This is a genomic window from Bacillota bacterium, assembly GCA_024653485.1.
Classification (GTDB): Bacteria; Bacillota; SHA-98; order UBA4971; family UBA4971; genus UBA6256.
In genome coordinates, this window is record JANLFY010000012.1 from 1 (window position 1) to 57,671 (window position 57,671).

Here is a 57,671-nt window from a genome sequence, read left to right on the forward strand (position 1 = left end):
GGACGTCAGTTGCCTTGCTCGCAGTCTCGATGCTCCGTTGCATGGTGCTGATGAGCCCCGCTATCTCCTTCGTCGCCTTGCCCGAGCGCTCCGCCAGCTTGCGCACCTCGTCCGCCACGACCGCGAAGCCCTTGCCGTGGTCCCCCGCGCGGGCAGCTTCGATGGCTGCGTTGAGCGCAAGCAGGTTCGTCTGCTCAGCGATGTCGTCGATGACCTCTATGATCTTGCCGATCTCGCTGGAGTGCGCGCCGAGCTCTCTGATGCCCGAGGCGACCGCCTCGGCTTGAGCCCGGATGTCGTCCATGCCCGCCACTACGTCGTCCACGGCCCGCGAGCCGCTCCCTGCCGCCGCACGGCTCTTCTCAGCTGCCGCGATGAGCGAGCCCACGGCCTTCGAGACCCCTTCCATGAGGCGAGCCATGGATGCAACCACCGAGTTGGCCTGGCTCACCGAAGAAGCCTGTTCGTGCGCCCCCTTGGCTATCTGCTCGATGGCCGCAGAAAGCTGGCTCGTGGCGCTCGACGTCGCGTGGGCGCTCGTGCTCTGCTCCGCAGCTCCCTTGGCCACCTGCTCGATCGTCTTCGCCACCTGCTCCGTGGCGGTCGCGGCTTCGTCCGCGCTCGCGGCGAGCTCGTGCCCGGTGGACGCCACGTTCTTGGCGTGCCTTCTCAGCTCTTCCACCACGGTTCTGAGGCTCGAGACCATCTCGGAAAACGCCCGGGCCAGGACGCCCACCTCATCACCGCGCTTCGTGCCTGGCACCTCCACCTGGAGGCGGCCTGCGGCAACATCCTGAGCCGCACGGGCGAGAGCTCTCGTGGGCCCCGTGATGCCAGCGGCGAGCGCAAGCGCCAGGATGAGGCCAAGCACCGAGGCGGCCCCGAGAATGAGCGCCGTGCGCTGCCGAACGTTCCTCGCGGCGGACTTGGCTGCCTCGCTCGCCGAGTCCGCTGCGTCTTGGTAGGCCTTGAGCCCCGTCTGGAGCTTCTCCCTGATGCTCTCGATGATGGCGTCGCCATCCGTCATCATGTAGCCGAGCGCCTCACCGAGCTGGCCGTTGTCGATGTACTCGAAGAGCCTGTTACGGCACCCCTCCCAGAGAGCTCGCATGTCCGCCACGGACGCCGTCTCGGCTTCCCCTTTGCCCTCGCTGACCTCCTCGCTTCGCTCCCTTTGCTCCTTGGTCGCGAAGGTGGCAGCCGAGAGCGCGTCGAACTGTTGCGCAATCTCCGCATCGGCGTCTTTCAAGGTCTTGTGGAGTCTGGCATCGCCGATGAGGAGAAAACCGCGCAAAGCGGCGGTGAATCTCTCAAACGCGCCGAACAACTTCTCTATCTGGTCCAGGCGGACCATTTGTTCATCGACGACCCTCTCGAGGTCACTGCTCACTTTGGTGACTCCCTGAAGCCCGAGGAAGCCGATCACCGCCATCAGCAGGAGAAGCGCGAAAAAGCTCGCGAGGATCTTGAATCCTATCCCGAAACGGATCCTAGACCTCATTGACGCTTCACTCCTCTCAGCGCCCCAACCTTGCGGTGCCGATGGCTTTCCGTAGGCGCCACGTCGGAACGGCAGGGGCACGTCTGACACTACATTGCTAGGATCCTCAAGACCCAAAGATCGCATCGGTATAGCGCGTCTGTGAGAGAAAAGCCGCCGCGTTCGCGCCTTGGCGCCGGAAACCCCCGGCACATGCTCCCTAATACAGGTATCGGCAGACTCCGCCGCCGCTTTAGATCAGGGTCGCTGCTCTAGATAAGGCGCGCGCCCCCCGGGCCGGAATATCGCCAGACATTGGTGCCCTAAAGACGCAGTCCTGAATGCCGATATGGTGAATAGACACGACGCGACACGGATTGACGAAAACGAATCAGAGGGGCGCGGTATGGCGATGAGGAAAGGGCACGCGGCCAGGAGACATAGCGGTGGGAAGACAGACACCAGGCGTGTCGCGGGCATGGAGAAGACCGGCATCAGCCTGTGCATGATCGTCAGAGACGAGGAGGAGTTCCTTCCCGGATGCCTCGACAGCGTGAAAGGCGTGGCCGATGAGATCGTCGTCGTCGACACCGGCTCCACCGACCGTACAATGCAGATAGCCCGCGAGTACGGAGCGAGGGTCTACCAGTACGAGTGGAGCGATGACTTCGCCGCGGCCCGAAACGAAAGCCTCAAGCATGCGACGTGCGGATGGATACTCGTGCTCGACGCCGACGAGCGTCTTGGAGCCGGCGCGGGAGAGACACTCAAAGCGGTCGCCCGGGGAGGGCGTCCGAAAGCCATCTATGCGGCAAGGATAGTCAACAGCAGCGCCCCCGGAAGCGAGACGCAGCACTACTTCCCGAGGTTCTTTCCGAATCGTGAGGGGATACGGTATGAAGGCTTGATTCACGAGAGACCCGTCTCACGCTCGCAGGAAGCCTTGTCACGGTCACAGCTTCCTTACAGGCTCGAGGGGTTTACCGTCATCCACCACGGGTACAAGCAAGAAGTGGTGCATGGTCGCGGCAAGATGAGGCGGAACATCGAGCTCCTACAGAGGATCCTGGAGGCTGGCGATGACCCGTACTATCGGTACAAGCTCGGGTCGATGCTCCTTTCCGTGGGCAAGCTGCCTGAGGCCGTGTCCGAGATCGAGAGGGTGCTGGCTGCGCTCGAGTCAATGGATGGCGACACCAGACGCAAGACGAGCGTCGGCCGCGTCGACGTCCTGCTGCTCCTCGCTGAGGCGTACGAGAAGCAGGGGAGGCAAGACGACGCATCGCGCGCTATCGACCGGGCGCTCGAGATCCTGCCCCGCTCGAAGGAGGCACGCCACGAGAAAGCGGTCCGGCTCTTCAGGCAGGGTAAGCTGGAGGAGGCGCGAGGTATGTTCCTCGCGCTCGCATCTGATCGAGCGGGCGATCGTTCGGACACCAGCGGAGAGCAACTGGTGTTCGACATGTCCCTGGACACGTGGAAACCCCTTGTCATGGTAGCTAGGTGCAGCTTGCGCCTGGGCGACATCCCCGGGGCCGCAGAGGCTTTGGCTGACGCAGCGGGCTTCGTTCCGAGGAGCGACGACTACCTCGATACCGTCCGGCAGACCCTGAACGAGATCGATCGTGGCCGGACCGGAGGAGGCGAAGAGGGCGCCGCTCGGACCAAGCTGCTCAGGGACATTCTGGATGAGGAAGCAGCGAGAAGACTCGCAAAAGCGGACCTCCTGCTCGCGGAGGGCGAGACTGCCCGTGCCCTGGAGCTATACGCGGGCTCAGCGAGGCTGAGCGGAGGTGGAAACGGTGCCGTGCTCGCGAAGATCGCCCGCGCTCAGCTGCGGCTCGGCAACACCAGGGAGGCGTTCTCGACCTACCTTCAGGCGCTGCGGTCGCTGCCAGGCGACCTGGAGGCCGTTCGTCTGCTCCTGGAACTGACGGAAGAGTTCAAGACCCTCAACAGCGACGCTGAAGGATTTGACGGAGCCGCGACAGTGAGCTGACCGTCCCTAGCCTTGGGAACGAGCGTTTTGGGTCCTGCCCACTAAATGGGCGCGGCGGCTTGCCGATATTGGTAATAGAGCGTAGAGGCAGCGACTTTCGCGCCATGCAACAAAGGAGGGGGTGAGAGGGTGGTAGCCTAGGTCGCGTGAAACGGGAACGGGCGTCCCGGCATGGCGAACAGCCCGCGCGGACAGGGCCGCGCTCCGCGTGACAAGGCGCGGCAAGAGGACGGATCCTCGGCCCGCGGCAGAGCCGCGGGATGAAAGAACAAGGAGGTAGACATGAATGGCTCAGGGTGACATCACCAGAATAGCGTCGAACATATCCGGCATGAACGCGTTGAACGCGTTGAAAGCCGTGAACCAGAAGCTCGGAATCCACCAGCTCAGGTTGTCGACGGGTAAGCGGATCAACGAGGCGGCAGACGACCCCGCTGGGCTCACGATCGCGACGAAGCTGAACTACAAGAGCAGAGGCCTGGGAGTCGCGCTCGACAACATCGGGGATGCGAAGAACCTCCTCGGAGTCGCCGAGGGCAGCCTGAACAAGATCAGCGACATCCTGCTCCTGATAAGAGACAAGGCGGAGCAGGCCGCAAACGACACTCTGGGAACAGCGGAGCGGCAGGCCATAAAGAGCCAGATCGAGGCGCTCGTTGCAGAGATCGACACGATAGTGGACGAGACGGAATGGAACGGGCAATCTCTCATCGGCGCAAGTGCGACGAGCATGACGTTCCAGACCGGGTTCCAGAGCACGGCGAGTACTGAGGTCAACGTTTTCAAGCCGCATGATGCCAGCACCCTGGGCATCGCGACTGTTGACGTGGAGTCGCACGCGTCGGCGACAGCCTATATGGATCTCGTCGACCAGGCGCTGGCCACCGTCAGCTCGACCCTGAAGGACATCGGGGCGATCGTGTCGCGTCTCACGTTCAAGGAAGAGAACCTCATCGTTGCGAAGACCAACACCGAGGCGGCGTACAACCGTATCATGAACGCGGACATCGCAGCCGAGCAACTCGAGGCGATGAAGTACCAGATCCTGCAGCAGACGGCCACCGCGATGCTGGCGCAGGCGAACGTTGCGCCGCAGGCGGTATTGGGTCTGTTCAGGTAGTCGACACGGCTCGGCCCCGAATCTTTGCCCTTGATTCGGGTGTGATCGGTCCACCGCGCGGGACAGGGATACGCTCGTGGGGGGAAGGAGGCCTTCCCCTCACGAGCGCCTAGCACGAGGCCATTACGACGTTCGGGTGAGCCCGTGCGGCCGGGGCTGAGCGAGGCCAGCCGGGGCTCACGTTGTCTATGGTCGCCCAGACCGTGCTTCGTGAAGGGAGAGACCCGGTGTGCCGGAGGCTTTCGGGGCCGACTGGAGGTTATGTCCATGAACGCTGAACTTGACGTGCTGCAGGCTGCGAGCGAGTATAGGGGTCGGAGCGCGCAAGGTGTGTACCGGGCGCAACAAGTGCTCTCGGCAAGGCCCGAGGAGCTCGTGCTGATGGTGTATGACCACATCATCGCGAGTTGCAGGGCCAAGGACAAGAAGAAGGCATCCGCAGGTATCGCGACGCTCATTGACAGCCTGGACCTCGACCAGGGCGAGGTCGCCGCGGGACTGTTCCGACTGTATAGATACGCGATGGAGAGGGTCTGGAAGGGAGAGTTCGGTGAAGCACTTTCCGTGATGCGCCCGCTCCGCGAGACCTGGGCGGCCGCTACGAAGGGTAGGGTGAGCACTGCGAACCCCCTTGGCATCGGGCCGGCAGTAAGTGGCGCGGAGAGGGTTGGCGCCTCGGCCACGGGGTGATTCCACGTGGAAGTCACAGTCGCTGAGGTCAGATTGAGACGTCTAGACATGCTGTCGAACGCTCAAGCACGTCACGCAGCGCCGCGCCTCGCCCTCGTTCCCGATGAGAAGGACGGGCGAGCGGCGACGTATGGTGCGCGTGGGCTCGGAGCAAGAGGTGCGGCGGAGGATCCGCACGAAACACCGATCCGGGCTGCTGAGGAAGCCAAGGCTGAGGCAAAGCGCGCTCGAGAGGCGCAAGAGCGGGCCGAACGTATCGCCAAGCTCCTTGCGGAGGGCGTCGTGAACATCAGGATCACATTCCACGTGGATAACGGCACTAACGAGGTGACCATCAGGGTGATCGACAACGCCACGGGCGAGGTCGTGCGTCACATCCCTCCTGAAGAATTGGCAACCATGATGGAGCACCTAAGAGGATTTGCGGGTCTGGTCGTGGACAGAAAGAGGTAGGTTCGCGGGAGCGCTGGATACTGCGCGAGGGCAGTGAAGCACGGCGTTCAACGAGCTCGGGCTCAAGAGGAGGTGGTCTTCGTGAGTCTCGGTATATTGCCTCTTGCGACAGGCGCGAGTCAGCTCGAGGAGCTCATCAAGAAGTACATGGAGATTGAGTCAAAGCCCGTCACCGACCTCAAAGCTGTCAAAGAGGCGCTCAACACGAAAGCCGCGATGTTCAGGGACCTCAACTCCTCGCTCCTCGCGCTGAAGAACGCGGCGGCAGGTCTCATCCCTGACGACCTTACGTCGCTGTACGATGCGCGAGCCGCGGTTTCGGCGAACCCGGACGTGGTCTCCGCAAAGGCATCGGCCTTGGCGGCCAGAGCGACCTACAGAGTCTTCGTCGAAAGGCTCGCAGGCTACGATGTCGTGGTATCCAACAGCTACGTCAGCACGGGCACGGAGATCTCGATGACGGCGGGCACGGGGACGAAAACCTTCACCGTGACCGTCGGAGGCGCTTCCTGGGACATCAGTGTTCAGGTGGTTGCTGGCGAGGACAATGCCACCGTGCTGGCGAACATAGCCGCGGCGATCAATGCCTCTGGCGCGGGCGCAGTGGTGAGCGCAACGGTGGTGAGCGAGCAGTCGGGCACGTGCCGGCTTGTCATCACCGCGAGGAGTACGGGAAGCGCAAGCGCCATCATCCTCACGGAAGCGGGGGGTGAGCACAACATCCTCTCCGCGTCCGGGACGAGCTCCTCCGTGCAATCCTCGGGCTCGAGCGGAGGGTACCTCGTTGCCCGCGACACGCTGGACGCCAAGTTCACGCTGAACGGCCTTTCGTTCGTGCGGTCGTCAAACGAGGTATCGGACGCTATCTCCGGGGTCACGCTCACCCTCAAGAAAGCGCAGACCACCGGGGAAGCCCCGGTGAACGTGGACGTCACTCGGGACACGAGCTCTTTGAAGGACAAGATAGAGGCGTTCATCTCGAGTTACAATTCGACGATAGGGTATCTCAGCAGCAAGACCCTGGTAGATGTGGACGCCGGAATACGAGGAGACCTCGCGGGCGATCCCACCTACCTGGAACTGAAGCTGAAGATGAACCGGATCATTCAGGGTAGGGTGGAGGGGCTGGCCTACCCTGATCCCACTAGGCTATACGACTTGGGCATCACCCTCGACAGCTCGGGCAACCTCGTTCTAAGCGACGAGGCCAAGCTGGACGCGGCGCTCGCCGACCACCCGGAGGCGGTAGAGGACCTGTTTACGTCGGCGAGCGGGGTGGCTGTCAAGATGCGCGACCTCATGGAGCCGTTTGTAGAGGAACTGACGGGCATCATCGCGCGTCAACAGCAGTCCATCACCAACCAGATCAGCAGGATTGACTCGAGAGTGAAGGACCTCGAGGAGCGCCTGGCCGTGAGAGAGAAGGCGCTTCGATCGGAGTTTTCGTCGCTCATCCGGGCCATGCAGCTCATGAGCGCTCAGAGCGCCTTGTTGAGCAGCTTCATGGCTCAGGCCAACGCGGTGTTCGCTTACTGAACCATGTAGACGAGTCTTGGCGGTTCTCCAGCGCATTCGGGGTCTCCAGGGCACGTTGACGGGCCTCGAAGGATTCAAGACGCAGCATCACGCGGCGTCGCGCGGTGTCAAAGGCCAGCTTGGCCGCAAAGCGCAGGAGCAGTCGGGAGTGCGTTGCCGAAGCGCCCAGGGGCACGGCGCCGAGGGCGTCTTTGCCAACACGCGGACGCGGACCTGCGCTTGCAGACCGGCCGGCTGGACGCGGCGCGGCGTGTTTTCGCGTCGAGCGAGGCGTGACTCGGGGGCACGACAGTGTGCCGTGGAGACCCCGCGCGGGGGAATACCGTCGGTGAGGAGCCACTCGGAGCACCGGCGAGGGCGGGTACTAGCGGTTACTAGCAGAAGAGTTGAGTGGAAGCGAGATTGCGTTGGGAACGACGGCTGTCGGAACGGGGAGGACGCGGCTTGGGCAAGAAGGACGTGCGTGAGGAGAAGATAGCCACGCTTGTCGCGAGCTACGATAGGGAAGCGCTTCTTCTCGAGCGCATCGCTCAACACATGAAGCACGAGATGGAGCTCCTCCGAGCGGGAGACTACGCTTCTCTCTGTGACTCTCTGGTAGGACGCGGCGAGCACGTCGACGGCATCACGCAGATCGAAGCGAGGCGTCGCGAGCTGGAAGCGGAGCTTTCAGACGACCGACCCGCAGTTGGAGGAGCGGGTTCGCTGCGGGAGGCGTTCAAGGACCCTCGAGTGGTGGAGGCTCGCCGCAGGGCTGCGGCGATGCACCGACGGGCTCTCGAGCTCGACGCTGAACTCCGAGAATTGGCGCGCGCTCGCCGAGCCGAAATGGAAAGGGAACTTGCCGAACTTGCCCAAGGCAGAATCGCGAGCCACGCGTACCGTGAGCACGGGCGTGCCAAACTCGCCCCGAGATTCCTCGACAAGGAGCGGTGACGCCCAGCTTCAGACGTCCACCACGGTGGCGCGGAGGCGGGCCAGTCTCTCCAAGAGCCTGCCGCAAGAGCGCCTGCCGCAAGCCCTCCTTAGTGCCACACGTGCCATCATCCGACCATTCCAAGAAGGATATTCCATCTAAGCGTCGAAAAACGTAGCTATCACGCGAACTTCCGTCGCGCGGGCTTCCGCGCACGATAGTCACCCTGGCGGGGTGATTTGAGGGTGGTCTACAGAGTCCTTATCGTTGACGACGAGCCCAACATGAGGGCCGTGCTTTCTGACGTGCTCACCGAGGAAGGATACGAGGTAGAGTCGGCGCGCGACGGCGCAGAGTGTATCGCGAAGGTCACTTCCGGAGACTTCCACGTAGTCGTGCTCGACCTCAAGCTCCCTGATGCGAACGGCATCGACGTCCTGCGCCAGATCAAGGAGCGTTCCCCAGAGAGCGTCGTCATCATGATAACCGCTTTTTCCTCGGTGGACACGGCCATCGAGGCCATGAAGTGCGGTGCCTATGACTACATAACGAAGCCGTTCAAGATCGACAACTTCAAAATGGTAGTGAGGAGCGCCTTGGAGCTTGGGGCGTCATTCTCTCGCGCCCCCCGTCGCCAATCCCTCAGGGCGGAGAGCGAGTTCGGGATGGTGGGCTCCACCCCCGAGATGCAGAGGGTCTTCAGGATGATCGACGACATCGCGCCGACCAACGCGACGGTGCTTATCTACGGTGAGAGCGGAACCGGAAAGGAACTCCTCGCCAAGGCCATCCACAACTGCAGCCACAGGGCGGACAAGCCTTTCGTCAAGGTGAACTGCGCTGCCGTTCCCGAGAGCTTGCTCGAATCCGAGCTCTTCGGGCACGAACGCGGCGCGTTCACGTCGGCCGTGACGAAGCGCCTAGGTCGCTTCGAGGTGGCAGACATGGGCACGATCTTCCTGGATGAAGTGGGCGAGATGAGCCCGGCCATGCAGGCGAAGTTACTTAGAGTCACGCAGGAGAAGGAGTTCGAACGCGTCGGAAGCTCGCAGACGATTCGCGTCGACGTGCGCATAATCGCCGCCACGAACCAAGACCTCAAGGACAAGGTGGCGAAAGGTGAGTTCAGGGAGGACCTTTACTACCGTCTCAGCGTCATTCCCATTTACCTTCCGCCGCTGCGCGAACGAAAGGATGACATTCCTCTCCTTGTGAACAAGTTCGTGGCGCACTACAGTAAGACCATCGGGAGGAAGGTCACGCACGTCTCGGACAAGGCCATGAAGATGCTCGTGGACTACGATTGGCCGGGAAACGTGCGGGAGCTCGAGAACTGCATCGAGCGGGCGGTCATCTTCGCCAAGGGCCAGGTGATAGATGAGAGCAACCTCTATATAGGCAGCCCCGCGATAAACGCTCCTACGGCGCTATCGTGCCAGGGCGCGCACGCCAACGGAGGAACTGTCAACGCCGACTCGGAGGGAATCGACGCGTCTGTCGGGCCGGGCAGACCCCTTTCGATGCGAGAGGTCGAAAAGGCCCATATAGCGCGGGTGCTTCGCGAGACCAACAGCAACCGGACAGAGGCCGCGAGGATTCTCCAGATCAGCCGGCGCACCTTGCTCAACAAGATCAAGGAGTACGGGATAGCGGAGTAGGGCCCCTTTGCGGAGGCCGCCGCCGAGACGCCCGCGGCGCCTGCCTGCATGTCAAGGCCTTGCGGCGTCCGGATCATCGCACGACAGTCTGCGGGGTGTTTTGGGTGGGTAGCGCTTGGCTTGACGTGGCGCTTGCTGCGGTGAGCGCTGGGGCGCTCATGCTAGCCTACTTGGAAAGGCGCGCGGCACGGCGGAAGGTTGCCGAGGCCAGGGACCAGCTTTCCTCGATGCGCGAGTTCGTGTCGGGCCTCGCCGAGAACGACCTTGCCCTGCAGAAGGAGCTGGTGGCAGCAAACGCCGAGCTCAATAGGCGCGTCTTGCAGCTCGCCAGCCTCTTTGAGGTCGGCAAGGAACTCATGTCACTCCGACGACCTGATGAAGTGTTAGACCGCATCGCGGCGATCGCAGGCCGTCTCATCCCCTCCCAAGGATGTGCCATCCGCATATTGAGCCGAGATAGATCCCGCCTCGTACTGAAGGCCCATCACGGACTGTCCCCCGAGTTCGTAGAGAAAAGCGGGTCCGTGCCCGTCGACGCGGGCTCTCTCGGACAAGTCGTGCGGCTGGGCAAACCGCTGGCAGGCGTCGACGGCGCCGGCGAGGCGAGCACGCACTTCGAAGACATGGGGCGTGAGGGGATGACGTTCGCCCTTTCGGTGCCCCTGGCGGTGTGCGGTGAAGTGACCGGGGTCCTGACGGTCTACACCCCGAGCATCCACGAGCGTACGAGAGACGAGATCAGGTTCCTCACGATCCTCGCGGCGTACGCTTCGGCCGCCCTCGAGAATGCGGAGCTGTACGCTGACCTTGGACGAGCCAACAGGGAACTCTCAGCTCTGAAGGAGTACAACGAAAGCATTATCGAGAGCCTGACGATCGGCCTTGCGGTCGTAGACAGGGACCTTGTCATCACCACGTGGAACGGGGGCATGGAGGCCATCACGGGGATCTCGGCCGACCAAGCGCTCGGGAGGAAGTACTTCGAGGTTCTCCCCGAGCAGGCGGAGGCTGGCCTTGCGGACATCCTCGAGGAAGTGCTCGAAGAAGGAGAGACCTTGGAGAGCGACGAGATGCGTCAACACGCGCCGGACGGCAGGGAATACGTGGTCTCGTTCAGGGTGTGCCCGCTGGTGGGCACGCCGGACGGGCCGGCGCAATGCGATGACATCGCCTTCGCTGACGGCGCGAGCGCGGCTTCGTCGCCGGGCGCTCCTGTGACGGGCGCCATAATCGTGGCGGAGGACGTAACCATGCGTGTGAGCTTGGGCGAGCGCCTGAGGAGGGCGGAGCGCCTCAAGGCGGTGGGGGAGTTCGCAGCGGGCGTTGCCCACGAGATCAATAATCCCATAGGCATCATATCTGCGTGTGCGGAGCACCTGGCGGACAAGATCGCGAAAGGCGTCGACTCTCCCAGCGAGTACTTGAGATCTCTGAAGGCCATCGAGCAGGAGGCTGCAAGGTGCTCGGCCATCATAAAGAACCTCACGGTCTTCTCTCGCCACCAGGAGATGCACCTGCGGCCCACTGACGTGCGTTCAGTCGTTGAGGACACGCTCTATCTCGTAGAGCGTCAGGCGGCGGCGTCCGGCGTAACAATAGAGGTGGAGGAGACAGAAGGAAGAAGACAAAGGGCGCAGCACGAGGAAGGAACGGGCCCCCGCCCGAAAGGAATAGGAGCGCGAACGACGAGCGGGGATGGCGATGTCCGTGGCGCGACCGATACGCCTGTGACGAGCCTCCCGCCAGTCCTCGCGGACGAGGCGCAGCTCAAGCAGGTGTTTTTGAATCTCGCCGTGAACGCCATACAGGCCATGCCGGATGGAGGGATGCTCAGGATCCGCTTCGGGTTCGACCAGGGCAGGAGGAGGGCCGGCGGGTGCCTTGGCCGTGAGGCGGACATGACAGGCAGGGGAAGAGGGTGTGTGTGGGTGGCGTTCGCGGACACCGGCTGCGGCATCCCCCGCAAGAATCTCCCCAAGATCTTCACGCCTTTCTTCACGACTCGAAGCACCGGCGTCGGCCTCGGGCTCGCCGTGAGCCACGGCATAGTGGAGGCCCACGGCGGCATGATCTCGGTGGAAAGCAAAGAAGGCGAAGGCAGCACTTTCACGGTATACCTGCCTGCGGCAAGGCACCATTGACTAAGATCACCCGATTGCCTCGGGCGGTCTTTCCCACACAGCCGCGGGCGGCGGTTCCAGGTGATGTCGAAGGTGGTGTCGATTCAATGGTACAGGGAATTGGAAATCCAGTCGAGGCTCTCTTGGAGGAATCTTGCGCTTCGGGCGAGATCCCGGGGGCTGCTTGGGTGTTCGGCAGACGCGACGGCGTGGCGGGAGTGGGAGCTTGTGGATTCGCGATAGTGAATCCCGAGAGGAGGCGGATGACGGTCGACACCGTGTTCGATCTCGCCTCCGTTACGAAGTGCGTCGCGACGGCTACCGGGGCCATGATCCTGATCGAGAGGGGAAGGATGCGCCTGGACGACGGGGTCAAGGAGTTCGTCCCTGAGTTCGGAGCAGCCGGCAAGGAGAGTGTCACGATCCGCCATCTCCTGACCCATACATCGGGGCTTCCCGCCTGGGCTGACCTCTACCTACACGCTTCGTCCCCCGCGGACATGATAGCGAGGATCTGCCGGATGCCTTTGGAGTACGAGCCGGGCAGCAGGGTGGTGTACAGCTGCCTCGGGTTCATAGTCCTCGGCGAGGTGGTGAGCAGAGTAGCCGGGCAGTCCCTGGACGCGTTCGTCAGAGCCGAGGTGTTCGCGCCCCTCGGGATGAGCGACACTTGTTTCAATCCGCCGGAAGGGATGAGAACCAGGATAGCTGCGACGGAGCACTGCAAGTGGCGCGGAAGGGTGCTCATCGGCGAAGTCCACGACGAGAACGCTTTCGCCATGGGAGGGGTAAGCGGCAACGCGGGGCTCTTCTCCACCGTGAGGGACTTGGCTGTGTTCTGCAGGATGTTCCTCGGGGAAGGGTCACTCGGCGGGGTGCGTGTGCTGTCGCCGGCTGCGGTGAGGGCAATGACGCGCGACTACACCGGTCACCGTCTGGGAGAGAGCCGGGGCCTCGGCTGGGTCGTCCGCGGAGAAGGGGCGCTGTCGTCCGCGGGCGATCTCATGTCGGCGAGGGCGTACGGTCACACGGGTTTCACCGGCACGTCGGTGTGGATAGACCCCGAGCTCGACGTATTCGCCGTGCTGCTCACGAACAGGGTGCATTTCGGCCGGTCGTGCGAAGCCCATATCAAGCTCAGGCCGAGGTTTCACAACGCGGTGGTGGGCTTGTTGTGTTGAGGGTAGTCGGCCTGATGTCCGGCACATCTGCAGACGGCGTGGATGCGGCGCTCGTTGAGATACATGGGGCCGACCTGGGTGAACGCCGCTTCCACGTCACGAGCGGTACGGCGTGCGGTGCCGAGGCCGCAAAGGGCGATGGCGAGGATCTCGGAGAACCTCGCATCGAGCTGGGGCGCGTAGTCTTCAAGAGGATACCCTACGCAGCGGACCTGCGCGCGCGCGTGCTCGCGATGGCGCGGCAGGGGGCAGCCAGCGTGGATGAGGTCTGTCGCATGAACTTCGTGCTCGGCGAGGTGTTTGCAGAGGCGGCGCTCGAGGTCATTGAGGCGGCGGGTCTTACGCCTGAGGACATTGACCTCATCGGCTCCCATGGCCAAACTGTCTACCACATCCCGGAGTTCGAGACGTGCTGCGGCGTGCGAACGAGGTCCACGCTTCAGATAGGCGAGTCCGCTGTGATCGCCGAGCGCACCGGCATAACCACGGTAGCGGACTTCCGTGTGCGTGATGTGGCCGCTGGGGGCCAAGGGGCGCCGCTTGTGCCGTATGCTGACTACGTGCTCTTCCGGGACGCACGGCGTTCGAGGATCATCCAGAACATCGGGGGTATCGCGAACCTCACGGCGCTTCGCGCCGGGTGCAGTCTCGGCGATGTGTTCGCGTTCGATACGGGACCCGGCAACATGGTCATCGACGGGGTCGTATCCATAATCACGGAGGGACGGCAGGCGTTCGACAGGGATGGCAGGATGGCGGCATCCGGACATGTGAACGCGGAGCTTCTCGCCTGGGCGCTGTCTCACCCGTTCTTCGAGAAGGACCCTCCGAAGACCACCGGCCGCGAGGAGTTCGGGGCGCAGTATGCGGAGGAGATGATGAAAAGGTCGACTGCCCTAGCGGTCCCGAGCGAGGATGTCGTTGCCACGGCGACGGCGCTCACGGCCGAGTCCATAGCGGCAAGCTACGCAAGATGGGTGATCCCGAAGTGGGGGCGGGGCGTGGACGAGGTCATAGTCGGCGGAGGAGGCGCTTTCAACCCGACCCTCCTCGCCATGCTGCGCCGGCGCCTTCCCGGGGTCACGGTCCTCACCCATGAGGACGTGGGAATCTCCAGCGACGCAAAGGAGGCCATTGCGTTCGCGATCCTCGCGTGCGAGACTGTGTGGGGACGACGCACGAACGTCCCAGGGGCTACCGGCGCTCGACGCCGCGTCGTGCTCGGCAAGATCGTGCCCGGCCGGGCATGGCGCGCGTTCGAGCTGGAGCGGTGAGAGGTGCGATCACGGTGGCGCGGCGGTCGGCGGCGGCACGGTAGCGCGGAGTCATGACCGCGTGGTGGTGGTGCCGAGAACAAGGCATAGTTGCAGGATTGACTCGACGGGGAAAGAATAACCACGAGAGTCGCTTGGGATGGAGTCCGCGGGGCGGCTTTGGCAGGGCGTCTCGCAGCACCATTCGTGCCCCAAGCGGAATGCGCGCGGAATGGAGGAGGCTAAGCATAATAGTGGACACGCATGCATCGCCGGGCAAGTTCGTCATGCCAACGTCGGAGGAGCTTGCCGCGCGGTCGGACGAGGATATCGAAAGCACTCTTGCGAGGGCTGCACGGGAAATGAAGGCAGCCGCCGTGCCGGGCCTCGAGCGGCTCGCGGCGGCCGGTGATCCTCGTGTCATTCTGGCGGCGGTCCGCGCCCTCGGCGAGGTTCGAGACGCTTGTGCTGCTGAGGCGCTCGCAAGGATAAAGGACGGGGCCGGCGACAAGAGCGTGCGGAAGGAGGCAGGGCGATCCCTGCAAAGGCTCAAGTCAGCGGGGATCAACCCGGCGCCGGTTCCTCAAGGCGCTGCCCGGCATGCTCCGGCGATTTCCATGCCTGCGGGGAAAGTGGAGAGCGCGTTCGCCGGGTACTACGATCGGGAGGGCACTCGTTTGCTCGCCACCCAGGTGTGGTCCCCCGCAAGGGGTAGAACCCTGATCGTGTGGGCGTTGAACGAGGAATCAGGGGTGGAGGACTGCCGGGTGTTTCACGGGAGCAAGCGTGCTCTGCGCGAGTGGGCGCGCGACCACATGAAGGACATGAGGCTTGTGGAGATCGACGTGGAGCACGCGAGATTCCTGATGAAAGAGGCAGCTGACGCCGGACGCAGGGCCGGAAAGGAGATGCCTCGAGGATACGCGGTGTACAGTGAGGCGGTCAGGAACATGCCCGCGCCTCCAACGCGCCCGATCGTCTATGAGAGGCTGGAAGTCGACGGGATAAGGAATGATGCGTCGGCGCTCCGTGCCTCCCGCCGTCTCCTGGGCCTATCGTTCGCGTGCCCTTGGGACTTGGGCGAGGCGGCGAGGCCGTTCAGGGAGAGGATTATCGGCATCGCCAAGAGCGTCATCTATACGAGCCCAGCCGTCCGGAGCGAGCGGGTGCGGGCCACAGTCGACGAAGCCGCCGCAGCCATGTTCACGCCGGAGGTGGCGGAAAGGTACCGGAGGCGCCTGGAGGAAACGGCGTACCTGCTCCTTCTCGAAGGCAGAGTCAGGCCGGCGCGTTCCGCGCTCGCCGCCGCCCTTGCCATCGCCGATGGCAAGCCCCTCAGTGAGATGCCTTTTGTCCAGGCGCTGGTGGAGAAGAGCATTGGGGTCGCCAGGAGAGGGGCACGCGAAGAGGCCAGGCTTCGAAGGCTAAGGGCCGAGCGCGAGCGGCACCGTTTGGTCAGGCCTGCCTTCGAGCCCGAGAGCGCGGAAGACGACGACGAGGCCTTGTTCGGAGGCGAAGAAGGCGCTTGGGAGATCGGACCGGGCCCGGAATGGGAAGGAAGCTCTCGCGAGGAAGACGATGACCACTGGCGTGATGATACCGCCGCCGAGAGCGGCGAACTTGGCGACCGAGGCGATGGTCAAAGTGACGGCGGCCGCTCGATCATCATAGATCCACGCAACCCGCGCCCGCTGCGGTGAGATGGGATGGCGAGACTGGGTGACCGTGGGTCACCATGGTTCGGAGCTTCTTGTTGGGGCTCTTGTGTGGGAGGGAACCACTGCGTGAAGGTGGTAGTCGGGTCCACGAACCCCGTGAAAGTCCGGGCGGTGCGCAGAGTGTTCGCCCGAGCTTTTCGTGGCGACGATGTTGAAATCGAAGGAATGAGCGTGGATGCGGGCCTGCCGGATCAGCCATTGGGCGATGGTGAGACCCGCCGGTGTGCGGTGGCCCGTGCAGTGCATGTGCTCAAGACCACGGACGCCGACGTAGGGATCGGATTGGAGGGTGGAGTCGCCTTTGAGGATGACGCCGAGGGCGGAGGGAGCAGCGAGGCCTATCTCATAGGATGGTGCGCCATAGCAACGAGGGACGGGACTCTGTCGGTCGCGCGCGGCGCGTCGATGCCTCTTCCCCCCGCCGTTGGGCGAGAGGTTGCGGCGGGTAGGGAGCTCGGGCCGGTCATGGACGAGCTCACCGGGGTCCACAACTCCAAGCAAAAGCTCGGGGCGGTCGGGTACTTCACATGTGGTTTGCTGCCGCGCGAGAAGTCGTGGGAGTACACGATAACCTGTGCCATGGTCAAGTTGCTCCGTCCCGATCACTACTCCGAGAGAGCATAAAATCTCATTACCGTGGCACCCTTTTGGGTGGAGGTGATGAGGATGGGCAAGATAACAGGGGTGAAGTGCACGGTAAACGAGTGCGTGTACTGGGGCTCGGGCGATGTTTGCGAGGCCGACGCCATAGAAGTGAACAGGAACCCTGCCCAGCGTGGCTCGGCCAGAGGCGCCGGCATGGAGGTAGGACGGATAGGTGAACGCGCCGGAGCACGCGGTGCGGCTAGGGGTGCCGATGTGGAGGCAGGCAGGATAGGCGAACGTGGTGAGACTCTGGGCGAGGGAAGATTCGCGGCCTTCTCGTCTGAACACACCATGTGCAAGACGTTCAAGCCCAGGGCAACCGGGTACAGCCGGTGACCTTCCTCCTTCCCGGTGACATGGACGGCACACTGGTTCCTCCGGCCGGGCGCGTCTCGCGCCCGGCTCGCGTGTTTCGCCCGATGCGGCCTCCGTCATCCAATGGACCTCGTGCCAAACCCCTCTCCTCTTCTCTTCGGGGCCTTCGGGTATTCGGGGCCGCCCCGGTCTCCGTCGTTGACATGCCCAGTGGTCAGGAATATAATAGCTGCGCAGGAAAACCAAACCCGAAAGGGAGGCCGTGAGTTGGAACTCTGGTTTAGCGAGAGGCAGACGCCGAGCGTGGCGCTGTCTTTCAAGATCGCTCGTACCGTTCACCGCGAGCAGACGAAGTACCAGGATCTTGCGGTTCTCGAAACCACCGACGACAGAAGGGTCCTTGTCCTGGACGGCTGCATCATGACGACGGACCTGGACGAGTTCGTGTATCACGAGATGATCGCCCACGTGCCCATGTGCACGCATCCGAACCCTCGGACCGTGCTCGTCGTGGGCGGGGGCGACGGCGGCACCATACGAGAGGTGCTCAAGCACGGATCGGTGCAGACCGCGGTGCTCGCCGAGATAGACGAGGGGGTCATAGAAGCGAGCCGCCGCCACCTGCCGCACCTGTCCGCGTCTCTAGCGGATCCCAGGTGCCGCATCATGGTAGGCGACGGAGCGGAGCACGTGAGGTCCCACCGCGGCGAGTACGACGTAATCATCTGTGACTCAACCGACCCGGTGGGCCCCGGGACCGTGCTTTTCTCGGAGGAATTCTACGGCGATTGCCATCGTTCCTTGACCGTCGACGGAGTGTTCTGCGCGCAGATGGAGTCGCCGTTTGTCCACGCCGAAGTCATCGGGAGGTCTGTGGAAAGCCTTCGACGGGTGTTCCCTGTGGTGCGGCTGTATCTCGCGGTTGTTCCCTCATACCCAGGAGCGCTGTGGAGCTTCGTCCTGGCGTCCAAGAAACACGACCCGATCCGGGACGCGCGGGCAGTGAGCCTTGAAACGCGCTACTACTCTCCTGAAGTCCACAAGGCTGCATTCGTCCTTCCGAGGTTCGTCGAGGAGCTCGTGCGTCCGCGGGATTCGCGAGACGGGCAGGGAGGAGAGGGCGGAAACGTCGGACGCTACGTCGGATCAGACGCGGGATCCGCGAGCCCTTGAGGACCAAAAGCAGGAGGTGAGGAGGTGCCCCGCGAGCTTTCGGACATAAAGGAGCTTCTTGCCGAGAGAGACCTGAGATTGACTCCGCAGAGAGAGGCCATTCTTCGTGTCCTCGTGAACCATGCGGACCTGCACCTTTCCGCAGACGAGGTTTTCCGGCGCACGAAAGAGGAATGCCCGGACATCGGTCTAGCCACCGTGTACCGTACCCTAGAGATCTTTGAGAATCTCGGAATCATTCACAAGCTGCAGTTCGGTGAGGAAGGCAGCAGGTACGAGTTCAACCCCGAGTTCCAGAAACACTACCACCACCACCTCATATGCCTGAGTTGCGGCGGCATCTTCGAATTCAACGAGGACCTTCTCGACGACATAGAGAGGGCCATCTCCGAGCGCACCGGCTTCGACGTCGTTGATCATAGCCTCAGAGTCTATGGATACTGTCGGAGATGCCGGACCGCCGCGCGTGGGACGGGCGACGTCGCCGACAGCCAGAACAAGAGCTCATAGCTACGCATAACATATCCCAACCTGCTCCAGGAGGCGACGTGCTCAGTGCGCCGTAGGAAGCTTGCTGTCGTCGGGACGCCCAACGTAGGCAAGAGCGTGCTCTTCAACGTGCTGACAGGCGCTTACGCCACCGTCTCCAACTATCCAGGGACCACTGTGGACGTCTCGCGCGGTCTCGCAAAGATTCGCGGAGTCCCGTTCGAGGTCATAGATACCCCCGGCGCGTACTCCCTCGTGCCCATCACAGAGGAGGAGCGGGTGACGCTGTTGCTTCTCCTCGAAGAGGACATCGACGTGGTTGTGCACGTCGTGGACGCGCGAAACCTCCGACGGATGCTCCCCCTCACGCTGCAACTCATCGAAGCGGGGTTTCCGCTGCTGGTCGACGTCAACATATTGGACGAGGCAGAGCGCATAGGGATAAGAATAGACATCCCACGCCTCGAACAGGAGCTGGGCGTGGCCGTGGTCGGCACGGTGCTCACGCGCGGGCTCGGGATAGAGGCTCTCAAGGACAGGGTGGTGGCGTGTGTCCAGGGTGTCTCCAGTATCGCAGGCGCACGCGTCGGGACGCTTCGTGGACCACATAGAGCGCGCCGCACGGGAGATCGAGGGCGTGCTCCGGGGGCGCTACCGCATGTCGAAGAGGGCTATCGCCCTCCTGCTCCTCTCGGATGACAAGGACGTGCACGCTCTGGTACGCAGGACTGAAGGAGGCGAGCGTCACGATCGGATCCGCAGGATCGTGGAGTCGACGGCGAGGCTCGCTGACATGCCCTTGTCCTACTTGATCGGCCTCGAACGCCAGGAGCGGGCGGACCTCATCGCCAGGCGGGTGACCACAGAGGGCTCCCGACGCGTTGGCTATGCCGCACAGGCTCTGGACTTCGTGACGCTGTTCCCGCCGACCGCGATCCCGTTGCTCCTCGTCGTGCTCTACTTGGGGCTGTACCGGTTGGTGGGAGTGTTCGGAGCCGGTACGCTGGTGGACTTTCTAGAGAGGTGCGTGTTCGGCGAGGTCGTGAATCCCTTCGTGAACGCCCTCGTGGCGCGGCACGTAGGCAACGCGGCCCTGAGAGAGCTTCTTGCCGGTGATTACGGCCTCATCACGCTCGGCTTGCGGTACTCGGTGGCCATCGTGCTGCCGGTGGTCGGCACGTTCTTCTTGGTGTTTTCGATCCTCGAGGACACCGGTTACCTGCCGAGGATCGCACTCATGGTGGACAGAGCCTTCAAGCTGATAGGACTGAGCGGTAGGGCGGTGATCCCCATAACTCTCGGCTTCGGCTGCGGAACGATGGCTACGATGGTGACACGGACCCTCGAGACCAGGCGGGAACGGACCGTAGCCACGCTGCTCCTGGCGCTCGCCGTGCCGTGCTCCGCACAGCTCGGTGTGACCTTGGGAATGCTCTCGACGAGGCCGCGGGCGGTGCTGCTGTGGGTGGGGGTGGTTGGCACGGTGTTTCTCGTGGCGGGGGGCGCGGCCTCGCGGTTTCTCCCGGGCGAGCGGCCGGTATTCTACATGGAGGTGCCGCCCCTCCGCGTGCCGGTGGTGTCGAATGTGCTCGCAAAGACGTTCGCCCGCATGAGATGGTACTTCGCCGAGGTGATGCCGCTCTTCCTGGGGGCGAGCCTCGTCATCTGGGTCGGCAGGATGACGGGCCTCTTCCAACTTGTGCTGAAGGGGTTGGAGGTTCCGGTGACGCTCATCGGCCTGCCGCCGGAGGCGGCGTTCTCCTTCCTTTTCGGTTTCTTACGGCGAGACTACGGAGCTGCGGGGCTGTATGACCTTGCGAGGTCCGGGAAGCTCACCGACCAGCAGCTCGTTGTGGCGTCGGTTGCCCTCACGTTGTTCGTCCCGTGTGTCGCGCAGTTCGCGATGATGTGGAAGGAACGAGGCTGGAGAACCGCGCTCGCCATCACCGCCTTAGCGTTGGCGGTCGCCTTCGGCACGGGCTACCTTCTCAACCTAGTCCTGACGGAGATTGGTGCCGTAGTATGATGAGCGTTGCGAGCGGAGGCGCGCGGATAATCCGCGTCCGGCGCGACACAATAAGTCAAGAGCGTGGCCAGTCCACGCGTCCCCTTGCGGCGCTCAACGCGGGCGACCGAGGACGGGTGGTGCGGGTCAACAGCGCGAGCGCCCCCCTCCTTCAGAAACTCCTTGCCATGGCAGTGCTTCCGGGAAGCGAGGTCAGGGTGAACCTGACGTTTCCGGTATTCGTGTTGGAGACCGACAACACGCGTGTGGCGGTAGACCGCGCAATTGCGGCGCAGATCTTAGTGGAACCAGCCGTGGATTCGGGAAGACGACTCGACGGCACGAAGGGATGACTGGCGGGCTTTGCTCTCTGTAGCGCTCCGGTTTCTAGTGGCCTCCGCTCTATCGTCGGGGGTCGCTTTCGTGTTCAACAGGGCGGCGTCGCGTGGAGGCCGACCCGGGCCGCTCGTGGCGTTCGTGCTTGGTCCGGGCATCGAGGAGGCTGCCAAGACTGGCTTCGCGCTGGCTGTAGGGGCACCGGTGGTCCTGGCGCATCTCGGCTTTGGCGCAGTGGAAGCGGTGTACGATGCTTGGGGACGACGCGCTTCTGGCGAGAACAGGGCATCCGGGCTTGCTGCGGGGACCATGAGCCTTCTGAGCCATTCCGCGCTCGGGATCGTTGCTCGCGAGGTGCTCGTTCGAACGGGGGAGCCGCTTCTTGCAGTGATGGTCGCGTCCGCCGTGCATGCCTTATGGAACGTCGGAATGGTCGTGCTGACGGGAGCGAGCAGGCGGTGGCAGCCATAAACCTAAGATTGACTTGGTTTCGCGACGGGTAATATAATGAAACGCAAGGCGGCACGAGAAAACGCCGGCGTCAAGTAGGGCTTTAGACGGGTGTACACGGGGTGCCTTGGGCTAAAGCCCTTTTCGGCATGGGCGTGTGCGGAAGCTCGCGACCCCGGGCTGGGCTCCGTTGCAACTCACAGCCGACGGCAGGTTCCAGCGGACCCGTTCCGAGCTTAATGGGATGACCGGGTCCAGCGCGACTGCCGGCTATGAAAGCCGATCCCAAATCCCAGGAGGAGTGCCTTTTGAACAGCTTTCTCTCAGTGCTCATGGAGTCCCCGGAGTTCGAGACCACGTCTTCCAGCCTGGAGAGAGGGATGCCGTCCCAGGTAGTGCTGGGCCTCACGGGGTCCATGAAAAGCTATGTCCTTGCTGCGCTGTACCGGAGCTGTCCGGTTCGTCCTTTCATCGTGGTCACATACAGCCCGCAGCAGGCGGAAAAGCTCTCAGGGGATCTTGCCACGCTGTTGTCTCCAGGAGAAGTCCTCACGTTCCCCGCGCTCGAGCTGTGGCCGCACGAAGAGGCAGCTGAGAACGCCGAACTGATCGCCCAGAGAATCGCGGTTGAGGCGCGCCTCGTAAGGGGCAGGCGGGCTCTGGTGGTCGTGACGGCTAGGGCCTTCGCGAGAAAGCTCGTTCCAGCACGGGTCTTCTCAGAGTTCGCGTTCGCTCTCAAGCCCGGCGAGAGGCACGATCGAGACCGTCTGGCGTCGCGTCTTGCGTCCATGGGGTATGAGAGAGCGGAGCTCGTGGAGAGGCGCGGGCAGTTCGCCACTAGGGGAGACATACTCGACGTCTTCCCTCCGGATAGTGCGTCGCCTCTGCGGATAGAGTTCTTTGACGACGAGATCGACTCGATAAGGGAGTTCGATCTCGAGAGCCAGCGGTCGAACCAAGGAGTCACGCACGCGGTCGTCGCCCCAGCCCGCGAGTTCCTCATCTCACCGGACGTGCGCGAGGCAGGGTTGGCCCGGCTCGAGGCGCAGGTTTCTTCCCAGCGCAGGCGGCTGGAGGGGTTAGGGCGCGTGGAGGAGGCGAGAGCGCTGGGGGTGCGCGCGGACACGGCCCTGGAGAAGTTCCGCGAACAACTCTACTTCGACGGCGATCATCAGTATGCTCCGGCCTTCTACGACGGACTTGGGACCATAATCGACTATGCCGCCGATCCCTTGGTGGTCGTGGACGAACCTGCCCGCCTGAAAGAGGCCTTCCTCGGTTTCGAGACGGAGGTGCGTGAGGCGTACAGCACGCTCCTGGAGACCGGGAGGGTGCTCCCGACGGAGGCTTCGCTCTTCTGTTCCTCAGAGGAGGCGATGGCTTGCCTCCATCGCAGACAGCGCGTGGAGTTCGTGCTGCTCGCCAGGGGTGTGGATCTCACTCACACCGACAGGGTCAGGTCGTTCTCAGGCAAGCCGGCAAGTCCTTATCATGGCAAGTTCGACTTGTTGGTCAGGGATCTCAAGGCATGGCGCAGGAAGAACCACCGGGTAGTCGTCGTGGTCACCACCGAAGACAGGGCGCGAAGGTTCCGCGAGGTCATGTCGGAGAACGGTATCGAGGTCACGTACGTGCAGTCCATTGCCGAGGAGGTCAAGCCCGGAAACGTCGTCGTGACCGTGGGGTCTCTCGAGAGCGGTTTCGAGTTTCCGTCGCTGCGCCTGGTGGTGCTCACAGACGTCGAGCTGTACGGAGCGGAGAAGCACAGACGCAGGCTGTCTCAGCCGGCTCAAACCCCCGGATCGCGGCTCGCAGCGTTCACGGAACTGCGACCCGGGGACTATGTGGTACACGTGGCTCACGGCATTGGGAGGTACATGGGAGTCAAGACGCTCGAGGCGGCCGGGGCGAAGCGCGACTACCTGTTGATCCAGTACGCGGGCGAGGACAAACTGTACGTGCCCACGGACCAGATCGGCCTGCTGCAGAAGTACGTCGGTCCGGAGGAGTCGCCGCCCAGGCTCTACAAGCTCGGAGGAACAGAGTGGAGCAAGGTGAAGGCCAGGGTGAAGGAGTCCGTCCGGGACATGGCCAGGGGTCTCCTCGAGCTGTACGCCGCGCGCGAAGCCATACAAGGTCACGCCTTCAGCGCTGACACGCCTTGGCAGAGAGAGTTCGAGGACGCGTTCCCGTACGAAGAGACTCCTGATCAGCTGAACGCCGTGGCAGAAGTGAAGGCGGACATGGAGAGGCCGAGGCCAATGGATCGACTGCTGTGTGGAGACGTGGGTTACGGCAAGACCGAGGTGGCGATCAGGGCAGCGTTCAAAGCGGTCATGGACTCCAAGCAAGTGGCAGTGCTCGTGCCGACCACGATCCTGGCGCAGCAGCACTTCACTACGTTCAAGGACAGATTTGCGGGCTACCCCGTAAAGATCGCTGCTCTCTCAAGGTTCCAATCTGAGTCGGAACAGCGAGAGATCTTGAGGGACTTGAGGAGGGGGTCCTTGGACATTGTCATTGGCACCCATAGGCTGCTTCAGCCTGACGTCAAGTTCAAAGATCTCGGGCTCGTGGTCGTGGACGAGGAGCAAAGGTTCGGGGTCGCACACAAGGAATTCCTGAAGGAACTGAGGAAGACGGTCGACGTTCTTACACTGACGGCGACCCCTATTCCAAGAACGCTTCACATGGCGCTCACCGGCGTCCGCGACATGAGCATCATCGAAACCCCCCCTGAGGACAGGTTCCCCGTACGGACCTATGTGATGGAGCACGATGACGCGGTGATCCGTGAGGCCATCGTTCGTGAGCTGGCCAGGGGCGGACAAGTATACTACGTGCACAATCGTGTGCAGACCATAGACTCCGTGGCGGTGTTCCTATCCCGCCTCGTTCCTGAGGCCAGGATAGCGGTGGCCCACGGCCAGATGCCAGAGGACAGGCTCGAGGAAGTCATGCTCAGGTTCCTCGACCACGAGTACGACGTGTTGGTTGCCACGACCATCATCGAGAACGGGCTCGACATAGCCAACGTGAACACGCTCATAGTGACCGATGCGGATACGCTCGGACTCGCCCAGTTGTACCAGTTGCGCGGCCGAGTGGGACGCAGCAACAGAGTGGCGTACGCATATTTCATGTACCATAGGAATGGCGTGCTCTCCGAGGTCGCGGAGAAGAGGCTGTCGGCAATCAAGGAGTTCACAGACTTCGGGTCGGGCTTCAAGATAGCCATGCGCGATCTGGAGATCAGAGGGGCTGGAAACCTTCTAGGAGCGGAGCAACACGGCCACATAGCAGCCGTGGGCTTCGAGCTCTACTCGCGGTTAGTGGAAGAGGCCGTGAGGGAGCTTCGCGGCAGGCCCGCCAAGGAGGAGAAGGCGGAGCCCGTCATAGACCTCGGCGTGAGCGCTTTCATCGGGGAAGATTATCTCGCCGATCCGAGGTTGAAGATCGAGATGTACAAGAAGATCAACGCTGCAAGGACAGTGGAGGACATTCGCGATCTCGAAGAGGAGATCGAGGACAGGTTCGGCCCCGCACCGGAGCCGTGCCGAAACCTGCTCACCATCGCACGCATCCGGGCCATCTCGAGGGAAATGGGGGTGGCCCAGGTGGCGTCCGAGCGAGACCAGGTGGTCGTGAAGCTGCTGCCCGGGGCGAAGGTTTCCCAGGACCAGGTCATGGAGGCCGTCAGGGCCAACAGGGGCAGGGTTTACGCGAACTTCGGCAAGAGCCCGTCCCTACGAATCAGGCGTTCAGGTCTGTCCGACGGGGATCTTCTGCGAGTCATAGAAGACACGCTCCATCTCGTTCAGGCCCGTTCTCCGGAGGCGTGGGAGGCGCGCCGACAGTACGACCAAGGAAAGCGCGGTCTTTCCGGAGGCGGGAAACTCGGTGGTCGTGCGACGTCCATTGGATAGCGGACATGGGCGTCTCACAGCCTCAGCCGGGTAGCTCTGCATGTTTGTTGCGTAGTTGGTTACCATATACTCTGCGAGACCGGGGTTGGAAAGCAGAGAAGGCGCAAGGCTTGGGCAGTGCGCGGCGCCTGGCGGGACGCGGTGACGTCGCGTTGCAGGCTGCGGGCTTGAAACGGTCGACGAGTATGTGGCAAAACTGAATAAAATTGTCATTAGAGTAATAGTCTATGGATGAACACGTAGATCAAACGAGATTATCTTGACTTGAGAGGAGGGACAACGGTGAAGGCCACGGGCATTGTAAGACGCATTGACGATCTCGGAAGGGTGGTCATACCCAAAGAGATCAGAAGAACGCTACGGATTCGCGAAGGCGACCCGCTCGAGATCTTCGTTGACCGTGAGGGTGAGGTCATCCTCAAGAAGTACTCGCCCATCGGAGAACTCGGCGATTTCGCCAAGGAGTACGCGGATTCGTTGTATGAGTCCACGGGACACATAGCGTGCATCGCAGATCGTGATGCCATCATAGCGGTGGCCGGTGGGCCGAAGAAGCAGTTCATGGACAAGCGAGTGTCCCCGGCAGTCGAGAAGGCCATGGAGACCCGCAGAGCCATCGTGATCAACGAGCCCGGAAAGCACGAGTACTGCGAGACTTGCCCCGTTGTTGAAGATGCCAGAGACTGCAAGTTTTCCAGCGAGGTGATAGCGCCGATCATAGCGGAGGGCGATCCCATAGGGGCTGTGATACTGTCGTCGATGGATCCCAACGTCAAGATGGGAGACTTGGAACTGAAGCTGGCCGAGACGGCCGCAGGGTTCCTGGCGAAGCAGATGGAACAGTGAGAAGTTGACTAGCGGGTCTACTGGGTAGCAGAATGGCGATAATTGGCGGCGGTTGTGGCGGAAGGGACGCCATCTCCGTGCAGGTGGATGTGGTGGCGGGCGGCGTGGAGAGCGCCTGAGGGCCGCTTACGGGGGTGACGCGACGCAAGCCAGCGAATGCCGTGCCGATAGCAGCAGGCAGTGAGCCGAGAAGGCTCGCTGCCTGCTCGTGCGAGGAGGATGCCGCGCGAAACGGCGAGACGGGCGCATGTTGCCTGCAGGTCGGCCCTGTAGTACAATTGGCTCGTGCATCTTCCGTCCAGCGGCCTCCGGACGTCGGCTCTGCTACCGGACCGTCCGCGGTGCCTGAAGGGGCTGACGAGAATCCAGTCGGGCCGCGCCACGGGAAGGGGCCGGAATACGGGACCCCGCAAGGCGGGGACGTGAAAGGCGTGAGTAGATGACGGGGAGGTCTCTCGTGAGGGGAGCGGCGATCCTCGCTGCGGCGGGCCTGGTCAACAGGTTCCTCGGCGCGGTCTCCCGGATCGCCCTGCCCACGCTCATTGGGGACGAGGGCGTCGGCCTGTACCAAATGGCTTATCCGGTCTATGGGGTATTTTTGGTGGTCTCGACAGCAGGCGTCCCGGTAGCGGTCTCCAAACTCGTTGCGGAGCAAACGGCGCGAAACAATCCTACGGGAGCCTTGAGGATCCTCAGAGTCGCGACGGGCATTCTGCTCTTGACGGGCACGTTCTTCTCAGTCGCCCTCGCTCTCGGAGCGGGTCCTATTGCCAGGTACGTGGCCCGCGACGCGCGGGCAGCTCTTGCCATAATGGCGGTTTCTCCCGCGGTGCTCATACTGTCTGTGACGTCCGCGTTCAGAGGGTATTTCCAGGGGCTACAGAACATGGGGCCCAGCGCGGTTTCACAGGTGACCGAGCAGCTCGTGCGTGTATCGACGATGGTCGCCCTTGCGTGCGTCCTCTTGCCGGCTGGTGTGGAGTTCTCGGCGGCCGGGGCGAACCTGGGTGCTGTGATTGGGGGCGCGGCGGGGTTCGTGGTGCTGCTCGTGACCTACTTCAGAACTCAGCACGTTCCCGGGTCCTGGCGCGTAACGTGGCCGCGGCTCGGCACGATGCTTGCTGAGCTTCGCACGGCGAGTTCGAGAGCCAGAGGCAATGACAAGGGTCCGCAGGGAGCCGAGGCGGACTACACCGAGTCAACACTGGCTGTCACGAGACGCATCTTCTCTCTTTCGCTGCCAGTAGTGTTAGCGGCAGCGATAATGCCCCTCATGCAGGTTCTCGACATAGCCATCGTGCCAATGCGCCTCGCTGACGCCGGGTTCACGCCGGAAGACACCACGAGACTCTTCGGGCGGCTCACCGGGATGGCCCAACCGCTCATGTACTTCCCCACCTTGGTTACGGCTGCGGTGGCGGCGAGCGCCGTGCCGGCGATCTCAGAGGCTCTCGCTCGACGTGACAGGGGCACTCTATCTGGAAGAGCCGAGGAAGCCATCAGGCTTGGGTTCCTGTTCGCGCTACCATCGGCCGTCGGGCTGTTCATATTCGCCAGGGAGTTCTCGCTCATGCTGAGATGGCCGGCAGAGGTGGAAGTGCCTCTGCGCGCGCTTGCCTTCGGCACTGTATTCCTCGCGCTGCAACAGATCACCTCGGGCATCCTTCAAGGCCTTGGAGAGGTTACCGTGCCGGTGCGTAACCTTGCGAAAGGGGCCGTGGCCAAGCTGGTGGTGAGCTTCGCGCTCACAGGCATGCCCGCGTACGGCATCAGGGGCGCGGCTCTTGGCACCGTGGCAGCGTTTGCCGTCGCAGGTCTTCTCAATGTGGCGGCGCTCGTGCGGATGCTCGGTTTGAGCGTTGATGTCATGAACACCGTGGTGAAACCCGCGGTGGGCGTCATAGCCATGGCTGTGTCGGCGCGCGCCGCGTATGGGGGATTCTACAGCGCGACGGGGAGCAACGTCCTTGGATCATTGGTCGCAATAGGCGTGGCTGTTGTAGTGTACGGGCTGGCGCTTCTTGCCACCGGAGTAGTCGGGCGGCACGAGATCGAGGTGTTTCCCGGCGGCAGACACATCGCGCAAGTCCTGCGAAAGCTAAAGCTGCTCCGTCGTTAGCCACGAAGCGGGCTGCAGCGCCTCGTTTGCCCAGGTGGGACGCCGTGCAGAATGCCACCCGCGAAGATGCCCGCGATGACGGCGGCGGGGTCGGCCAGGGCGACGAGGGCGACACGGCGAACGGGGTCTGCAGCGGAGTCCTTGGGAAGGTGCAGGGCATGTCGATGAAGCAGACAGGAGAAGAACGGACCGAGAAAGGACAGACAGGGCAAGAGCGGAACAGGGGTTCGTCGGACGCGGCGCACGACGAGTATTCCTTGGCCCCGCTGGTCGCGATCATGCGAAGGCTCCGGGGCGAGGGTGGATGTCCCTGGGATCGCAAGCAGACCCACGAATCCCTCAGGAGCTACGTGGTCGAAGAGGCCTACGAGGTCGTCCAGGCCATCGACGATCGCGACGACGACGAGCTTTGCGAGGAGCTCGGGGACCTGCTCCTTCAAGTGGCGTTTCATTCTCAAATAGCGAGCGAGTCCGGGCGGTTTGACGTAGCCGACGTCATACGAGGCGTTGTGGAGAAGCTCATCCGACGCCACCCGCACGTATTCGGGGACGTGGAAGCGAAGGACAGCAAGACCGTCCTTCGCAACTGGGAGAGGATAAAACAGAGGGAGAGAAAAGACGAGAGCGGCGAGGGATCGATCCTCGACAACATTGCCGGAGCCATGCCCGCCCTAATGAGGGCACTCAAGGTCCAATCGAAGGCGTCAAGGGTCGGCTTCGACTGGCCGGACGTGAGCGGGGCACTCGCGAAGGTCCGTGAGGAAATGGACGAGCTGGAAGAGGCACGGCGGACCGATGATAGAGCAAGGGTGGCCGAAGAGGTTGGCGACGTGCTCTTCGCCCTGGTGAACGTCGCGAGATTCCTGAAAGTGGACCCGGAGATAGCGCTGGGCCGCACGGTGGACAAGTTCATCTCCCGGTTCAAGCACATCGAGATGCGGGCGTGCGAGGCAAAACGCCGAGTGGAAGACATGACTCTAGACGAGATGGATTCACTGTGGGAGGAGGCAAAGACCAAGGCTCCATCCGGCGCGGACGCGAAGGGGTAGGTGGCTTGGGCGGTACGAGGATCTGATGTGCCGTGCCTCGCGCGTTCTGATCGGGGAAAGAACTGGGGCCTCCAGTTCGAGGAATGGACGCCAGACCTGCCTGCGCATTCAGGTGGGTCTTTTTTTATGGGGACTGGCATAACCATTCATCAAGGGAACCGGGCAGCGAAGGGCGCGACGGGTACCGTGGATGGGAATAGCTGCCCAGGTGTGGGCCTCGTGGGTGAGCGGCAATCGATGTTGGACCTACGTGTGGCGGCGGCATCCGAAACGTTGGGGGGGAACGTGGATGGTTGACGAGAAGAGGCGGATAACAACTGCGCCGTCACAGCACAAGGTGGTCGTCACCGAGCGTGAGACCATCACGGTGGACGGCGTCAGCAATGTGGAGAGCTTCGATGACCAGGAGGTCGTCCTTGAAACCACAGCAGGAATGCTCATGCTGAGAGGCAGGGAGTTTCACATCAAGCAGCTCAACCTCGACGAAGGAAACCTCACCATCGAGGGCTTCCTGGCAGGTTTGGAGTACGCCGAGGAAGTGGGGAAGAAGGCTAGGAGCTTCCTGGGGCGGTTGTTGAAGTGATCGAACCGGTCGGGTCGCAGGCGTTCACACTCCTCGTGACCGTGCTGACAGGTGTGATCGTCGGCATGTCTTTCGACCTGTACCGCGTGGCAAGATGCGTGTTCGGGTTGGGTCCGGTCTTGACCGCCGTGGGCGACATCCTGTTTTCGCTATTCGCCGCAACGGTCGCATTCACATTCCTCCTTGCCACCTGCTGGGGCGAGGTGAGGTTCTTCATGTTCCTCGGCTTTGGGGCGGGTTTCGCCGGGTACAGGGCTGTACTGGGGCACCGCGTCATAGGGGGCGCGGTGTCGATGGTGGAAGCGTGCCGGAGTCTGAGAAGACAGGCGAGTTTAGGAGTGCGTGAAGCTTCCTTCAGGTTGCGGCGGACCGCGGCGATGGTGCGGAAGCACGTTGCACGGGGACGCTTGGCGAGTAGAATTGCTCACAGAATGTTGCACCACCCGCGAAGGAGGAGCTGAGAGAGACCGCGTGATTCGCACCGCATGATCTGCATCGGGGTCTCAGAAGGGTTTCCCGGGACGGCGTCGAATAGACACCTCGGGCTGCGAGGGGCGCGCGGCAAGGATGAGATGAGTGTCAAGTCATCGAACCGCGGGAAGCGAGGGTGGTCCCCCTGGCCACGAGAGAGAAGACAACCCAATCGCCGTGGAAGCCCGTCAGGCGGGTGCTAGTCGGGCTATTCGTCTTCGGAGTGGCGTTTCTATACTTGAGAGCGTACTTCGAGCTTGTAAAGGTGAATTACCAGATCTCCGTGGTGGAGAAGGAGATCGCGGTCTGGGAGGCCAGGTGCGACGACCTGCGCAAGCAGATAGAGTTTCTCTCCAGCGACGAATACGTCGAAAAGGTCGCCCGCGAGGAGTTGGGCCTCGTGAAACCTGGAGAGGTGCCGTTCATAGTTGCCGAGCCCGGGAATCCCGACGCTTTCCCTGGTGTGGCGAAAAGGGCGGGCGCCGATCCCAAGAGTATCCGCGACTGAACGGCGGGGGAAGTGCGTGACGCGCGACCCTCCGCGCAGCACAGCGGATGCCGCAGCCGTTGGCTTGCTTTGGATTGACACACGGCGGGCTTACAGAGTATAATGGACTAAAATTTGGGTTGCGTATCGCGTTGACCAGGAGAACATGAGGGGGAGTTCACCAAGTATGCCGTCGCTCGAGGTAGGCAGCATCGTCGAGGGCCGCGTGACAGGCATCACGCACTTCGGGGCCTTCGTCGAACTGGCCGGGGGCCAGACCGGACTGGTTCACATTTCCGAAGTCGCTGACACGTACGTACGAGACATAAAGGACTATTTGAAAGAGAACGATATCGTCAGGGTGAAGGTTCTCGCCGTCGAAAACGGCAGGATCGGGCTGTCCATCAAGCAGGCCGATCCGAATTACCAGCCCGGCCGGGGTAGGAGGATGGGTGCGGCCGCACGGCAGTCCTTCGAGGAGAAACTCTCGAAATTCCTCAAGGACAGCGACGAAAGGCTGTCAGACCTCAAGAGGAGCCAAGAGTCGAAACGAGGCGGGCGTGGAACTCGTTACTCCCGTATCGGGGGCGTTTGAGTCATGCCTCGCCGGATTGCGGCGCTCGCGTGACTGTATCGCGGTGATGTCACGGCGCCGCTCGTAAGGCGCGTGCGCAGATCACAACAGGACAAGCGAACGAAAGAAGGCCGGTGCGCTGGTGCGACCGGCCCTTTTGACGCGATGGGATGGGGAATCCCCATGACCGATGAGGAGCTCGTGGAAAGGCAGATGGGCAGGAAACCGAGGGGCTTCGTGAGGGTGGCTACGCGATGCCCGCTTGGTCTACCCGAGACAATCGTCACGAAACCCGTCATGCTCAAGGGAGACGCAACGGACCGGAGGGAACGCGTGGAGCCCTTTCCCACGGTCTTCTGGCTCACGTGTCCCGGCGCCGTGCGCGCCGTGTCCGAGCTCGAGGCTCGGGGCTGGGTCAGGAGGCTGCAAGAGAGACTCGCGCGCGACCCGATGGCCTTTGAGGCTCACCTGGATGCCGCAAGGTCGTACGCAGACTACCGCGTGTCGCTGTTGTCTCCCGGGGAAGCTTCGCACCTGGCCAAGGAGCATCCGCGGCAGTACAAAGTCATAGCGTGCTCGGGCGTCGGGGGCGTGCTCGGCAGGTCGGGTGACGCCGGCGTCAAGTGCCTCCACGCCCACTACGCCGACTATCTGGCTCGAGGCGTGAATCCTATCGGCAAGTGGGTTCGTGAGCTGTTGACAGGGACCGCCCGTAGCTCATCCGCGTCTGCCTTTCCAGCGCCCGAGTGAGCGCTGCGGCCACCACCAGCACAGCAAGGACCAAGGTAAGAGCTATGCGGATGCCGAGAGCGTCTGCCATGACCCCTACACCCGCCGCTCCGAGGGACCCGGCCCCCCAAGCGACGCCCATCATGAAGGCGGAGACCGTGCCCGCCCTTGCTGGGGCGAGATCCTGGGCGATCATGGTTATGACCGGCATAGGGGCGTAGAGCATGATCCCACCCGCGGCGAGGAGCGCGTAGGAGACGGGCCCTTTCACGTGCAGAAATCCCAGAAGGAGGGGCAAGGACGCCAGCCAGGCCACGGTCATGAGCCTGAACGACCCCACCCTATCGGCGACTGGCCCGGCAATCATGATCCCTGCCGTCCCGGCGAACATGAACATCGAAGCCACGGACCCGTACGCCACGAGAGGAAGGCCCATCTCCTTGAGGTAGATGGGCAGGAACGTCGTGAAGCTCGTTGAGACCGACAGGCGCAGCGTAGCGATCACCCAAAGCATCGCGAGGGCGCGAGCGGGCACCGACCGGTCCCGGTCGGCTAGTTGGACTGCCGCGTCTTCCCCCCGGCTTGCATCGTCGCCGACAGTACCGTTGCTGTGATGAAAACTCGGAGTCTCCACCCCTACCCGACCGGGATCCCCACGATCCCCGCGTCGCGATCGAGGCCCTGAGGTTCTCGTCCGGGGGCGTCTCGCCGGGGCCTTCGGAGCGAACCGATAGATGAACAGCGAGACGAGCACGCCCGGAAGCGCCGTGACATACGTGTGGCCAATCCCGAGAGTGCTCACAACGGAAAGCAGGACGAGGGGCCCCAGAGCGTATCCGAGCTCTCCCGCGGTCGTGAAGGCCGACAGCATGAACCCCTTGCGGGTCTGGTCGATGGAACCGGCCATGGCCGCACCCTGTGGGTGAAACATGCCGGATCCTATTCCCCCAAGGATGAGCAAGACCACGAGCAGCGCTTCACTGCCAGCGAGCCCGATCGCGCACATGGCTGTCGCTGTGATCAAAGGTCCCAACACAATGAAGGCCCTGCTGCCGGACGTGTCAGCGAGGTGGCCGACCAGCGGCTGCACCAGAGAGGACGTGGTGGCGTACGCCGCGGAAAGCAATCCCGCCATCGCCAGCGACATTTCGAACCTCGCCACGAGCATCGGAAGGAGCGGTGTGAGGAACGCAGCATAAAGGTCGTTCGTGAAGTGGCCACATGTCACTGCAGCGAGTTCGAGACGTTTGCGCATGAATCATCATATTCGACCTCGCGGAAGGATATCCTTGCAAGCACGTAGAAGAAGCGGAAGAAAAGTTGCAGGTTGAGGACTGACTCACTCAAGGAGATGTGACCGGGCATGGATTGGAAGCTCTTCGCGCTGACCTTTACGACCCTGTTCCTCGCTGAGATGGGCGACAAGACGCAACTTGCGGTGTTCACGCTCGTGGCGCAGCACCGTCTGGTCGTCCCGGTTTTCCTCGGGGCCTCGCTCGCGCTGTCAAGCGTGAGCCTCATCGGCGCGCTCTTTGGGGGCGTAGTCTCGAGGTTCCTTCCAGCCGAATACCTGCAAATCGCTGCAGGTGTTCTCTTCATCGGGATGGGGGTGTTCATCCTGGTCCAGGCTGTTGCGAGGCTGGCGGGCTGATGCCCGTGCGGAGGAGCTCTCATGCGTTCGCTGAACGGTGTCTGCACCTTCTTGGAACAGGCAGTGAACTGGCCTCAAACGGGTGTGGACCGGCTGAGAACCGAATGGGAGATGAAGCGGGAACAGGCTGGCAAGTGGCGGAGGAGAGGCCGGAGGCCGAGGGGGAGAAGGACGAAATGATACTCGTGCTCGACATCGGCAACACAAACATCGTCATGGGTGTGTATGAAAGAGAGCGTCTCATAGCCAGCTGTCGCATGGCGACGGACCGGCAGAAGACGGCGGACGAATATGCCATGCTAATCCGCGACCTCTTTTCGTATCACGAGATCGACTTCTCCGGCGTGAGCGGCGTCGCCATCTCGTGCGTGGTGCCACCGGTCATAGGCACATTCGAGGATCTCGCAAGGCGCTATTTCCACTGTGAACCCGTTGTCGTCGGGCCTGGGGTCAGAACCGGCATGGTCATCCGGTACGAGAACCCGAAGGAGGTAGGTGCTGATCGAATCGTGAACGCCGTGGCAGCGTATGAAAGGTACGGAGGGCCCGTGATAGTGGTGGACTTCGGCACCGCTACGACGTTCTGTGCCATATCCGCCTCCGGCGAGTACCTCGGCGGCGCCATCGCGCCCGGCATCGGCATATCGAGCGAGGCTCTCTTCGCGCGGGCGGCAAAGCTGCCCAGGGTAGAGCTGACAAAACCCAGGAGCGTCATAGGGCGAAGCACCGTCTCGAGCATGCAATCGGGGATCATATACGGGACGGTCGGACTCGTGGACGAGATAGTGAAGAGGATGAAACGCGAGATGGGCGGCGATCCGAGAGTGATAGCCACCGGAGGGTTCGCGCCTCTCATAGCGGAAGACTCGTCCGAGATAGATGTGCTGGATCCCAACCTCACCTTGGAAGGCCTGCGCATATTGTTTGAGAGGAACGCGCCGGCTCAGGCGGCCGGCATTTGACTGGAAGGGCGCGGGCACCGGCTCTCGTGCCCGTCCCAGTTGGGGGCTTGTCGCGTGTTCATGGGAGTGATGGTGGTCTGAGAGATTCGGTTGAGAGAGCGATAACCGTCGGGCTCGAGCTGCCCGGCGCGCGATGGTGGGAGATAGAGGACTCTCTCGATGAACTCGGCAGGCTTGCGACGACGGCCGGCGCCGAGGTGGTGGGCAGGGTCGTCCAAAAGAGGGCTCGGCCCGACCCGGGAACGTACATAGGGGAGGGCAAGGCCCGGGAGCTCGCGGCCACGGTCATCATGTCCCACGCAGACCTCGTGATCTTTGATGATGAGCTGAGCCCCGCCCAGCAGCGCAACCTCGAGGACATAATAGGCCTCAAGGTCATCGACAGGACCTGTCTAATCCTCGACATCTTCGCGTCGAGGGCGGCGAGCAAGGAAGGCAAGATACAGGTGGAGCTCGCTCAGCTTTCATACCTGCTTCCGAGGCTCGCAGGCAAGGGAACAGAGCTGTCCCGCCTGGGCGGCGGCATCGGCACGCGCGGCCCCGGAGAGACCAAGTTGGAGACGGACAGGCGGCGGATACGTAGGCGCATCGCTGCTCTTCGCGGTGAGCTTGACGAGATCGCGAGGAGGCGTGGATATCAGAGATCTCGCCGCAAGGAAGCGGGATTGCCTGTCGTTTCGTTGGTAGGCTACACCAATGCTGGCAAGTCAACGCTCTTCAACGCGCTCACAAGGGCCGGCGTGCTGGCGGAGGACAAGCTCTTCGCCACGCTTGACCCGACGATGCGCAGATGTAGATTGCCGGGAGGAAGAACCGTGCTCCTCGCGGACACGGTTGGGTTCATACGCAAGCTCCCGCACGAACTCGTGGCGGCCTTTCGCGCCACGCTAGAAGAGGTTGCCCAAGCCGACATCATCTGCCACGTAGTTGACGCGAGCCATCCGGGCAAGGACGAGCAGTGCGCGGCTGTGGAGGCCGTCCTCGCCGACCTCGGTCTCCGGGAGAAACCGACTTTGACCGCGCTCAACAAGATCGATCTAGTCCCGGGCGAGCTCGAAAGAGAGCGGCTTCGCGTGGAGCACCCCGGCGCGGTTTTCATCTCCGCACGTGAGCGGAGCGGGCTTTCCGACTTGCTCTTGCAGATGGAAGCTCTCCTCGGGAGCCACAGAGGGGACCTCGAGCTCGAGAAGCTCCCGACTACCTGTGGCGCCTGCGCTGGCATCGGCACCGGGGTTCGTGCGGTGGGCATCGGTGACGTGAGGCTCTCCATTCCCGTGGTACTCGCGCCCATGGCCGGGGTGACAGACCTCGCGTACCGTTTGCTGGCGAAGGAGATGGGGTGCGCGCTGGTGTACACTGAGATGATCTCAGACAAGGCGCTCGTGTTCAACAACGAAAGAACCTTTGAGATGCTGCGCGTGTCGGAGAGAGAAAGGCCGGTTGCCGTTCAGCTGTTCGGAAGCGATCCCGAGACCATGGCCAAAGCGGCTGTGATCGTTCAAGAACGAGTGCGCCCCGAGATCATCGACATCAACATGGGATGTCCTACACCTAAGATAGTCAAGAACGGCGAGGGTGCGGCGCTGATGAGGAACGTGCCCCTCGCCCGGGACATCGTCGCGGCGGTGGTTGGTTCGTCGCGCGTTCCTGTGACCGTCAAGATGAGAAAGGGATGGGACGGAGATCACGTGAACGCCGTTGAGCTTGCGCTGGCTGTGGAGGAGGCGGGAGCGGCGGCCGTGGCGGTCCATGGGCGAACCCGCGACCAGTTTTACTCAGGCGCGGCGGATTGGGGCGTGATCAGGGAAGTGAAAGAGGCCGTCGGCATTCCGGTCATCGGCAACGGCGACGTGCGTTCCGCGGATGACGCCGCGCGCATGCTGGGCGAGACAGGGTGCGATGCCGTGATGATAGGCAGGGCAGCGCTGGGCAACCCCTGGATCTTCAAGGAAGTTGCGACGTTCCTAGCGACGGGCGAGAGGCTCGCTCCACCGTCGCTCGCCGAACGAATCGCGATGGCCATCCGGCACCTCGACATCATGATCGGCCTCTTTGGTGAGAGGAGCGCTGTGCTTCAGATGAGAAAGCACGCCGCGTGGTACATCCGCGGGGCCCGCAGCGCGGCGCAAGCCAGAGCACGCGTGAACGCCGCGAGAACGAGGTCGGAGATGGTGGAAGCCTTGATGTCCGTCATCTCCGGCTCTCAGCCATTTGCGTTTCAGCGCGAGCCCTGTTAGAATGGAAGTGTGCACAAAAACGTCTACGCCGTGGCGAGTGTATGGATGAAGCACGGAAAGCCGCCGCGCGGGGGCGTGGAGGGGGTGAGCCGGCTGGAGTTCGTCCGCATCGGTGACAAGCTCGTGGATAAGACGCGAGTGTACAAGGCGATCGACAGGATCCTCGATCTCCGCGCGAAGGGGTTCTCGCAGCAAGAGGCGGCGGATCAAGTGGGAATCGACAGGGCTTTCGTGTCTCGCCTCGAAAGCCTTGGGGAAATCCGCAAGGGTGCGCGCGTGGCCCTTGTGGGTTTTCCTGTGGGCAACAAGGAGGAGATCCGGAAAGTAGCGGAGGAGGAAGGCGTTGATTTCGTTCTCCTGCTCAACGACGCTGAACGGTGGGCGTACCTTCGGGAGAGGTCCGGGCAAGAAGTGTTCAACGAGATCATGGGGATAATCACGAAACTAAAGAGCTACGACGCGGTAGTGTTCATAGGGTCAGACATGAGAGTGAACCTCGTGGAATCCATCCTCGGCGACCGGGTCGTGGGGATCGAGGTGGGACAGTCGCCGATCAGGGGAGACCGCCAGGTGGACCCGGAAGAGGTCCGCAGAGCGCTTCGGAGCATAACAATGGCGTGACCTAGACCGCGTACGCGGCGCGACCGTCCGACCGTCGCGGTGCCTCGGTGCCACCGTGGGTTTATCGGTGGCCGTGGGCGGCGCACGGCGTGACATCGGGACTGAAACGGGAGGCGGGTCTCTATGAAGCATGTCGTGAGCGTGAGTCTGGGCTCGTCCAAGCGAGACCACAAGGCGACCGTCAACTTGCTCGGCGAGGAGGTCCTGATCGAGAGACGCGGGACCGACGGGGACATCAAGAGGGCGATCGAGCTCATTCGGAGCCTTGACGGCAAGGTGGACGCCTTCGGGATGGGCGGCACGGACCTCTGGTTCTACGTTGGAAGAAAACGGTACATGGTGCGTGACGCCATCCCAATTGCGCGGGCTGCCCAGAAGACTCCCATAGCGGACGGCAGCATGCTGAAAGGCGTGATCGAGCGCAGGGCGGTTGAGTACGTTCGCGATGAGGTCAAGATGCCTCTGTCGGGAAAGAAGGCTCTCATCGTGTGCGCGCTCGACAGGTTCGGCATGGCTTCTGCCCTTCTCGAGTCCGGGTGCGACATGATGTACGGCGATCTCGCATTCGGGCTCGGCGTGCCGGTTTTCCTCAGATCGTTGTCCACATTCCAGATGCTCGTCACCGTCCTGATGCCGCTGATAAGGCTCCTTCCAATCAAGATGCTGTATCCCACGGGCAAGAGTCAAGAGAAGGTCGTGCCGAAGTACGCTAGAGCATACGCGTGGGCGGACATCATAGGCGGAGACTGCCATTTCATCAAGAAACACATGCCTGATGATCTTGCGGGGAAGGTTATCATAACGAACACCGTGACCAAGGACGACGTGGAGGCGTTCAGGAGGCGCGGCGTGAGAACGCTTGTGGCTTCGACCCCCGAGATTGAGGGAAGATCGTTTGCCACGAACGTCATGGACGCCGTCTTCGTTGCTTTGACCGGGCGGCGGCCGGAGGAGTTCGCGCCCTCCGACTACCTGGACCTCATAAACCGTCTTGAGATCAAGCCGAGAGTCGAGACGCTGAATCCTCCGACTCGAGGTCGAGTGTGATCGTCAAGAGGTGTGCAGGTTGGACCGGCCATGCAGTCGGCTGGTTCGAGGAAAGCAGGCAAGATATGCCTGAAAAGGGTGAACAACATAGGAGAAGCGAGGATAAGGGCGAAAGGTTAGCGTGAACCGAGGCTTGACAACGCCGGGGGAGCGCGACATAATAGTGGCATGCGAAAGAGGGCATCGCGCAATGAGCACATGGCCGAGGGCGAGGGCGAAGGCACGTTGCGCGATGTCCGGATGTACATGGGCCGGTTAAGGGAGGAGCCAGCTCGATGGCGCAAAAGGTAGTTCTCACCTTGGAAGGGCTCAGGAAGCTGGAGAAGGAACTTGAGTACCTCAAGACTACCAGGCGGCGCGAGGTTGCTGCGCGGATAAAAGAGGCCAAGGCTTTCGGGGACATTACGGATAACGCCGAATACGAAGATGCCAAGAACGAGCAAGCGTTCGTCGAGGGGCGAATCGCCCAACTGGAGACGATGCTCCGGAACGCGGAGATAATCGACGAAGAGGACCTCAACACCGACACCGTCCACCTCGGGTGCAGGGTGAAGCTGAAGGATCTTTCGGACAACGAGGTCTTTGAATACACCATAGTAGGCTCGGCTGAGGCGGACCCTGCGAACTCGCGCATTTCGAACGAGTCGCCGGTCGGGAAGGCTGTTCTCGGCAAGAAGGTCGGGAGCATCGTGGAAGCTCTGGCGCCCGCGGGTCCCATCAGATTCCAGATTCTTGACATCTCGAGGTGAGGACATGAGCGAGGGAAGGGGCGTTCATCCGGAGGTACAGGATAGCGACGGGTGCGCCGCCACTCCGGAGGGCTCGGCCGTTGCTAACGAAGTCGCGGAAGGCGAGGCCACTCGGGAGGTCGCTGAAGGGACCGACTCTCGGGAAACCGCGAAGGGCGCGGGCGCACAAGCCGCTGACTTCGGCGCTGAAGCGGAGTCAGAAAGCGAACACGTGCGCGTGAGGCGGCAGAAGATGGAGGCGCTGCGGTCGAGGGGCATAGACCCGTTCGGAGCGAGGTTCGAGCGCACCCATCACGCTCGCGACATAGCCGAGGATTTCGAGAAGCTCGAAGGCAGGCAAGTGAGAGTCGCCGGGCGTCTCATGGCGATGAGGAGCCATGGAAAGGCCACTTTCGCAGACCTCCTTGACCTGTCCGGACGCATACAGATCTACGCCAAAGCCGACCGGCTTGGCGTGGACGCGTACGAGGTCTTCACGTCGCTCGACATTGGCGACATCGTTGGAGTGGAAGGCACGGTATTCCGCACGCGCCGGGGCGAGACGACGGTAGAGGTGGACGCGTTCCGTCTTCTTTCGAAGTCTCTCAGGCCGCTGCCCGAGAAATGGCACGGCCTTTCCGATGTGGACCTTCGGTACAGGCACAGACACCTGGATCTCATAGTCAATCCTGAGGTGCGTGAGGTGTTCCTCAAGAGGACGGCCATCGTGCGCGCGGTGAGGGCGTTCTTGGACTCCCGTGGCTATATCGAGGTGGAGACCTCAGCGATGCACACCATCCCTGGCGGTGCCACGGCGCGGCCGTTCATAACACATCACAACGCCCTCGACATCGACCTGTACCTTCGGATTGCCCTGGAACTGCACCTCAAGCGCCTCATCGTGGGCGGTCTGGAGAAGGTGTACGAGATCGGGCGCGTTTTCAGGAACGAAGGGATCTCAACGAAACACAACCCTGAGTTCACCATGTTGGAGCTATACGAGGCCTACGCGGACTATACGGATATGATGAACCTCGCGGAGGACCTCATCCACTACGTGGCCATTCAGGTGCTGGGGCAGTCCAGGGTGGACTATGAGGGAAACACCATCGACCTTACGCCGCCTTGGCCGAGGAAAACGATGGTACAGGCTGTGCGGGAATACACAGGAGAGGACTTCGACGCCATAGAGACCGATGAGGATGCCCGAGCCGCGGCGAGTCGTCTTGGGGTCGAGGTCGAGCCGCAGGCAACGAGGGGCAAGGCGCTCTCTGAGATCTATGAAGGGCTAGTGGAGCCTGCGCTCATATCTCCGGTCTTTGTGACGGACCACCCCGTGGAGATCTCGCCACTGGCAAAGAAGAGGGAGGACGATCCACGGTATACGTATAGGTTCGAGCTGATCATCGGTGGTCGCGAGATGGCGAACGCCTTCAGCGAGCTGAACGATCCTATAGACCAGCGCGAAAGGTTTGAGGCTCAGGCAGCGTTGCGTGACCGGGGCGACGACGAGGCCCATAGAATGGACGAAGACTTCCTGCGGGCGCTGGAGCACGGGATGCCGCCGACGGGTGGCATGGGGATAGGTATCGACAGGCTGGTGATGCTGCTCACAAACCAGAGCTCCATCAGGGACGTGATCTTGTTCCCGACGATGCGTCCGAAGAAATGAACGCTACGCCGGGCGCGGCGCGTTTTCGTCATGTCAGGGTCCTTGGAGGGTCCTTCCCGGCCTTGACTTCGGCACGAGCCTGTGTTAGTATTCAACCTGCGGGGCACAGCGTGATACGAGCGAGTGAGTTTTAGTGGGGACGTAGCTCAGTTGGGAGAGCGCGTGAATCGCACTCACGAGGTCGGGAGTTCGAATCTCCTCGTCTCCACCAAAGTGTGGCGCCAGGCGAATGCCTGGCGTGTCTGTTCTCTGGCGTCTCTGCCTCGCGCGTGCGTTCTTTGCGTCTTGCTTTCGCATTTCCGGTGCCTCCATTCGCTTCCTCTGGGGAGCATCCGCGCTTTGACATGCCCGCGGTCTTGTGCGGATTCTTTCATCGCTCCGGTGCGCTCCATCTTCCGAGCGGCGGCCGGAGGTCCGCTTCGTCTTTGAATGCATCAGCCGATCGGGTCTCGTCTTCCCCTCTCCACAGGCTCCCGTCGTTCGAACGGAACGGGCACGTACTGAACCGAGGGCCTGCGCTGAGCGGGCTGAGGGTAGAGCTCCATCAGACGATAGACCTCGTACGGCATGTCGTTGCTCACGGCGAGGCCCATGCGCCGCAGGGCGTCGCACGTGATCGGATAGTCGTGCGTCCAGCGCCCTTCGGTCAGAGTCCTCGCTATCTCGCGCGCTTTGTCATCTGGGAATTTCGCCGCAAGGATCTCATGCACGCTTTCATATACCTGCACCATGGCTTTGGCAGCCATGTCTCCGAGGATCAACGTGGTGTCGCTCACGGAATTCTTGTCCTTCTGCTCTATGGCGCGGAGGATCGACACCGCTGGGTAGTTTCCGAGCTGGGGATCAACCGGGCCGAGCACGGCGTTCTCGTCCATGACGATCTCGTCTGCGGCGAGGGCGAGGAGCGTGCCGCCGGACATGGCGTAATGCGGAACGAACACCGTGACTTTCGCCTTGTGCCCTGCTATGGCGCGGGCGATCTGCTCCGCTGCGAGCACGAGGCCACCGGGGGTGTGGAGCACGATGTCGATTGGAACGTCGTCAGGCGTGAGCCGGATGGCCCTGAGGACCTGCTCGGAGTCCTCGATGTCGATGTGGCGGGAGATGGGGATGCCTAGGAAGCTGATAGCCTCCATGCGGTGGATCATGGCGATGACCCGCGAGCCTCTCTTGCGAGAGAATGAGTTCAGGATGTGCAGCCTGGCGAGCTCGATCCTCCTCCGGCCGAAGAGGGGCGACAGAAGACTCCAGCCCAGGAGCAAGATCCAGAGCAGATTGAAGAGCGAATCCACCACGCTCATCCTTTCCGGTCAGCCATCCGGAACCTGCGAGCCGTCGGCCCGGGAATGCCCGCGATGCCCGGACCGGCCGGTGGTAGCCGGGAGGCGCGTCAACGAGATGCACCGCAACCAAGATGCGTCCGTGAGCATCCCCGAGTTAAGTTTCCATTCAGGGCAAACGAATATGCGGCTTGGCGAAGAGCCGGCCTCGGCTCCGGGACGGCGTGGCCACAACGTAGCTTCCCCGACGAGTCGCCTTCCTCCCTGGGAGATAGTGGTTTCCAGGCGCTTGTGTCCCGTGAGTGCGTGTAGTAGAATTGCATGGGGGAATGAGCCACAAGCTGATGGAGGGACGGAACGATGGTTGAGAAGGCAACGTTTACAGTCAAGAAAGGCCTAGCGGAGATGCTCAAGGGCGGCGTGATCATGGACGTCACCACCCCCGAGCAGGCAAAGATCGCGGAGGACGCGGGAGCGGTCGCAGTCATGGCGCTCGAGCGGGTTCCCGCGGACATCAGGGCGCAGGGCGGCGTCGCCAGGATGTCCGACCCGGCCATAATCGAGGCGATCATGGAGGCTGTCACCATCCCGGTCATGGCGAAGTGCAGGATCGGTCACTTCGTTGAGGCTCAGATTCTCGAGGCTCTCGGAGTGGATTACATAGACGAGAGCGAGGTGCTGACGCCGGCCGACGAAGAGCATCACATAGACAAACACCAGTTCAAGGTGCCGTTTGTCTGCGGCTGCCGCAACCTTGGGGAAGCCCTCCGCAGGATCGGTGAGGGAGCGGCGATGATGCGCACGAAGGGCGAGGCCGGCACCGGTGACGTGGTGGAGGCTGTGCGGCACATGAGGCGCGTCATGAGCGAGATACGAAAGCTCACATCGATGCGTGAAGACGAGCTCATGGCCGCAGCCAAGGAGATGCAGGCCCCCTACGAGCTCGTCGTGGAGGTTGCCAAGACGGGAAGGCTTCCCGTGGTCAACTTCGCCGCGGGCGGCATCGCGACCCCCGCGGACGCCGCGCTCATGATGCAGCTGGGGGCCGACGGAATCTTCGTTGGGTCGGGCATCTTCAAGTCGGACAACCCGGCGGCCAGGGCACGCGCCATCGTGGACGCTGCTGCCCACTACAACGACCCTGACATTCTCGCGAAGGCGTCGAGGGGAATCGGACAGCCGATGAAGGGCCTTGCATCCGCCTCATTGAGGGAAGAAGAGCGGCTTCAGACGAGAGGCTGGTAGCGGGCTGAGAGAGGCGACCGACCACAGGATCGTCCTCGGACCGTCCGTCGAACATGAGGCTCTTCGCGGCACGAGATGAACGAGAACAACACGGGCACTGGGTCTTGCGCGCGTGGTGGCAGCAGGAGGTTGCAGAGGTGAAGGTAGGGGTTCTGGCGCTTCAGGGTGATGTGGCGGAGCACGTCAGAATGACTTCTTCTGCGGGCGCGGATGTGGTGGAGGTCAGGTACAGCGACCAAATCGAGGGACTGGACGGCCTCATAATTCCGGGCGGGGAAAGCACCACCGTCGGGAAGTTGATGGAGCGATTTGGGTTCGTGGACGAGATCCGGAAGCACGCGTCCCGGGGCTTGGGTGTTTTCGGCACATGCACGGGGCTCATTCTCCTTTCGCGCAGCGTCTCGTCTTCCGATCAGGTCTGCCTCGGTCTCATGGACTTCGTCGTGAAGAGGAACGCTTTTGGGCGGCAGGTGGACAGCTTCGAGGCCGACATCGCGATCCCTGCCATCGGCGATCCTCCTATGCGTGCCGTGTTCATCCGCGCCCCATACATACTTTCGGTCGGCGAAGGCGTTGATGTGCTGGCGCGGTTTGAGGAGAAGATCGTGCTCGCGCGGCAGGGACGGCATCTTGCGTGCGCATTCCATCCGGAGGTGACGTCTGACACTAGGCTCCACAGATACTTCCTTGACATGATTGCGGGAAAGGCGTAGGGTCGGTTTGATGCGTTGATGCGCAGCTGCGGGTGATGTAATACGGCGTGGGAGGGGCACACGGATGTATGATATCGTGAGGTCCGTTGATCCAGAAGTCGCGGATGCTCTCGAAGGTGAGACCGTCCGGCAGAGACGGAAGATCGAGCTGATAGCCTCGGAGAACTTCGCGAGCAGGGCGGTCATGCAGGCGCAGGGATCCACGCTGACCAACAAGTATGCGGAGGGGTACCCCGGAAGGCGTTACTACGGCGGCTGCGAGTTCGTGGACGTGGTTGAGAAGCTGGCCATCGAAAGGGCGAAGGACCTGTTTGGGGCGGAGCATGCCAACGTCCAACCTCATTCAGGCGCGCAGGCCAACACCGCGGTGTACTTCGCGATGCTGTCCCACGGCGACACCGTGCTCGGCATGGACCTTTCTCACGGCGGACATCTCACCCACGGCCATCCTCTCAACGTGTCCGGCAAGTATTTCAACTTCATTCCATATGGGGTTTCCAGGGAGACCGAGACCATCGACTACGGTGCGCTCGAGTCGCTGGCGATAGCGCACAAACCACGTATGATCGTCGCCGGTGCGAGCGCGTATCCGAGGCTCATCGACTTCGCGAAGATACGGCGCATCGCTGACGAAGTGGGCGCGTATGTGATGGTGGACATGGCTCATATCGCGGGGCTCGTAGCGGCGGGTATCCATCCGAGTCCCGTGCCGTACGCGGAATTCGTGACCACCACTACCCATAAGACCCTCCGCGGCCCGCGCGGAGGCCTCATCCTATGTCAGGCGAGATTCGCAAAGGACATAGACCAGGCGGTTTTCCCTGGCATCCAAGGCGGGCCTCTCATGCACGTGATCGCTGCCAAGGCCGTCGCGCTGAAAGAGGCCATGACACCAGAGTTCCGTGCCTACCAGGCCCAAGTGGTGAAGAACGCTTCGGCGCTGGCCGCCGCTCTTGCCCGCCGAGGCTTCCGCATCGTGTCGGGCGGCACGGACAATCACCTGATGCTCGTGAGCGTGGCGGAGAAGGGACTCACCGGCAAGGCGGCGGAGAAGCTCCTCGACGATGTGGGCATCACAGTCAACAAGAACACCATACCGTTTGATCCCGAGAAGCCGTTCGTTACGAGCGGAATCCGCCTTGGAACGCCCGCAGTGACTACGAGAGGCATGCGAGAGCGTGAAATGGAGGAGATCGCCGAGATCATAGCCGCCGTGCTCGAAAGGCCCGGCGACGAAGGCGTCACCGAGCGTGCCCGCGCAAACGTGGCACGACTGGTCGAGCGTTTCCCGCTCTACCCCGAGATGTAGCCTCGCTGGTTCAGTCGACGTCAATCACAACTGCCTCGCCTGTGAAGAGATCGACCACCCTCGACCTATTGAAGTCAGGGTGGCCGTTTCTTTCGTGCACCGTCACTCTCGTGCCTTCGACGTCGAGCTTTATCGTGGCGTTGCGTCTTGTGAGGGCTGCAGACAGCCCGTCCACAAGCTGCAACAATCTCAGCATCGGCATGAGGTGCCTTGGGAAGTCGAGCGGCAGCTCGTCCTCCTTATGGTGATGGTAGCGGACGAGCCAGATGACATCCTGGTCCTTGTGGTAGAAATGGGCCGCGATATCCGCGCTCCTGGCGGCGTGGGCCGGACTATACTCGAAGGCTTTCTTCGGATCCACTGTCTGTCCGACTTCCAGTTGCGGTTGCGACTTCCCGAGGTCGTGGAAGATTAGGCTTTGGACGAGGATGTCCTTGCTTATGCCCAAGAGTGACATGATGCCTTTCGAGTTGAGATCCGCAAGTACCTTGAGCGCGTTGACCACGTGCTTGTAGTTGCCGTCCTCGATGACCTCGGTCACAGTGATGAGGCCGGTCTCAGGATCGTATTTGTCCCTATACTCGGGCGTATGTTTGAGCTTGTGTTCAACCCTGGAGTTCGGGAGAGTCAGCGCGAAAGCGCGGTCGAGCTCATCCCTCGAGCTCACGAGCTGAGCGCGAAGGTGTTCCTGTTCCGTCACATCATGGAAAGTCTCGATGATCCCTCGTACCTCGCCATCCTCTATCAGCGGCACGTAGTTCACGGAGAAGACCCGGCCGTCCGCGAGCGGCGTCATTACGTTGTACCTGGCTTTTCCGGTGTTCATGACCTCAAAGATGGGCGACTCGTCGCGGCTCACAACGACCGCCTTTTGGCCGACCCTGTCGGCGGCCCTTGCGTTCATGAGTCTTTCCGCGGCGGGATTGAACTCGCGTATGGTGAGATCCCTGTCTATCACGATGAGGCCCTCGTTCAGGGAGCGAAGGATGGCCAGAGCGCGCTCTTCGTGATAACGGTCGCCTTTCGACGTCGCGGTGGCACTGGAGAACGTCATGAGCACGGAGCGTTGAGTCAGGGAAGCCACAAGAACTCCGTTTTCCATGACAGGCAATTCCGGGAGACACGAGCTTTCGAAGATGCCCGCGGCGACGTGCAGGTCGGTATCTGGTTCCACGCTCGGAAAACTCTCCGCTGGGATCATTATGTCCTGGGCCGTAGCGCCTTTCGCGTATCCTGATGCAAGGGCAGATATGATCTTGCTGCCCGTGACCACGCCGGACAGCTCACCAGCCTGCGAGGTCACGTAAGCGATTCCCCGATCGGTCACGAGGGACGCAAGTCTCTCGAGATCCGTGTCTGGACCAACCGTCAACGGAACGAGGGTTTCGACATCTCTAACCTTCATCCTCATGTGTTCGCCAGCCCCTTGACCTACTGCGGATTATGCACCCTAATCAGCCTTTTGACATGGCTATTGTCGAAAGGCGTCCGCGCAAAATTCTAGCATAGCCTGCCTGGAAAGTAAATAGTTGGGGAGCTGCGGATCAGCATGATTCGACCTTAAACGACATTCGCTTCGGATGAGGGATGCTGGCTGGCTTGACAAACTTGCAGCCGCTGGTGCACACCTTGGACTTCTGTGCTAAAATAGGTTGGGTATAAAACACGTTCATACGCCCACGAGTCCGGCGGGCCGCGGCCTGAGGCTCTGGGCGGTACACAAATCCATACACGAGGAGGACGAGCTATGGCACAGGTTCTCGAGATTCGCTGGCACGGGAGGGGTGGCCAAGGGGCGAAAACCGCTGCTATTCTGCTGGGCGAAGCTGCCGCTTCAGTGGGTAAGTACATTCAGGCATTTCCCGAGTACGGTCCTGAGCGGATGGGTGCGCCCGTGTTGGCGTTCAACCGGATCAGCGACGAGCCGGTGAGGATGCACTGTCACGTATCGAACCCTAAGATAGTCGTGGTCCTCGACCCGACTTTGATCGGCAAGAACGATGTGACCTCCGGTGTGCCGGAAGACGGAGTGTATCTGGTGAACACCAACCTGTCCCCGGCGGAGATGAGGGCAAGGCTCAAGGTGAAAGGCGGCAAGGTTTTCACAGTGGATGCTACGCAGATATCCATCGACACCATCGGCCGGGCAATCCCGAACACGCCGATGATGGGCGCTCTCATAAGAGCTACCGGGCTCCTGAAGCTGGAGGAGTTCATAGCTGATACCAGGCACAAACTCGAACTGAAGTTCAGGTCCAAGCCCGAGGTCATCGAGGGGAACATCAAGGCCATTGAGCGGGCCTACCAGGAGGTGCAGTCTGAGCAATGAGCGCGAATGGGAAGGAGAGAGGCTGGAGGGACGTGCCCATTGGGGGCCTGATCCTGGAGGCTGGCAGCGCTGACAAGTATGAGACAGGCGATTGGCGGACGTACCGTCCTGTCTGGGACCAAGAGAAGTGCAGGCATTGCATGATCTGCTGGGTGTATTGTCCCGACTCGTCCATACTCGTGAGCGATGGCAAGATGATCGGCATAGACTACAAGCACTGCAAGGGCTGTGGGATATGTGCCCACGAGTGCCCTGCGAAGTGCATAGACATGCAGCTCGAGACCGAGCTCGAGGCCGACAAGGGTGAGGGCGCCGCGGGTGCGCGCGCTGACGCAGGTTGCGGGTGCCGCGCAAAGAGTGGCGGGGAGGCTGGTGGAAAGTGATGAAGAGAGTGGCGATTACCGGAAATGAAGCTGTGTCGCAAGCGATGCGCCAGATCAACCCTGACGTGGTGGCGGCGTACCCTATAACGCCGCAGACAGAGATCGTGCAGATCTTCTCCACTTTCGTCGCGGATGGCGATGTGGACACGGAATTCGTGACCGTGGAAAGCGAGCACTCCGCCATGAGCGCAACGATAGGCGCGTCAGCGGCAGGGGCGAGGGCGATGACGGCCACTTCCTCACAAGGGCTTGCCCTTATGTGGGAGATGCTGTATATAGCCGCCGGCATGAGGCTTCCCATAGTGGCGCCGGTCGTGAACAGAGCGCTGTCTGCACCCATCAACATTCACTGCGATCACAGCGATACCATGGGGGCGCGCGACTCCGGCTGGGTCCAACTCTATTCAGAGAACGCCCAGGAAGCGTACGACAACCTCATCCAGGCAGTGCGCATAGCGGAGCACGCAGACGTTCAGCTCCCAGTCATGGTGTGCATGGACGGCTTCATTGTGAGCCACGGCATGGAGAACGCTGAGCTCCTCGATGATGGCGTGGTGCGCAGCTTCATCGGCCAGAGGACGCCGAAGCACTCGGTCCTTGACGTGGACAACCCCGCCACGTTCGGGGCGCTGGACTTCGCCGATTGGTACTTCGAGCACAGGCGGCAGATCGCTGAGGCCGAGACGCACGTGAAGGGCGTTGTGCTGGATGTGGCGAAGGAGTTCGCGAAGATCTCCGGCAGGGACTACGGCCTCTTCGAGGCGTACAAGCTGGACGACGCGGAGATAGCCATCGTCGTGTTGAACTCCGCGGCGGGCACGGCGAAGGTGGTAGTCGACGACCTGAGGGACAAGGGTCTCAAGGCAGGCTTGCTGAAGATAAGGCTCTTCAGGCCCTTCCCGCACGAAGAGATAGTGGCGGCGCTCGCGGGCAAGAAGGCCATAGCAGTTCTGGACAGGGCAGATGGCCTTTCCACCATGGGTGGACCCGTGTTCGTGGATGTGCGGTCCGCCATGTACGACGCGCCCGGGCCGAAGATGGTCAACTACATCTACGGCTTGGGTGGCAGGGACATCGACACCGAGCAGATAGCCGGGGTATACTGGGATCTTGCCAAGATCGCCGAGACGGGCAAGGTCACGTCGCCCGTGACCTACCTCGGGGTCAGGGAATAGGAGGCGGCATGAATGGCAAACTTGAGGGAGCTTACGAAGAAGGAAGAACTCCTGTGCGGCGGGCATCGCGCGTGCGCAGGTTGCGCCGCCCCAATAGCCGTAAGGCAGGTGCTGAAAGCAGTTGACACCCCTGTTGTCGTCGGGTGCGCCACCGGGTGCCTCGAAGTGACGACGACCATCTACCCCTTCACGTCGTGGCGGGTGCCTTTCATCCACAGCGCGTTTGAGAACTCGGCTGCCACCGTGAGCGGGGTGGAGGCCGCGTACAGGGCGCTCAAGAAGAAGGGCAAGATAACCCGGGATATCCAGTTCATCGCGTTCGGCGGAGACGGCGGAACGTATGACATCGGATTCCAGTCGCTGTCCGGGGCGATGGAGCGCGGGCACGACATGGTGTACATCTGTTACGACAACGAGGCCTACATGAACACGGGAATCCAAAGGTCCAGTGCGACTCCGAAGGGCGCGTCCACGACGACGAGCCCCGCGGGCAAGGTCATCCCCGGGAAGACGCAGTTCCGCAAGGACTTGACTGCGGTCATGGCTGCCCACAACATTCCTTACGTGGCGCAGGCGATTCCCAGCCACTGGAACGACTTTGTCACGAAGGTCCAGAAGGCGCTTGCGGTGAAGGGACCGGCTTTCATCAACGTCCTTGCGCCGTGCAGGCTCGGCTGGCAGTTCGACCCCGCGGAAACCATCGACATCATGCGGGGCGCGGTCGAGACGTGTTTCTGGCCGTTGTACGAAGTCGAGAACGGTGCGTGGCGCATCACCCACAAGCCCAGGGAGAAGAAACCGGTCCGCGGCTGGCTCGAGAAGCAGGGGCGGTTCCGCCATCTGTTCCGGCCCGAGAACGAACACGTCCTCGAGGAGATCCAGGCGGACATCGACCGGAATTGGGATGCCCTCCTTGCGCGCGCCGGCATGGCTCAAGCGTGACTCTGGTGGCGGATTATGAGCCGGCGGCCGGCAAGGTCGCGTAGCGCCGGACCCCTCCCGGCCGCCACCGCGCCACACCGCGTATGAGCGCTGAGTGTTGTGTGGTGGAGACCGGGATGGTATAATGGTTGCAAGTCCGAACTGTGCCAAGGCAGATATCCATCGACGCGATGAACGTCGTGGTTGCGATGAAGAGGACGAGTAGGTCGGGATCCCGACGCTCTAGAGAGCCGGACGCGGTGGGAGCCGGCGCGCGGGACGGCCGAATCCACCTCGGAGCTGCGGGCTGAAAGGCGCCCTAGACGCCGAGTATGCCTCGCCGGGTGTGCCCGTTAGCGCTTGTTGAGAGGGTTGGAGGGAAACCATGGTCGCGTCGTGAGACTCGATCAGTCCTTTCCTTCGACCAATCGGGGTGGCAACGCGGGAGGACAGCCTCTCGTCCCCTTGGGAGAGTCCCAGGGGGGCGGGAGGCTTTTCTAATGTGCGCTCGTCCTCGTGCCGTCGCCACGTGACGTTGACTCATACCCCGCCCCGCGGCTCCTCCGGCCTGAAGGGCACGGGCGGACAAGAGGGGGCGGGCGCGTACTCATTGACGATGGAGGGATGGACGTGCTAGATATCAAGCTGATTAGGCAAGACCCCGAGATGGTGCGCGACGCCCTCGCGCGACGGGGAGAGGACACCGCCGTTCTCGACGAGGTGCTCTCCCTGGATGAGGAGAGACGCAGGCTCATTTACGATGTGGAGCAGCTAAAGAAGAGACGGAACGAGGTGTCCGACAACATCGCGCTCATGAAGAAGAGTGGAGGCGATTTGACGGCCGCCATCCTCGAAATGCGCGACGTCTCGGCGAAGATCAAGCTGATGGACGACTCGGTGCGGGCGCTCGACGAGAGGCTCACGAGGTTGCTCCTCTCCATACCGAACATTCCACACTCGTCGGTTCCGCTCGGCAAGGATGAGTCGGAGAACGTGGAGGTCCGGCGGTGGGGGACTCCCCGGCAATTCGGGTTCACTCCCAAGCCCCACTGGGAGATAGGCGTGGATCTAGGCATCCTCGATTTCGAGCGCGCCGCCAAGATAACCGGCGCAAGGTTCACGGTGTTCCGCGGAGCGGGCGCGCGCCTCGTGCGGGCGCTCATCGCGTTCATGATCGACATCCATACCAAGGAACACGGCTATACCGAGGTGTATCCGCCGTTCCTCGTCAACCGGGACAGCATGATCGGCACCGGACAGCTGCCGAAGTTCGCCGAGGACATGTTCCATTGCGAGGGTACCGACTACTATCTCGTCCCCACGGCCGAGGTGCCCGTGACGAACCTATATCGTGGCGAGATCCTAGACTCAAGTCAACTCCCCATATATCACGTGGCTTACACGGCGTGTTTTCGTGCTGAGGCAGGGTCTGCAGGGAGGGATACCAGGGGTCTAGTGAGGCAGCACGAGTTCGACAAGGTGGAACTCGTGAAATTCGTGAGACCTGAGACATCCTACGACGAACTCGAGAAGCTGGTAGGCGACGCCGAAGACGTGCTGCGGCGGCTGGAGCTCCCGTATCGAGTGGTGATGATGTGCACGGGCGACGTCGGGTTCTCGGCCGCGAAGAAGTACGATCCCGAAGTCTGGATGCCTAGCTACGACAGGTACGTGGAGATTTCATCCTGCAGCAACTTCGAAGCCTTCCAGGCAAGACGGGCCGACATCAAGTTCCGGCCCGCGCCTGGAGCGAAGCCAGAGTACGTCCACACGCTCAACGGGTCGGGCCTCGCCGTCGGACGCACGTTCGCGGCGATCCTCGAGAACTACCAGGAAGCGGATGGCTCGGTGACCATCCCGAGAGCACTTAGGCCTTACATGGATGGTCTCGATCTCATCACGAAGCAATAGTCGGCGGTCCGGGGCAGGGCGGACCCAAGGTGCCGGCCGCGCCTGTGATGCACTAGGCTGCCGGCGGTGCAGGTCGGCGCGCGGGATCGAGCGAGTGAGCTGACACTTGGCACTTAGCGGGTGCACCGAGCTGGCAGCGGACGCTCCTTGCTCCAGGAAGGCCGGGCATGTTATAATCTGCATGTCGGGAGGGGTCTTGCGAGGCCTCCTTGCGGGGCACCGCCCGGCGTGGCGCGCGGAGGAGTGCCCGAGATGGCTTAAGGGAGCGGTCTTGAAAACCGCCAGGGTCCCTGGGGCCCTCGTGGGTTCGAATCCCACCTCCTCCGCCATTATTCATGTACGTCATTCGGGCATCTGGTCGCACACCCCTGCTCGTCGTACACCCCTGACCACGGGGCATCGTGCGGGGGGGCGAACGCTTGCCCGCGTCACAGCCTGAGGGCACAGCTGAGGGCGACACGAGGGGAGACAAGACAAGGAAACGAAGGGGTTGGTGTTCGTGGCGCCTGCTACGAGGGAAGTCGAATGCAAGTCGATCCTCGCGAAGTCCGGAATACCTGGGGTGGACTTCTCCCTCAACCCCTATGTCGGATGCGCCCACGCCTGCGCGTACTGTTACGCCCCCTGTATCGTGAACCGCTTCAGGGGGCGCCAAGACCCGTGGGGGAGCTTCGTGGACGTCAAGGTGAACGCGCCGGCGAGACTGCGGCGTGCTCTGCGGCGCGTGAACCAGGAGGTAATTCTGCTGTCGAGCGTCACGGACCCGTATCAGCCCATCGAACGCAAGACCGGTCTCGTTCGCGCCTGCCTCGCCGAGATATCGACAAGCTCAGCTCAGGTATCCATACTGACCAAGTCGGACCTCGTAGCCCGCGACATGGACATCCTCAACGCGATTTCCGGTGTTGAAGTGGGGCTGAGCATTGCCACGACGGACGACGATCTGGCTAGGGCTTTGGAGCCAGGCGCGCCCTCGCCGTCGAGGCGTTTCGCAGCTCTCGAGAAGCTGTCCGCGGCGGGGCTCAGAACGTGGGTATTCATAGCGCCGGCTATCCCGGGGATCGGCGAGTTCGAAGAACAGCTCGAGCCGATTTACGCGAGGGCGAGGGAGGCGGGCGCGTCATGCGTGCGGCTGGACCCATTCAATTTCTACCCACCCATGACCGCATCGCTTACCGCCGCCATCCGGCGCAGTACGCCGGAAAGACTTGCGCGATTCCGGGAGGCCCTCTCTCACAAGGCAGAGTTCGCTTCCAACGTACGGACCCTCGCGGCCGAGCTTGCGGCTCGTTACGGGTTTGACCAGGAGTAGTAGGTGAAAGCCGCAACAGCCGCCAGGACGACCGGTCGTCGACCTGGACGGATCGTCCCCTCACCTCACCGCGAGCCGAGGAGCGTCCGCTTCTCCGAGAATCAACCGTGGGAGCGCCGGCTCGACGCCGACCGTGATGCCGCGTTGAGAGCCCAGCAGGCCGTGGATGGTATCCCACGTCTTGCCGAAGAGCGCCTCTTCCGGCGACCGCGGCCTGGGCAGCGGATTGCGGAGGATTGCGGCCACCCGGCCGGGCCGGGCTGTCAGCACCACGATTTGGTCCCCAAGGATGATGGCTTCTTCGATGTTGTGCGTGACGAAGAGAATGGTGACCTTCGTCTCCTGCCAGATGCGCGTCAGCTCGACCTGGAGTGTTGCGCGTGTGAGCGCGTCCAGACTGCCGAATGGTTCATCCATGAGCAGAACGCGCGGTCGCACCGAGAGAGCCCTGGCGATGGCCACGCGCTGCTTCATGCCACCGGAGAGCTGGTGAGGGAAGAAGTCTTCGCAGCCGGAGAGCCCGACGAGCTCGAGATAGATGCGGGCGGCGCGCCGGCTCTCGGCAACGTCTGACACGGCGCGGGTGAAGCGCAGGGCGCTGGCGACGTTTTCGAGAGCCGTGAGCCACGGGAAGAGCTGGTCGAAGCTTTGGAAAACGATCATTCGGTCCGTGCCTGGACCTTTAGATGCACGTCCGTCCATGAGCACGCTTCCGCTGGTCGGGTGCTCGAAGCCTCCGATGCATCGAAGAAGGGTCGTCTTGCCGCACCCAGACGGGCCTATGATCGTCACGAACTCTCCGTCGTCCACTGAGATGGTGACGTCTTCGAGTGCAGCGAGCTCCCGCCCGGCCACGACGAAACGTTTGCAGAGAGCACGAACTGCGAGTCCCACGCGGGGTCCTTGGGACGCATACCTTTCCGGCGATGAAGTAGTGTTCTCCGCACCCACTTGCGCCTTCTGCGCTTCCTGACACACCAGCGACATCCGCAGCACTCCCATCCCATTCGAAGCATGGTCAGGCGTGTTCTGATGATAGTGTCCGCGCGGCCGTCCCTGTCTACCTCCGCGACAGGCTGGGCAGGGCTACTCCGCAGTCATGCCCCAACGCCTGACGGTGCGCGCTTCCACCGACTCGAAGACGACGCGCTCGACCACAATCCCCACGAGTACTATCACAACCATGCCAGCGAAGACGCCAGGGATCTCCATGAAGAAGCGGCGCTTGTAGATGAACCAACCGAGGCCACCCTCGCCCCCTGACGCGCCAAAGACCATCTCAGCCGCGACGAGCGCCTGCCAAGCGCGCGCCCACGCCACGCGCATTCCCGACAGGATGTGCGGGAACGCTCCGGGTATGAGGACGTGCGCGACCAGGCGCGCCCCGCGCAAGCCGAGGTTCCGCCCGACCTCGATCTGCGTTGCCGGAACGGAGCGTAAGCCGGTGTGAAGGTTCGCCACGAGAGGCCACATGGCTGAGAACCATATCACGGCGACGATGGACGTGTTGCCCGTGCCCAGCCACAGGATTACCACAGGCAAGATGGCGATGCCGGGAAGGGGATGGAGTATCGCCATGAGCGCCTGCACCCACTCGGAAACGATCTGAGCGGACATCGATGCCGCCGTGACTATGACAGCGGAGAGTGTCGCGAGGCAGAGCCCCGCGCCCACCATCGCAAGGGAGAACGTGAGTCGACCAAGTATCTCTCCGCTGGCCGTCTCAGCCGCGAGAGCCACAGCCACGTCACTGAACGGCGGGAAGAGCAGGGCAGGCAGACGTCCTGCCCGCGCGGCTAGTTCCCAGAGCCCGGCCAGGGCCGCGACGAACAGCGCTTGGCGGATAGTTCTGGCACTCTTTGTGAAAAAGCGTCTTGAACACACCATTGTGGCACCGCAACCATGTCGAAAGCGTACACGTCCCGAGATTGATCAGCGACGGAACTGAAGCTGCTGGATGGGGGATGGTCCGCCTGCCCTGTCCCCGATGAACGCCACCAGGTTCTCCCATGCGATGTCGTCGATGCTTCGCGGCACGTTCTTGATGTAACCGGCCTCTCGCATGAAGTCTGCAAAGCCCATGAGGCCGTATGGTGCCGTCGTGTAATCCATGCCTGGCCACGTCAGGTAAAGATAAGTCTTCTCGGGAGTGAGGCCAAACTCCGGAGCGAGGAGCGCAGCGGCTTCCTTCTTATTGACGTTGATCCATGCCATGGCTTCACTGATCGCCATCACGAAACACGCGTAAGCCACAGGATTGCCGTCATGGAAACGAGTCGTCGCGACGCCCACGTTAAAGCTGAACGGCAGTCCGAAGCAGGCGACGTCGTCGACGACCAGGTGCATGCCGGGTTGGTTCAGCTCTTCGAACATGTACGGTGGAGTGGTGAAATGAGCGACGATGCCTTTCTTGGACAGTAGAGCTGCAGCGGCATCGGGGTGAGGCATCGCCACGATGTTCTTCTCGAAGGCGGTCGCCGAGCCGAGCTCTTTCTCGGCCTGCATGGCGAGGAGAATGTGCTGCACGCTTCCGGGCGAGGGCACGGCTATCTTGTCGGTGGGCCGAAAATCCTTGAGGGATTTGATCGATGGATTGTTCGTCACGAGCCCTACAGGCACCACACAGAACCCGATCGCGGCTTTCCAAGGACAGCCTTTGTCCCAGCCTATGAGGAACGGTGGGATACCCATGAACCCGACGTCGACTTCTCCCGAGACCAGGGCCTCACGGACAGCCGCTCCGGACCCGTACTCCCTCCAGATCGGCTTCAGGCCGTACTTCTCGAAGATCTTGTTCTTCTGAGCGATCATGAGAGGGGCATATACCAGCCCGAACTGACCAGCTATCCGAATCTCCTGCTCTCTTGCCTGTGCCGGAGCCTGTGTTTGCGGTGGGCCCGACGCGCCTGCGCTCCCTGCGCTCACACTGCCGCCCGCGGCGGCAAGGCCCAACCAGCTCAAGAGGAATGCCGCGCACACAACAACCCCCAACAGCCGTCTCATCTCGAGCAACCCTCCCGGACGCGAGTCATTCGCGGCGTCCAGAGCGTTCCACGGCACACCGTGGCGCTGCCGCCACTCGCCACTCGCCGGTCGCCGGTGGTCAGTGGCCGGTCGCCGCGACGCGATCATTTACTATGACTGCTGTCAGGCGGGTGTGCACGGCCAATTGGGAGAAGGCGCTACTTCCACCCCACCAGGCGTAGGAGAAGCGCAGTGATGCCTGCGGCTGCGAGCGGGCCGACCGGGATTCCGCGGAGCAACAGCACGCCGATGACTGTTCCCACGAGGATCCCCGCTATTATATCAGGGCGCGCCTGAAGAAGCTGGACACCCTGGCCGTTAACGTAAGTCGCTGCCGCGCCGCCGACGACCGCGAGCAGGCCTGGCCACGTCCGGAACGCGCGGATCACATCGTCCATGGTCATCTGCTTCGTCGATAGCGGTGACAGGACGGCGATCATGAGCAGGACCAGCCCGAACTGGAGCGCCCGCTGTTCGAGGAAGGTGCCGAGAAAGTCAAGCCCGGCAGCCTGTATGAAGAGAAGCGCTGCGGCCGCGCCCGCGATGAGAGTGTTCCCGAACACAAGCCCTACAGCGAGGACAACGAGAAGTGGAAAGCCGTCCATCGTGGCACCGCCTCCATCCGCGCACGGCGCGCTCGCTGGAAACTGCCGGCCGCCGCGCAACGCTTGATCGCGAGCCCTCCGGGTATCTGCGTGAGGTATGAATTGCCTTGCTGGAGGATTCCTCCGGCACGTCCGACGCTCTCCGGGCAGTTGCTCCTACCGCATATCTATTTGGATACGACTACGATGAGACCTCGCGGCATGCCGCCGACGCCAGCCCAGCTT

The 57,671-nt window shown here is 62.3% G+C and carries 51 protein-coding genes, 2 tRNA genes, 3 pseudogenes and 1 other annotated feature; of the genes and pseudogenes, 48 read left to right on the forward strand and 8 right to left on the reverse strand.

Annotated elements, in window-relative coordinates:
- The coding region (locus NUW12_09875; protein MCR4403066.1) for a methyl-accepting chemotaxis protein at nucleotides 1-1,501 on the reverse strand (1,501 nt) is incomplete at its 3' end.
- Nucleotides 1,502-1,886: 385 nt separating this feature from the next.
- Here NUW12_09875 and NUW12_09880 point away from each other — a divergent pair.
- From NUW12_09880 to NUW12_10020, 29 genes and pseudogenes are all read left to right on the forward strand, one after another.
- Complete coding sequence (locus NUW12_09880; GenBank protein ID MCR4403067.1) at nucleotides 1,887-3,479, forward strand: glycosyltransferase; 1,593 nt, start codon at nucleotides 1,887-1,889, stop codon at nucleotides 3,477-3,479.
- Nucleotides 3,480-3,765: 286 nt separating this feature from the next.
- Nucleotides 3,766-4,599, forward strand: coding sequence for a flagellin (locus NUW12_09885; GenBank protein ID MCR4403068.1), 834 nt, complete (start codon nucleotides 3,766-3,768; stop codon nucleotides 4,597-4,599).
- A gap of 267 nt (nucleotides 4,600-4,866) precedes the next feature.
- Entirely contained in the window at nucleotides 4,867-5,289 is a 423-nt protein-coding gene (locus NUW12_09890; GenBank protein ID MCR4403069.1) for a flagellar protein FliS, read from the forward strand.
- A gap of 6 nt (nucleotides 5,290-5,295) precedes the next feature.
- Nucleotides 5,296-5,742 (forward strand): flagellar protein FlaG, encoded by a 447-nt coding sequence (locus tag NUW12_09895; GenBank protein ID MCR4403070.1) that lies wholly within the window; start codon nucleotides 5,296-5,298, stop codon nucleotides 5,740-5,742.
- Nucleotides 5,743-5,823: 81 nt separating this feature from the next.
- A complete protein-coding gene (gene fliD, locus NUW12_09900) occupies nucleotides 5,824-7,278 on the forward strand; it encodes a flagellar filament capping protein FliD (GenBank protein MCR4403071.1) in 1,455 nt (484 codons plus the stop codon).
- A 444-nt stretch (nucleotides 7,279-7,722) separates the two neighbouring features.
- A complete protein-coding gene (locus NUW12_09905; GenBank protein MCR4403072.1) occupies nucleotides 7,723-8,214 on the forward strand; it encodes a hypothetical protein in 492 nt (163 codons plus the stop codon).
- 225 nt (nucleotides 8,215-8,439) lie between these two features.
- Entirely contained in the window at nucleotides 8,440-9,852 is a 1,413-nt protein-coding gene (locus NUW12_09910) for a sigma-54 dependent transcriptional regulator (GenBank protein ID MCR4403073.1), read from the forward strand.
- A gap of 104 nt (nucleotides 9,853-9,956) precedes the next feature.
- On the forward strand, nucleotides 9,957-11,993 hold the full coding sequence (locus NUW12_09915; GenBank protein MCR4403074.1) for an ATP-binding protein: 2,037 nt from the start codon (nucleotides 9,957-9,959) through the stop codon (nucleotides 11,991-11,993).
- Nucleotides 11,994-12,079: 86 nt separating this feature from the next.
- Complete coding sequence (locus NUW12_09920) at nucleotides 12,080-13,153, forward strand: beta-lactamase family protein (protein ID MCR4403075.1); 1,074 nt, start codon at nucleotides 12,080-12,082, stop codon at nucleotides 13,151-13,153.
- Complete coding sequence (locus NUW12_09925; GenBank protein ID MCR4403076.1) at nucleotides 13,147-14,427, forward strand: anhydro-N-acetylmuramic acid kinase; 1,281 nt, start codon at nucleotides 13,147-13,149, stop codon at nucleotides 14,425-14,427. The genes NUW12_09920 and NUW12_09925 overlap by 7 nt, the downstream gene beginning before the upstream one ends.
- A gap of 233 nt (nucleotides 14,428-14,660) precedes the next feature.
- The gene (locus tag NUW12_09930; protein ID MCR4403077.1) at nucleotides 14,661-16,106 is read left to right on the forward strand and encodes a hypothetical protein; all 1,446 of its coding nucleotides are present in this window, start codon (nucleotides 14,661-14,663) and stop codon (nucleotides 16,104-16,106) included.
- An 84-nt stretch (nucleotides 16,107-16,190) separates the two neighbouring features.
- Nucleotides 16,191-16,748: an inosine/xanthosine triphosphatase gene (gene yjjX / locus NUW12_09935; protein ID MCR4403078.1), complete on the forward strand. Its 558-nt coding sequence runs from the start codon at nucleotides 16,191-16,193 to the stop codon at nucleotides 16,746-16,748.
- Nucleotides 16,749-16,790: 42 nt separating this feature from the next.
- The gene (locus NUW12_09940; protein ID MCR4403079.1) at nucleotides 16,791-17,105 is read left to right on the forward strand and encodes a DUF1540 domain-containing protein; all 315 of its coding nucleotides are present in this window, start codon (nucleotides 16,791-16,793) and stop codon (nucleotides 17,103-17,105) included.
- Nucleotides 17,106-17,351: 246 nt separating this feature from the next.
- A pseudogene (gene speE / locus NUW12_09945) lies at nucleotides 17,352-18,164 on the forward strand (polyamine aminopropyltransferase).
- A 117-nt stretch (nucleotides 18,165-18,281) separates the two neighbouring features.
- Nucleotides 18,282-18,767 (forward strand): transcriptional repressor, encoded by a 486-nt coding sequence (locus tag NUW12_09950; GenBank protein MCR4403080.1) that lies wholly within the window; start codon nucleotides 18,282-18,284, stop codon nucleotides 18,765-18,767.
- 45 nt (nucleotides 18,768-18,812) lie between these two features.
- The gene (locus NUW12_09955) at nucleotides 18,813-19,445 is read left to right on the forward strand and encodes a 50S ribosome-binding GTPase (GenBank protein MCR4403081.1); all 633 of its coding nucleotides are present in this window, start codon (nucleotides 18,813-18,815) and stop codon (nucleotides 19,443-19,445) included.
- Nucleotides 19,405-20,772 carry a ferrous iron transporter B gene (locus NUW12_09960; GenBank protein MCR4403082.1) on the forward strand — a complete coding sequence of 456 codons (1,368 nt, stop codon included), beginning with the start codon at nucleotides 19,405-19,407 and terminating at the stop codon, nucleotides 20,770-20,772. The genes NUW12_09955 and NUW12_09960 overlap by 41 nt, the downstream gene beginning before the upstream one ends.
- Nucleotides 20,769-21,104 carry a ferrous iron transport protein A gene (locus tag NUW12_09965; protein MCR4403083.1) on the forward strand — a complete coding sequence of 112 codons (336 nt, stop codon included), beginning with the start codon at nucleotides 20,769-20,771 and terminating at the stop codon, nucleotides 21,102-21,104. The genes NUW12_09960 and NUW12_09965 overlap by 4 nt, the downstream gene beginning before the upstream one ends.
- Before the next feature lie 10 nt (nucleotides 21,105-21,114).
- Nucleotides 21,115-21,558: a hypothetical protein gene (locus tag NUW12_09970; protein MCR4403084.1), complete on the forward strand. Its 444-nt coding sequence runs from the start codon at nucleotides 21,115-21,117 to the stop codon at nucleotides 21,556-21,558.
- Nucleotides 21,559-21,845: 287 nt separating this feature from the next.
- Complete coding sequence (mfd, locus tag NUW12_09975; GenBank protein ID MCR4403085.1) at nucleotides 21,846-25,463, forward strand: transcription-repair coupling factor; 3,618 nt, start codon at nucleotides 21,846-21,848, stop codon at nucleotides 25,461-25,463.
- Between the two features lie 282 nt (nucleotides 25,464-25,745).
- Nucleotides 25,746-26,309: a stage V sporulation protein T gene (gene spoVT / locus NUW12_09980; GenBank protein MCR4403086.1), complete on the forward strand. Its 564-nt coding sequence runs from the start codon at nucleotides 25,746-25,748 to the stop codon at nucleotides 26,307-26,309.
- Between the two features lie 439 nt (nucleotides 26,310-26,748).
- Nucleotides 26,749-28,428 (forward strand): polysaccharide biosynthesis protein, encoded by a 1,680-nt coding sequence (locus NUW12_09985; GenBank protein MCR4403087.1) that lies wholly within the window; start codon nucleotides 26,749-26,751, stop codon nucleotides 28,426-28,428.
- A gap of 44 nt (nucleotides 28,429-28,472) precedes the next feature.
- Nucleotides 28,473-29,477 (forward strand): nucleoside triphosphate pyrophosphohydrolase, encoded by a 1,005-nt coding sequence (mazG, locus tag NUW12_09990; protein MCR4403088.1) that lies wholly within the window; start codon nucleotides 28,473-28,475, stop codon nucleotides 29,475-29,477.
- A 126-nt stretch (nucleotides 29,478-29,603) separates the two neighbouring features.
- Nucleotides 29,604-29,774 (forward strand): hypothetical protein, encoded by a 171-nt coding sequence (locus NUW12_09995; GenBank protein MCR4403089.1) that lies wholly within the window; start codon nucleotides 29,604-29,606, stop codon nucleotides 29,772-29,774.
- The gene (gene yabP, locus NUW12_10000) at nucleotides 29,767-30,060 is read left to right on the forward strand and encodes a sporulation protein YabP (protein MCR4403090.1); all 294 of its coding nucleotides are present in this window, start codon (nucleotides 29,767-29,769) and stop codon (nucleotides 30,058-30,060) included. Before NUW12_09995 ends, yabP begins: the two co-directional genes overlap by 8 nt.
- Complete coding sequence (locus NUW12_10005) at nucleotides 30,057-30,521, forward strand: spore cortex biosynthesis protein YabQ (protein MCR4403091.1); 465 nt, start codon at nucleotides 30,057-30,059, stop codon at nucleotides 30,519-30,521. Before yabP ends, NUW12_10005 begins: the two co-directional genes overlap by 4 nt.
- 206 nt (nucleotides 30,522-30,727) lie before the next feature.
- Complete coding sequence (locus NUW12_10010) at nucleotides 30,728-31,039, forward strand: septum formation initiator family protein (GenBank protein MCR4403092.1); 312 nt, start codon at nucleotides 30,728-30,730, stop codon at nucleotides 31,037-31,039.
- 166 nt (nucleotides 31,040-31,205) lie between these two features.
- Nucleotides 31,206-31,613: a S1 RNA-binding domain-containing protein gene (locus NUW12_10015; protein MCR4403093.1), complete on the forward strand. Its 408-nt coding sequence runs from the start codon at nucleotides 31,206-31,208 to the stop codon at nucleotides 31,611-31,613.
- Between the two features lie 162 nt (nucleotides 31,614-31,775).
- A complete protein-coding gene (locus NUW12_10020; protein MCR4403094.1) occupies nucleotides 31,776-32,342 on the forward strand; it encodes a DUF501 domain-containing protein in 567 nt (188 codons plus the stop codon).
- Here NUW12_10020 and NUW12_10025 read toward each other — a convergent pair.
- On the reverse strand, nucleotides 32,263-33,576 hold the full coding sequence (locus NUW12_10025; GenBank protein MCR4403095.1) for an MFS transporter: 1,314 nt from the start codon (nucleotides 33,574-33,576) through the stop codon (nucleotides 32,263-32,265). The genes NUW12_10020 and NUW12_10025 overlap by 80 nt on opposite strands.
- Nucleotides 33,577-33,684: 108 nt before the next feature.
- Here NUW12_10025 and NUW12_10030 point away from each other — a divergent pair, with 108 nt between their 5' ends.
- The 9 genes and pseudogenes from NUW12_10030 to NUW12_10070 all read left to right on the forward strand — a co-directional run bounded on the left by NUW12_10030 (nucleotide 33,685) and on the right by NUW12_10070 (nucleotide 41,450).
- Nucleotides 33,685-33,972 (forward strand): TMEM165/GDT1 family protein, encoded by a 288-nt coding sequence (locus NUW12_10030; protein ID MCR4403096.1) that lies wholly within the window; start codon nucleotides 33,685-33,687, stop codon nucleotides 33,970-33,972.
- A 176-nt stretch (nucleotides 33,973-34,148) separates the two neighbouring features.
- Nucleotides 34,149-34,934 (forward strand): type III pantothenate kinase, encoded by a 786-nt coding sequence (locus NUW12_10035; GenBank protein ID MCR4403097.1) that lies wholly within the window; start codon nucleotides 34,149-34,151, stop codon nucleotides 34,932-34,934.
- 26 nt (nucleotides 34,935-34,960) lie between these two features.
- A pseudogene (gene hflX, locus NUW12_10040) lies at nucleotides 34,961-36,073 on the forward strand (GTPase HflX).
- 102 nt (nucleotides 36,074-36,175) lie between these two features.
- A complete protein-coding gene (gene dusB / locus NUW12_10045) occupies nucleotides 36,176-37,171 on the forward strand; it encodes a tRNA dihydrouridine synthase DusB (protein ID MCR4403098.1) in 996 nt (331 codons plus the stop codon).
- A 9-nt stretch (nucleotides 37,172-37,180) separates the two neighbouring features.
- Nucleotides 37,181-37,792, forward strand: a complete 612-nt coding sequence (locus NUW12_10050; protein MCR4403099.1) for a transcriptional regulator — start codon at nucleotides 37,181-37,183, stop codon at nucleotides 37,790-37,792.
- A gap of 123 nt (nucleotides 37,793-37,915) precedes the next feature.
- A complete protein-coding gene (locus tag NUW12_10055) occupies nucleotides 37,916-38,839 on the forward strand; it encodes a quinate 5-dehydrogenase (protein ID MCR4403100.1) in 924 nt (307 codons plus the stop codon).
- Nucleotides 38,840-39,114: 275 nt separating this feature from the next.
- Complete coding sequence (gene greA / locus NUW12_10060) at nucleotides 39,115-39,588, forward strand: transcription elongation factor GreA (GenBank protein ID MCR4403101.1); 474 nt, start codon at nucleotides 39,115-39,117, stop codon at nucleotides 39,586-39,588.
- 4 nt (nucleotides 39,589-39,592) lie between these two features.
- Nucleotides 39,593-41,239, forward strand: coding sequence for a lysine--tRNA ligase (gene lysS, locus NUW12_10065; GenBank protein ID MCR4403102.1), 1,647 nt, complete (start codon nucleotides 39,593-39,595; stop codon nucleotides 41,237-41,239).
- A 135-nt stretch (nucleotides 41,240-41,374) separates the two neighbouring features.
- A tRNA-Ala gene (locus NUW12_10070) sits at nucleotides 41,375-41,450 on the forward strand.
- 223 nt (nucleotides 41,451-41,673) lie between these two features.
- Here the strand turns inward: NUW12_10070 and NUW12_10075 are convergent.
- Nucleotides 41,674-42,540 (reverse strand): ATP-dependent Clp protease proteolytic subunit, encoded by an 867-nt coding sequence (locus tag NUW12_10075; GenBank protein ID MCR4403103.1) that lies wholly within the window; start codon nucleotides 42,538-42,540, stop codon nucleotides 41,674-41,676.
- Between the two features lie 339 nt (nucleotides 42,541-42,879).
- Here NUW12_10075 and pdxS point away from each other — a divergent pair, with 339 nt between their 5' ends.
- From pdxS to NUW12_10090, 3 genes are all read left to right on the forward strand, one after another.
- Nucleotides 42,880-43,764 (forward strand): pyridoxal 5'-phosphate synthase lyase subunit PdxS, encoded by an 885-nt coding sequence (gene pdxS / locus NUW12_10080; protein ID MCR4403104.1) that lies wholly within the window; start codon nucleotides 42,880-42,882, stop codon nucleotides 43,762-43,764.
- Between the two features lie 137 nt (nucleotides 43,765-43,901).
- Nucleotides 43,902-44,477, forward strand: a complete 576-nt coding sequence (gene pdxT / locus NUW12_10085) for a pyridoxal 5'-phosphate synthase glutaminase subunit PdxT (GenBank protein ID MCR4403105.1) — start codon at nucleotides 43,902-43,904, stop codon at nucleotides 44,475-44,477.
- 64 nt (nucleotides 44,478-44,541) lie between these two features.
- A complete protein-coding gene (locus NUW12_10090) occupies nucleotides 44,542-45,786 on the forward strand; it encodes a serine hydroxymethyltransferase (protein MCR4403106.1) in 1,245 nt (414 codons plus the stop codon).
- Between the two features lie 10 nt (nucleotides 45,787-45,796).
- Here the strand turns inward: NUW12_10090 and NUW12_10095 are convergent, their stop codons facing one another.
- Complete coding sequence (locus NUW12_10095) at nucleotides 45,797-47,197, reverse strand: PAS domain-containing protein (GenBank protein MCR4403107.1); 1,401 nt, start codon at nucleotides 47,195-47,197, stop codon at nucleotides 45,797-45,799.
- Between the two features lie 336 nt (nucleotides 47,198-47,533).
- Here NUW12_10095 and NUW12_10100 point away from each other — a divergent pair, with 336 nt between their 5' ends.
- The 7 genes and pseudogenes from NUW12_10100 to NUW12_10130 all read left to right on the forward strand — a co-directional run bounded on the left by NUW12_10100 (nucleotide 47,534) and on the right by NUW12_10130 (nucleotide 53,817).
- Complete coding sequence (locus NUW12_10100; GenBank protein ID MCR4403108.1) at nucleotides 47,534-48,115, forward strand: 2-oxoacid:acceptor oxidoreductase family protein; 582 nt, start codon at nucleotides 47,534-47,536, stop codon at nucleotides 48,113-48,115.
- Nucleotides 48,112-48,396: pseudogene (locus NUW12_10105) on the forward strand (4Fe-4S binding protein). Before NUW12_10100 ends, NUW12_10105 begins: the two are co-directional and overlap by 4 nt.
- Before the next feature lie 101 nt (nucleotides 48,397-48,497).
- The gene (porA, locus tag NUW12_10110) at nucleotides 48,498-49,673 is read left to right on the forward strand and encodes a pyruvate ferredoxin oxidoreductase (protein ID MCR4403109.1); all 1,176 of its coding nucleotides are present in this window, start codon (nucleotides 48,498-48,500) and stop codon (nucleotides 49,671-49,673) included.
- A 12-nt stretch (nucleotides 49,674-49,685) separates the two neighbouring features.
- A complete protein-coding gene (locus tag NUW12_10115) occupies nucleotides 49,686-50,615 on the forward strand; it encodes a thiamine pyrophosphate-dependent enzyme (protein MCR4403110.1) in 930 nt (309 codons plus the stop codon).
- A gap of 179 nt (nucleotides 50,616-50,794) precedes the next feature.
- Nucleotides 50,795-51,062 (forward strand) — a binding site (T-box leader).
- 162 nt (nucleotides 51,063-51,224) lie between these two features.
- A complete protein-coding gene (serS, locus tag NUW12_10120; protein MCR4403111.1) occupies nucleotides 51,225-52,505 on the forward strand; it encodes a serine--tRNA ligase in 1,281 nt (426 codons plus the stop codon).
- Nucleotides 52,506-52,742: 237 nt separating this feature from the next.
- Nucleotides 52,743-52,834 (forward strand) — tRNA-Ser (locus NUW12_10125).
- A gap of 164 nt (nucleotides 52,835-52,998) precedes the next feature.
- Nucleotides 52,999-53,817, forward strand: coding sequence for a radical SAM protein (locus NUW12_10130; GenBank protein ID MCR4403112.1), 819 nt, complete (start codon nucleotides 52,999-53,001; stop codon nucleotides 53,815-53,817).
- A gap of 60 nt (nucleotides 53,818-53,877) precedes the next feature.
- Here the strand turns inward: NUW12_10130 and NUW12_10135 are convergent, their stop codons facing one another.
- The 4 genes from NUW12_10135 to NUW12_10150 form a co-directional block, all read right to left on the reverse strand.
- On the reverse strand, nucleotides 53,878-54,804 hold the full coding sequence (locus tag NUW12_10135; protein MCR4403113.1) for an ABC transporter ATP-binding protein: 927 nt from the start codon (nucleotides 54,802-54,804) through the stop codon (nucleotides 53,878-53,880).
- 99 nt (nucleotides 54,805-54,903) lie between these two features.
- Nucleotides 54,904-55,704: an ABC transporter permease subunit gene (locus NUW12_10140; protein MCR4403114.1), complete on the reverse strand. Its 801-nt coding sequence runs from the start codon at nucleotides 55,702-55,704 to the stop codon at nucleotides 54,904-54,906.
- Between the two features lie 45 nt (nucleotides 55,705-55,749).
- The gene (locus tag NUW12_10145; protein MCR4403115.1) at nucleotides 55,750-56,820 is read right to left on the reverse strand and encodes an ABC transporter substrate-binding protein; all 1,071 of its coding nucleotides are present in this window, start codon (nucleotides 56,818-56,820) and stop codon (nucleotides 55,750-55,752) included.
- Between the two features lie 179 nt (nucleotides 56,821-56,999).
- Nucleotides 57,000-57,446, reverse strand: a complete 447-nt coding sequence (locus NUW12_10150) for a DUF441 domain-containing protein (protein ID MCR4403116.1) — start codon at nucleotides 57,444-57,446, stop codon at nucleotides 57,000-57,002.
- Nucleotides 57,447-57,671 lie beyond the last annotated feature (225 nt).

Bases quoted from the DNA above. Each gene is read 5' to 3' on its own strand.
- NUW12_09880 (MCR4403067.1), top strand. From the start codon at position 1,887: ATGGCGATGAGGAAAGGGCACGCGGCCAGGAGACATAGCGGTGGGAAG.
- NUW12_09885 (MCR4403068.1), top strand. From the start codon at position 3,766: ATGGCTCAGGGTGACATCACCAGAATAGCGTCGAACATATCCGGCATG.
- NUW12_09890 (MCR4403069.1), top strand. From the start codon at position 4,867: ATGAACGCTGAACTTGACGTGCTGCAGGCTGCGAGCGAGTATAGGGGT.
- NUW12_09920 (MCR4403075.1), top strand. From the start codon at position 12,080: ATGGTACAGGGAATTGGAAATCCAGTCGAGGCTCTCTTGGAGGAATCT.
- NUW12_09940 (MCR4403079.1), top strand. From the start codon at position 16,791: ATGGGCAAGATAACAGGGGTGAAGTGCACGGTAAACGAGTGCGTGTAC.
- NUW12_09960 (MCR4403082.1), top strand. From the start codon at position 19,405: ATGTCGAAGAGGGCTATCGCCCTCCTGCTCCTCTCGGATGACAAGGAC.
- NUW12_09965 (MCR4403083.1), top strand. From the start codon at position 20,769: ATGATGAGCGTTGCGAGCGGAGGCGCGCGGATAATCCGCGTCCGGCGC.
- NUW12_09985 (MCR4403087.1), top strand. From the start codon at position 26,749: ATGACGGGGAGGTCTCTCGTGAGGGGAGCGGCGATCCTCGCTGCGGCG.
- NUW12_09995 (MCR4403089.1), top strand. From the start codon at position 29,604: ATGGGGACTGGCATAACCATTCATCAAGGGAACCGGGCAGCGAAGGGC.
- yabP (MCR4403090.1), top strand. From the start codon at position 29,767: ATGGTTGACGAGAAGAGGCGGATAACAACTGCGCCGTCACAGCACAAG.
- NUW12_10015 (MCR4403093.1), top strand. From the start codon at position 31,206: ATGCCGTCGCTCGAGGTAGGCAGCATCGTCGAGGGCCGCGTGACAGGC.
- NUW12_10020 (MCR4403094.1), top strand. From the start codon at position 31,776: ATGACCGATGAGGAGCTCGTGGAAAGGCAGATGGGCAGGAAACCGAGG.
- NUW12_10025 (MCR4403095.1), bottom strand. From the start codon at position 33,576: ATGCGCAAACGTCTCGAACTCGCTGCAGTGACATGTGGCCACTTCACG.
- NUW12_10030 (MCR4403096.1), top strand. From the start codon at position 33,685: ATGGATTGGAAGCTCTTCGCGCTGACCTTTACGACCCTGTTCCTCGCT.
- NUW12_10035 (MCR4403097.1), top strand. From the start codon at position 34,149: ATGATACTCGTGCTCGACATCGGCAACACAAACATCGTCATGGGTGTG.
- NUW12_10055 (MCR4403100.1), top strand. From the start codon at position 37,916: ATGAAGCATGTCGTGAGCGTGAGTCTGGGCTCGTCCAAGCGAGACCAC.
- greA (MCR4403101.1), top strand. From the start codon at position 39,115: ATGGCGCAAAAGGTAGTTCTCACCTTGGAAGGGCTCAGGAAGCTGGAG.
- lysS (MCR4403102.1), top strand. From the start codon at position 39,593: ATGAGCGAGGGAAGGGGCGTTCATCCGGAGGTACAGGATAGCGACGGG.
- NUW12_10075 (MCR4403103.1), bottom strand. From the start codon at position 42,540: ATGAGCGTGGTGGATTCGCTCTTCAATCTGCTCTGGATCTTGCTCCTG.
- pdxS (MCR4403104.1), top strand. From the start codon at position 42,880: ATGGTTGAGAAGGCAACGTTTACAGTCAAGAAAGGCCTAGCGGAGATG.
- NUW12_10090 (MCR4403106.1), top strand. From the start codon at position 44,542: ATGTATGATATCGTGAGGTCCGTTGATCCAGAAGTCGCGGATGCTCTC.
- NUW12_10095 (MCR4403107.1), bottom strand. From the start codon at position 47,197: ATGAGGATGAAGGTTAGAGATGTCGAAACCCTCGTTCCGTTGACGGTT.
- NUW12_10100 (MCR4403108.1), top strand. From the start codon at position 47,534: ATGGCACAGGTTCTCGAGATTCGCTGGCACGGGAGGGGTGGCCAAGGG.
- porA (MCR4403109.1), top strand. From the start codon at position 48,498: ATGAAGAGAGTGGCGATTACCGGAAATGAAGCTGTGTCGCAAGCGATG.
- NUW12_10115 (MCR4403110.1), top strand. From the start codon at position 49,686: ATGGCAAACTTGAGGGAGCTTACGAAGAAGGAAGAACTCCTGTGCGGC.
- NUW12_10135 (MCR4403113.1), bottom strand. From the start codon at position 54,804: ATGTCGCTGGTGTGTCAGGAAGCGCAGAAGGCGCAAGTGGGTGCGGAG.
- NUW12_10140 (MCR4403114.1), bottom strand. From the start codon at position 55,704: ATGGTGTGTTCAAGACGCTTTTTCACAAAGAGTGCCAGAACTATCCGC.
- NUW12_10145 (MCR4403115.1), bottom strand. From the start codon at position 56,820: ATGAGACGGCTGTTGGGGGTTGTTGTGTGCGCGGCATTCCTCTTGAGC.
- NUW12_10150 (MCR4403116.1), bottom strand. From the start codon at position 57,446: ATGGACGGCTTTCCACTTCTCGTTGTCCTCGCTGTAGGGCTTGTGTTC.